The sequence below is a fragment of the Virgibacillus sp. LDC1 genome (genome assembly GCF_025792345.1).
Lineage (GTDB): Bacteria > Bacillota > Bacilli > Paenibacillales > Paenibacillaceae > Paenibacillus_AQ > Paenibacillus_AQ lautus.
The window spans coordinates 230,685-288,355 of sequence record NZ_JAOXLZ010000002.1 but is presented as its reverse complement, the minus strand read 5'-3'; the positions used below and the strand labels follow the sequence as shown (position 1 = coordinate 288,355).

General features: G+C 46.9%; 46 protein-coding genes (1 of these 46 only partly in view). 5 read left to right on the top strand and 41 right to left on the bottom strand.

Features of this window, described 5'->3' with window-relative positions; all coding sequences use genetic code 11:
- The first annotated feature begins 117 nt into the window (after positions 1 to 117).
- Positions 118 to 2,034: a family 20 glycosylhydrolase gene (locus OHJ21_RS21985; RefSeq protein ID WP_486021139.1), complete on the top strand. Its 1,917-nt coding sequence runs from the start codon at positions 118 to 120 to the stop codon at positions 2,032 to 2,034.
- A gap of 117 nt (positions 2,035 to 2,151) precedes the next feature.
- On the opposite strand, the gene OHJ21_RS21980 is transcribed toward OHJ21_RS21985, so the two are convergent.
- Positions 2,152 to 3,471, bottom strand: a complete 1,320-nt coding sequence (locus OHJ21_RS21980) for a sulfatase-like hydrolase/transferase (RefSeq protein ID WP_486021138.1) — start codon at positions 3,469 to 3,471, stop codon at positions 2,152 to 2,154.
- A 155-nt stretch (positions 3,472 to 3,626) separates the two neighbouring features.
- Between OHJ21_RS21980 and OHJ21_RS21975 the strand changes: the two genes are divergently transcribed.
- The gene (locus tag OHJ21_RS21975) at positions 3,627 to 4,502 is read left to right on the top strand and encodes an AraC family transcriptional regulator (protein WP_486021137.1); all 876 of its coding nucleotides are present in this window, start codon (positions 3,627 to 3,629) and stop codon (positions 4,500 to 4,502) included.
- Positions 4,503 to 4,638: 136 nt separating this feature from the next.
- Here the strand turns inward: OHJ21_RS21975 and OHJ21_RS21970 are convergent, their stop codons facing one another.
- The 25 genes from OHJ21_RS21970 to OHJ21_RS21850 all read right to left on the bottom strand — a co-directional run bounded on the left by OHJ21_RS21970 (position 4,639) and on the right by OHJ21_RS21850 (position 36,941).
- Positions 4,639 to 5,556: a hypothetical protein gene (locus tag OHJ21_RS21970; RefSeq protein ID WP_243390900.1), complete on the bottom strand. Its 918-nt coding sequence runs from the start codon at positions 5,554 to 5,556 to the stop codon at positions 4,639 to 4,641.
- Between the two features lie 68 nt (positions 5,557 to 5,624).
- The gene (locus OHJ21_RS21965; RefSeq protein ID WP_486021136.1) at positions 5,625 to 6,113 is read right to left on the bottom strand and encodes an RNA polymerase sigma factor; all 489 of its coding nucleotides are present in this window, start codon (positions 6,111 to 6,113) and stop codon (positions 5,625 to 5,627) included.
- Between the two features lie 360 nt (positions 6,114 to 6,473).
- Positions 6,474 to 12,740 carry a 5'-nucleotidase C-terminal domain-containing protein gene (locus OHJ21_RS21960; protein ID WP_486021135.1) on the bottom strand — a complete coding sequence of 2,089 codons (6,267 nt, stop codon included), beginning with the start codon at positions 12,738 to 12,740 and terminating at the stop codon, positions 6,474 to 6,476.
- A 181-nt stretch (positions 12,741 to 12,921) separates the two neighbouring features.
- Positions 12,922 to 13,875, bottom strand: coding sequence for an ABC transporter permease (locus tag OHJ21_RS21955; protein ID WP_220686862.1), 954 nt, complete (start codon positions 13,873 to 13,875; stop codon positions 12,922 to 12,924).
- Positions 13,876 to 13,881: 6 nt separating this feature from the next.
- Positions 13,882 to 14,937: an ABC transporter permease gene (locus OHJ21_RS21950; protein ID WP_220686863.1), complete on the bottom strand. Its 1,056-nt coding sequence runs from the start codon at positions 14,935 to 14,937 to the stop codon at positions 13,882 to 13,884.
- Complete coding sequence (locus tag OHJ21_RS21945; protein ID WP_486021134.1) at positions 14,930 to 16,462, bottom strand: ABC transporter ATP-binding protein; 1,533 nt, start codon at positions 16,460 to 16,462, stop codon at positions 14,930 to 14,932. The genes OHJ21_RS21950 and OHJ21_RS21945 overlap by 8 nt, the downstream gene beginning before the upstream one ends.
- A gap of 396 nt (positions 16,463 to 16,858) precedes the next feature.
- Positions 16,859 to 17,971 carry a BMP family lipoprotein gene (locus tag OHJ21_RS21940; protein ID WP_326098657.1) on the bottom strand — a complete coding sequence of 371 codons (1,113 nt, stop codon included), beginning with the start codon at positions 17,969 to 17,971 and terminating at the stop codon, positions 16,859 to 16,861.
- A gap of 365 nt (positions 17,972 to 18,336) precedes the next feature.
- Positions 18,337 to 18,525, bottom strand: a complete 189-nt coding sequence (locus OHJ21_RS21935; RefSeq protein WP_076322526.1) for a hypothetical protein — start codon at positions 18,523 to 18,525, stop codon at positions 18,337 to 18,339.
- Between the two features lie 488 nt (positions 18,526 to 19,013).
- On the bottom strand, positions 19,014 to 21,914 hold the full coding sequence (locus OHJ21_RS21930) for a DUF4855 domain-containing protein (protein ID WP_486021133.1): 2,901 nt from the start codon (positions 21,912 to 21,914) through the stop codon (positions 19,014 to 19,016).
- An 86-nt stretch (positions 21,915 to 22,000) separates the two neighbouring features.
- Positions 22,001 to 22,159 carry a hypothetical protein gene (locus OHJ21_RS21925; protein WP_486021132.1) on the bottom strand — a complete coding sequence of 53 codons (159 nt, stop codon included), beginning with the start codon at positions 22,157 to 22,159 and terminating at the stop codon, positions 22,001 to 22,003.
- Positions 22,160 to 22,221: 62 nt separating this feature from the next.
- The gene (locus tag OHJ21_RS21920) at positions 22,222 to 23,766 is read right to left on the bottom strand and encodes an extracellular solute-binding protein (protein WP_486021131.1); all 1,545 of its coding nucleotides are present in this window, start codon (positions 23,764 to 23,766) and stop codon (positions 22,222 to 22,224) included.
- Positions 23,767 to 23,870: 104 nt separating this feature from the next.
- Positions 23,871 to 24,737 (bottom strand): carbohydrate ABC transporter permease, encoded by an 867-nt coding sequence (locus tag OHJ21_RS21915; RefSeq protein ID WP_486021130.1) that lies wholly within the window; start codon positions 24,735 to 24,737, stop codon positions 23,871 to 23,873.
- Between the two features lie 185 nt (positions 24,738 to 24,922).
- Complete coding sequence (locus OHJ21_RS21910; protein ID WP_486021129.1) at positions 24,923 to 25,858, bottom strand: ABC transporter permease; 936 nt, start codon at positions 25,856 to 25,858, stop codon at positions 24,923 to 24,925.
- A 174-nt stretch (positions 25,859 to 26,032) separates the two neighbouring features.
- Entirely contained in the window at positions 26,033 to 28,258 is a 2,226-nt protein-coding gene (locus OHJ21_RS21905; RefSeq protein ID WP_486021127.1) for an AraC family transcriptional regulator, read from the bottom strand.
- Positions 28,259 to 28,640: 382 nt separating this feature from the next.
- Complete coding sequence (locus tag OHJ21_RS21900) at positions 28,641 to 29,660, bottom strand: SPFH domain-containing protein (RefSeq protein ID WP_486021308.1); 1,020 nt, start codon at positions 29,658 to 29,660, stop codon at positions 28,641 to 28,643.
- A 21-nt stretch (positions 29,661 to 29,681) separates the two neighbouring features.
- A complete protein-coding gene (locus OHJ21_RS21895; RefSeq protein WP_486021125.1) occupies positions 29,682 to 30,482 on the bottom strand; it encodes a TPM domain-containing protein in 801 nt (266 codons plus the stop codon).
- Positions 30,479 to 31,510, bottom strand: coding sequence for a TFIIB-type zinc ribbon-containing protein (locus tag OHJ21_RS21890; protein WP_326119533.1), 1,032 nt, complete (start codon positions 31,508 to 31,510; stop codon positions 30,479 to 30,481). The genes OHJ21_RS21895 and OHJ21_RS21890 overlap by 4 nt, the downstream gene beginning before the upstream one ends.
- Positions 31,511 to 31,537: 27 nt before the next feature.
- Positions 31,538 to 32,242: a PspA/IM30 family protein gene (locus OHJ21_RS21885; protein ID WP_486021307.1), complete on the bottom strand. Its 705-nt coding sequence runs from the start codon at positions 32,240 to 32,242 to the stop codon at positions 31,538 to 31,540.
- 155 nt (positions 32,243 to 32,397) lie between these two features.
- On the bottom strand, positions 32,398 to 32,856 hold the full coding sequence (locus tag OHJ21_RS21880) for an Hsp20/alpha crystallin family protein (protein WP_100539737.1): 459 nt from the start codon (positions 32,854 to 32,856) through the stop codon (positions 32,398 to 32,400).
- A gap of 254 nt (positions 32,857 to 33,110) precedes the next feature.
- A complete protein-coding gene (locus tag OHJ21_RS21875; RefSeq protein WP_100539736.1) occupies positions 33,111 to 33,338 on the bottom strand; it encodes a MerR family transcriptional regulator in 228 nt (75 codons plus the stop codon).
- Positions 33,339 to 33,405: 67 nt separating this feature from the next.
- Entirely contained in the window at positions 33,406 to 33,648 is a 243-nt protein-coding gene (locus OHJ21_RS21870) for a cold-shock protein (protein WP_100539735.1), read from the bottom strand.
- A 99-nt stretch (positions 33,649 to 33,747) separates the two neighbouring features.
- Positions 33,748 to 33,948 (bottom strand): cold-shock protein, encoded by a 201-nt coding sequence (locus OHJ21_RS21865; protein WP_006207692.1) that lies wholly within the window; start codon positions 33,946 to 33,948, stop codon positions 33,748 to 33,750.
- 394 nt (positions 33,949 to 34,342) lie between these two features.
- Complete coding sequence (locus tag OHJ21_RS21860) at positions 34,343 to 36,148, bottom strand: ABC transporter ATP-binding protein (protein ID WP_100539734.1); 1,806 nt, start codon at positions 36,146 to 36,148, stop codon at positions 34,343 to 34,345.
- Positions 36,145 to 36,591: a lasso peptide biosynthesis B2 protein gene (locus OHJ21_RS21855; protein WP_486021124.1), complete on the bottom strand. Its 447-nt coding sequence runs from the start codon at positions 36,589 to 36,591 to the stop codon at positions 36,145 to 36,147. Before OHJ21_RS21855 ends, OHJ21_RS21860 begins: the two co-directional genes overlap by 4 nt.
- Positions 36,592 to 36,650: 59 nt before the next feature.
- Complete coding sequence (locus OHJ21_RS21850; protein ID WP_100539732.1) at positions 36,651 to 36,941, bottom strand: lasso peptide biosynthesis PqqD family chaperone; 291 nt, start codon at positions 36,939 to 36,941, stop codon at positions 36,651 to 36,653.
- Positions 36,942 to 37,284: 343 nt separating this feature from the next.
- Here OHJ21_RS21850 and OHJ21_RS21845 point away from each other — a divergent pair, with 343 nt between their 5' ends.
- Positions 37,285 to 38,832, top strand: a complete 1,548-nt coding sequence (locus OHJ21_RS21845) for a hypothetical protein (RefSeq protein WP_486021123.1) — start codon at positions 37,285 to 37,287, stop codon at positions 38,830 to 38,832.
- 98 nt (positions 38,833 to 38,930) lie between these two features.
- Here OHJ21_RS21845 and OHJ21_RS21840 read toward each other — a convergent pair whose 3' ends face one another.
- The 15 genes from OHJ21_RS21840 to OHJ21_RS21770 form a co-directional block, all read right to left on the bottom strand.
- Positions 38,931 to 40,073 carry a nucleotidyltransferase domain-containing protein gene (locus tag OHJ21_RS21840; RefSeq protein WP_486021122.1) on the bottom strand — a complete coding sequence of 381 codons (1,143 nt, stop codon included), beginning with the start codon at positions 40,071 to 40,073 and terminating at the stop codon, positions 38,931 to 38,933.
- 31 nt (positions 40,074 to 40,104) lie between these two features.
- Positions 40,105 to 41,442 (bottom strand): UDP-glucose dehydrogenase family protein, encoded by a 1,338-nt coding sequence (locus tag OHJ21_RS21835; RefSeq protein WP_100539729.1) that lies wholly within the window; start codon positions 41,440 to 41,442, stop codon positions 40,105 to 40,107.
- Positions 41,443 to 41,672: 230 nt separating this feature from the next.
- Positions 41,673 to 43,058, bottom strand: a complete 1,386-nt coding sequence (locus tag OHJ21_RS21830) for a sugar phosphate nucleotidyltransferase (protein WP_100539728.1) — start codon at positions 43,056 to 43,058, stop codon at positions 41,673 to 41,675.
- Between the two features lie 27 nt (positions 43,059 to 43,085).
- Positions 43,086 to 44,321 carry a glycosyltransferase family 4 protein gene (locus tag OHJ21_RS21825; RefSeq protein WP_100539727.1) on the bottom strand — a complete coding sequence of 412 codons (1,236 nt, stop codon included), beginning with the start codon at positions 44,319 to 44,321 and terminating at the stop codon, positions 43,086 to 43,088.
- The gene (locus OHJ21_RS21820; protein ID WP_486021121.1) at positions 44,318 to 44,911 is read right to left on the bottom strand and encodes a WcaF family extracellular polysaccharide biosynthesis acetyltransferase; all 594 of its coding nucleotides are present in this window, start codon (positions 44,909 to 44,911) and stop codon (positions 44,318 to 44,320) included. The genes OHJ21_RS21825 and OHJ21_RS21820 overlap by 4 nt, the downstream gene beginning before the upstream one ends.
- The gene (locus tag OHJ21_RS21815) at positions 44,901 to 46,091 is read right to left on the bottom strand and encodes a glycosyltransferase family 4 protein (RefSeq protein WP_100539725.1); all 1,191 of its coding nucleotides are present in this window, start codon (positions 46,089 to 46,091) and stop codon (positions 44,901 to 44,903) included. The genes OHJ21_RS21820 and OHJ21_RS21815 overlap by 11 nt, the downstream gene beginning before the upstream one ends.
- Positions 46,092 to 46,102: 11 nt before the next feature.
- A complete protein-coding gene (locus OHJ21_RS21810; RefSeq protein ID WP_486021120.1) occupies positions 46,103 to 47,131 on the bottom strand; it encodes a glycosyltransferase family 4 protein in 1,029 nt (342 codons plus the stop codon).
- 148 nt (positions 47,132 to 47,279) lie between these two features.
- Positions 47,280 to 48,713: a hypothetical protein gene (locus OHJ21_RS21805; RefSeq protein WP_486021119.1), complete on the bottom strand. Its 1,434-nt coding sequence runs from the start codon at positions 48,711 to 48,713 to the stop codon at positions 47,280 to 47,282.
- A 67-nt stretch (positions 48,714 to 48,780) separates the two neighbouring features.
- The gene (locus OHJ21_RS21800; protein ID WP_100539722.1) at positions 48,781 to 50,133 is read right to left on the bottom strand and encodes a lipopolysaccharide biosynthesis protein; all 1,353 of its coding nucleotides are present in this window, start codon (positions 50,131 to 50,133) and stop codon (positions 48,781 to 48,783) included.
- A 65-nt stretch (positions 50,134 to 50,198) separates the two neighbouring features.
- Positions 50,199 to 51,191, bottom strand: a complete 993-nt coding sequence (gene gmd, locus OHJ21_RS21795) for a GDP-mannose 4,6-dehydratase (RefSeq protein WP_100539721.1) — start codon at positions 51,189 to 51,191, stop codon at positions 50,199 to 50,201.
- Positions 51,192 to 51,216: 25 nt separating this feature from the next.
- Positions 51,217 to 52,155: a GDP-L-fucose synthase family protein gene (locus OHJ21_RS21790; RefSeq protein ID WP_100539720.1), complete on the bottom strand. Its 939-nt coding sequence runs from the start codon at positions 52,153 to 52,155 to the stop codon at positions 51,217 to 51,219.
- Positions 52,156 to 52,180: 25 nt separating this feature from the next.
- On the bottom strand, positions 52,181 to 52,759 hold the full coding sequence (locus OHJ21_RS21785; RefSeq protein WP_100540238.1) for a sugar transferase: 579 nt from the start codon (positions 52,757 to 52,759) through the stop codon (positions 52,181 to 52,183).
- A gap of 124 nt (positions 52,760 to 52,883) precedes the next feature.
- A complete protein-coding gene (galU, locus tag OHJ21_RS21780; protein WP_100540237.1) occupies positions 52,884 to 53,774 on the bottom strand; it encodes a UTP--glucose-1-phosphate uridylyltransferase GalU in 891 nt (296 codons plus the stop codon).
- A 275-nt stretch (positions 53,775 to 54,049) separates the two neighbouring features.
- Complete coding sequence (locus tag OHJ21_RS21775; RefSeq protein ID WP_100539719.1) at positions 54,050 to 54,691, bottom strand: CpsD/CapB family tyrosine-protein kinase; 642 nt, start codon at positions 54,689 to 54,691, stop codon at positions 54,050 to 54,052.
- A complete protein-coding gene (locus OHJ21_RS21770; protein ID WP_100539718.1) occupies positions 54,672 to 55,424 on the bottom strand; it encodes a YveK family protein in 753 nt (250 codons plus the stop codon). Before OHJ21_RS21770 ends, OHJ21_RS21775 begins: the two co-directional genes overlap by 20 nt.
- A 528-nt stretch (positions 55,425 to 55,952) precedes the next feature.
- Here OHJ21_RS21770 and OHJ21_RS21765 point away from each other — a divergent pair.
- A complete protein-coding gene (locus OHJ21_RS21765) occupies positions 55,953 to 56,369 on the top strand; it encodes a VanZ family protein (protein ID WP_100539717.1) in 417 nt (138 codons plus the stop codon).
- 130 nt (positions 56,370 to 56,499) lie between these two features.
- Positions 56,500 to 57,671, top strand: the 5' portion of a protein-coding gene (locus tag OHJ21_RS21760; RefSeq protein ID WP_100539716.1) for an asparagine synthase-related protein. The gene runs 778 nt beyond the window's last position; only the first 1,172 of its 1,950 coding nucleotides appear in the window; its start codon is at positions 56,500 to 56,502; its stop codon lies beyond the right edge, outside the window.

Sequence of the window (57,671 nt, the reverse complement as noted above, 5' to 3'; positions counted from 1 at the left end):
AACTCCTCTAACTTTGCAAACAAAGGATTGATTTCCAGCGGCGATTCCCATAACATTAAACATTATAATGATATAATGTTTAATGTTCGCAAAATCATGGATGCAGGGGGATTTCATATGAAATTTCGTTTCGAAGGCGCTGTTTCGGATGTCATGCCAGGCATTGAGCTGCTGCTGGAGGAGCTTGGCGTCGAACTTGGGGATAACGGCATCCCCGTTGAGGCAGCCTTGTCCGATGGCGATCTGGAGGTCGGCAGGGACCGAGACCACGCCTATATTCGTTACGGACGAAAACATCAATTTTTCCGGGGACTCGGCTTGCTGGTTCAACATAGCCGCCAAAGCGATTCGTTCCACCTTCTCGAACGCCAGCAATTTGACCAAATTGGCCCGATGTTCGACCTGTCCCGCAACGCCGTGCTGACCGTGGACAGCTTCAAGCTCATGCTGAATAAAATAGCCCTGATGGGCATGAACAGCGTGATGCTGTACATGGAGGACACCTACCAGATCGAAGGCGAGCCGTATTTCGGTTATATGCGCGGTCGCTACACGCAGGCGGAGCTGAAAGAGATGGACGATTATGCCGACCAATTCGGCATCGAGGCTTTTCCAAGCATCCAAACCTTAGCGCACCTGGAGGAGTTTCTGAAGTGGGAGCCCATCAAGCATTACCGCGATACGAAGGGGGCCTTGCTCGTCGGCAGCGAGCAGACCGATTCCCTGATCGAACGGATGATCGAGGCCGCCAGCGCTCCGTTCCGCAGTAACAAGATTCATATCGGGATGGACGAAGCGGAGGAGCTCGGACGGGGTAAATATTTGGATCACAACGGTTATGTGAGCCGTTTCGACATTATGATCGCCCATCTGGACAAAGTCCTGGCTGCCGTCCGCAAGCGCGGCCTGAAGCCGATGATGTGGAGCGACATGTTCCTGAAGCTCGCTGCCGGCGGAGGCGGCGATGCGGCATATTACGACAAGGACACCTCGATTCCGGAGGATATGGCCCGCCGCATCCCGAAGGATGTGGATATGGTGTACTGGGACTACACCCACATGGAGCCGGCGGACTATGAGAAGCTGATCGCCAATCACCGCCCGCTGGGCTGCAACCTCGTGTTTGCCGGAGCCGTCTGGATCTTTAACACATTCGGCGTCAACTACGGGTTGTCCCTGAACGCTTCGAATGTTGCGCTTCAAGTGTGCAAGCAGGAAGGAATCCGCGAGGTATACGCCACGATGTGGGGCGACGACGGCAACGAAGGAAATCCGTTCGCGGCGCTGCTCGGTCTGCAGCTTTATGCCGAGCATGCCTACTCGGAACAGGAGCCTTCCCCGGCTCAGTTGGCGGAACGTGTGAAATTCTGTACGGGCATCGACATGGAGGCGTTCCTCCTGCTGAAGGATCTGGACGAGATTCCCGGCCAGGAGCCGAACAACGCCAAGCAGAGCAACCCGTCGAAATTTTTGCTGTATCAGGACGTGCTCCTCGGGATGTTCGACAAACAGATCGAAGGCCTGGACCTCTCGAACCACTATGCCGAGCTGGAGCAAAACCTGCGCGCGAAGCGCGATAGCGGCGCCGAGCTGGACTATCTGTTCGAGATGCCGGAGAAGCTCAGCGCCGTCCTCAAACGCAAGAGCGAAATCGGCATTCTGCTGAAGCAAGCCTATGATGCCAAGGACGCCGATACCTTAAGGCATATGGCCAAGAACGTGCTCCCTGCCATCTCCAAAGCCGTGCAAGAGCTGCGCATTGCCCACCGCACGCAGTGGCACCGGATGTTCAAGCCCTTTGGCTGGGAGGTCATCGACATCCGCTATGGCGGCGTCATCACCCGCCTGGACACCGCATCGTTCCGCATTCTGGAATACGTGGAGGGTCGGACGGCACGGATCGAGGAGCTGGAGCAGGAACGGCTGGTATTCAGCACGACCAACCGCGACAATCACAAGGGTGTCGGCTGGTGCAGCCATTATTACCGCATGGCTTCGCCGAATGTGTTCTACCATGTGCTGAATCCTTTTTAAGGGCTCCGGCTGCCCTTTAACAGCTCATACCAATCACAAAAGCATAATAAAAAGCCCCGGTTGCCGGGGCTTTTTTGCATTTATCGCTCAGGCTTAGATGGTATGCTCTATTCACGCTCAGGAGCCGTGACTTTGCACTTCCTCATACCACGCGCGCACATCCCGGCCAAGCCGCTCCACGATCTCTGGGTAACGGTCCGCCAGGTTGGAACGCTCCCCGGGATCCTTGGACAGATCGGACAGGTGAACCTGGTCCGGAACTACGCGGTCAAAATCGAGTTTCCCGTTCAGCACCAGCTTCCAATCCCCTTCCCGGACAGCCAGCTGGCCTTGATACTCCCAGAACAATTGCTTATGCGGCGACGGCTCGCCCATCCGTAACATCGCCTTCAGGCTGCTCCCATCCAGCGCAACTCCTTGAAGCGGTCCTGTCGCCGGATCGACGCCGGCCAGATCCAAAAAGGTCGGTGCGATGTCCATCATGGCCGTCACCTCATCGCGCACTTGCCCGCCTTCCCATCCGTTCGGCCAGCTCAATATGGCAGGCTCGCGGATTCCGCCTTCGAACAGGCTTGCTTTATGCCCCCTGAAGATCCCCGCGCTTCCCCCGTAATACACGTCCTCCGTTCCGTCCAGCCAGTTTCGGCTCTCGGAGGACGGTCCGTTATCGCTGGAGAAGAAAATGACCGTATCCTCGTAACAGCCGGCTTCCTTCAGCGCCTTCACGATCTCCCCGACGCCGTCGTCCACCGCGGCAATCATGGCGGCCATGACCTGCCGATCCCAAGGCAAATGCGCAAACCGGTCCATGTATTCCTGCGGGGCATGCATCGGATAGTGCGGCGCATTGTACGACGCAAACAAGAAGAACGGAGCCTCCTGCTCCCGCGACCGCTGAATGAAATCAACCGATCGTTCCGTGATCAGCTCGGTCATGTACCGGCCGTTCTCCCAAACCTCCGTTTCGTTCTCCCATAGGTCATGCAGGGGGTTGACGCCATGGGCTTGGCCCCAGTAAAAAATGTGCGAGTAAAAATCGACGCAGCCTGCCTTGAATCCGAAAAACTCATCAAACCCATGCGCATTCGGGCTGGTTTCCTCGGACAAGCCCAGATGCCATTTTCCGTACAGCGCCGTCCTGTACCCGGCAGGCTTGAGCGCCTTAGCCAACGTCACCTCGGCTGCAGGCAGCCCATGCGAACCCCGCTTCGCCCCCAGGATCTCGCCGACACCCGCTCGAGCCGGGTACCTGCCTGTCAATAAAGAAGCTCGTGACGGGGAGCAGACGGGGGAATTCGAATACCAATTCGTAAAACGAATGCCTTCATCAGCCAACCCGTCCAGGTGCGGGGTTTTCACGGTTTCCGAACCGTAGCATCCAAGATCTCCATAGCCTAAATCATCGCAATAAATCACGATAAAATTCGGTTGTTTCATATCTCCATTCACCTCTACTATGCTCGACTTGTTCCTCATCATCGTACCTTTTAGCGGACGTATACGGAATGCTCCATCCTTGCAATCGTTATACAATATGTTGCATAGTAGCAGTAACAAGTGAATTGATCGGTATAGGTGGAAGGAGTGGACACATGAGTTTAACAGTGAATCAGCGGCCATCCCGAGAAGAATACTTTAACAATCCGGCTCTCTTTGAGACACAACTGGGATTATGGATATTCAAATCCGGGTCCCACCCCTTTTTCACCGAAAAAGTCGGTCCCCGTTCGGTCGAATTTTATAGTATACATTTCGTTGCCAGCGGCAAGGTGCGGTTTGGATGGGACGGCAGCAGCGTCTCCCTCTCGGAAGGCGACCTCTTCTGCCTCTTCCCCGGCTCGGTCTATACGTATGTCAAGGACTGCGACGAGCCGTCTACCAAGATCACCTGGACGGCCTTTATGGGCGAGTTGATGCCGTCCATATTGAAGCATGTCGATTTATGTCCGGAACGGCCCTATCGACGAAATGCCTTCAGGGACGATGCCCTGGCTGTCATTAAGAACATTCAGCGATTGCTCCGGCAGCCCCAGCAGGACCATAGCCTTCAGCTGATGTCGCTGGGATTCCAGTTGATCCACAGCATCGATCCCAACCGGGACCAGCACCTTCCCGCTGCTTCGGCTGCTTCCGACTGGCTCGAGTCCGTCCCCGGATATATGGGGCTTCATTGCACGGAGAACCTGTCCGTGGAGGAGCTTGCCGCCTGGGCCGGCGTGCATCGCAGTCACTTCACCCGCGCGTTTACCCGCCGATACGGCATCTCTCCGTCCCGCTACATGCAGCAGTTGATCATGGAGAAAGCGACCCGCCTGTTATCCGCCGAGGGAACCAGCATCACGCAGACCGCTTTATCCCTGGGCTATTCGGATTTATTTACGTTCTCCCGGGCTTTTACCCGGTATTTCAGAATGACGCCGAGGGCATTCGTGAAAGCGAACCGCCCATCATCAACGGCAAGCGAATAGCAAGGAACCGCCATACGATAAACGATAAAGGGATCGCCGTTATCGACCCTACAGCAACGAAAAGAGGCCATCCGATGAGGGATAGCCTCTAGTCTTTTACATTATCTTTTTTCGTTGCGTTAAACGGTAGAACGACCTACTCCTCCATCAGCTCCCACAGCGTAGTGAACGCTTCGGCTTCCAATTGGAAGAACACCGGCGCGTTGGCATACCGCACATATTGGCCGCCCTTAAACAATCTTAATTGTACCTCTGTCCCGTCCTGCAGCTGGATATACAGAAACTTCTGCTCGCCCGAGCCGGTCTCGTAGATCCCTTGCTCAAACAAAGGTTCGGCCGCTATCGGCTTCGCTTCATATACAGCTTCAACGAAGGCTTGCACCTCCGCATCGGCGGAAAGCTCGCGCAGTTTGTTCTCGCCCATGTTCCAGCTGTCAAAATCCTGCCATTTAACCGACGTCATGTTCCCCATTAAATTCAGCTTGCCGATGATATCCTCGCCCTTGGACACCGTAATCCCGTTCAAATGCTCATACAATTCGGCATAAACTTCCCCGTCATGCTCCATGTAGGACATGATTCTAAAATCGGCGTCATATCCCTTAACCGTGAAAATATCCATTTCGCCGATCGTCGAAGCAAGCTCCGTGTAGTCATCGGAGGAACTCCATTCCGTAATCCCCGACTTCGACCGTCCGAGCTTGTCGCCCCGCAGCTGCTTGGCGATTTCCGGCGTGATTTGCGTACCGGTTTGGGTGTAGATATTGCCCTGGTATACAACCAAACCGATCATGTCGGCTTTGACGTTGCTCTCGCCCGGAAGCTCGATTTTCGGAATGGTTACCGGATCGTGGCCAACCTTCGCGGTTGGCGGGGTATTCGCCCCAGTCCCTTGTTGAACCACCGGGATATCGCTGACCGCTGGCTCGTTTTCAAGATTCAATACCAGCGAAGTCACTACCACCAGGCCCAGCATAATGGCCGCGGTGACGCCGGCGACCCCCATTCGGCTCATTCTTGTCGTTTGACGCTGATTTTGTTTCATTCCTTTCATAATCCGCTCCTCCAATCCCTTATCAGGTTCTATTCGATCTATCAATGATTTGTAGTCATTCCGATTCATCAATCGTCCTCTCCTTCCAAGTCCATGCGCAGCAGCTTCCTGCCGCGCTGAAGACGCATCTTGACCGCAGACTCGTTAATCTGCAAAATCCCGGCGATTTCCTTAACGGAATAATCCTCGTAATAAAACAGATGGATGACCGACTTATACTTGAACGGCAAACTCATGACGTTATCCATCAGCGTCCGTTCCGACGGTTCGACAAAATAATCGTTCATATGCTCCATCTTGGTTACCCGCTTGCGCCACAGGCTCCCTTGCATGTTCTTGCAGTGGTTCGTAATCACCCGGATGAGCCAAGCTTTCTTATGCTCCAGGTCCCTGAAGTCGGGCGCTTTATATATCAATTTAATGAACGTCTCCTGAATGGCTTCTTCGACATCCTGTTTGTTCCCAAGGTACACCATTGCTATTTTAAAAAGCATATCGCCATATAATTCATAGGTTTCCGTAATATCTCCGCCCGGCCGGAGCGAATCGATCTGCATCGCCTTTAGACCTCCTTTTACCCTTAACACAGTTATGGACGCGGATCGGTCACATTTTGTTTTTAAGTTTTTCGGCAACAGAAGAAGTTGTCCCAAAAGCTCTCAGATCTGGAGTGCTCCCTCTTTCTGTTAGGAGACGCTCCGTGTACGAATCGTTCCTCCCCATTTACGAAGGAAGCGGTGCAACGAAACAAAAAACAAGAAATGGCGGTGCAAGGATCGCATCCTTAGCACCGCCATTTCTATTTTCCACATTGTTGATCAATGGAGTGTTCTTCAGCAGATTTGCTGTTGGACGCCCCCTTCTCGTTTATAACCAAGAGACTAACCCAAAATGCATCCAACCGCTATAGAACCTGTTTATTTTACGTACGTCAAATCCTGCATCAAACGATGGAGCACAGCGGCGCTTTCGCCGCGGGTCGCATTTGATTTAGGATTGAAACGCTGCTTCGGATCCCCGTTCAGAATATCAAGACCCGCCAATTCATACACCGCCACCTGAGACCAAGCACCGATCGAGGACGCATCGGCAAAATGGGCTTTTGCCGCGTCGACGGGGGTGTATCCGGCATACTCCAGCGCGTTGTAGGCCATCACGGCCATCTCTTCGCGCGTGATCGTCCGATTCGGCTTAAAGGTGCCGTCCGTGTAGCCGTTAATGATGTCAGCATCGACGGCTGCCCGGATCGCTCCGGCGTACCAGTCGGATGAAGCCACATCCTGGAAGCTGCCTGAAGCAGCGTCTGCAGAAAGTCCCAGTGCCCGGACTAAAAGCGCTGCGAACTCGGCCCGAGTGACCGATGCGTTCGGAACATAGGTCTGCTCCGTGCGCCCGGTTACGATCATTTTAGCCGCAAGCGATTCGACGTTACCCTTCGACCAGTGCGACGCGATGTCCTGGAACGTTACCGGATTCTGCAACACCAGGTACGTGCTGTTCGTACGGCTATAGATATCGATTCGTTGACCATTCACCTTGAATGGTACCGGCGTATATTGGTTGCCGTTTCCACCCACTCGAACAACCGCGATGTCCGTCAAAGCATACGATTTGTCGACATTCAGGGACCGCTTCACATACGATTGGAATGCGTCCAGCATGATGGTCTTGCCATCGCCGGACTTCACGGTCACGTTGTAATTCACGGCCTGCAGCGCATGATATCCTTTGGACGTCGCTGACTTCAGGGCATCCGCATCGACTGCAAGCTGAATGACCAACTGAAGGCCGCTAATGTCCGAACCGGTTTGGGCTGCCAGCGCTTGAAGGTTGATCTCCTTCTTCGGAAGTTCATAGCTTCCGTAAGGCGTCGCTACCACCAGCACCTGCGCGCTTGTTTGATCAAGCCATGCCCGCAGTGCTCCATTCTCGATGGTAACGGATGAAGAGGAGATTGGCTGCGTGCTGGTTACCTCCACGGTAACTTTTCCGCTAACAGGCTGTTTGAGGGCTTCCTTCATGGCCGCTCCGGTCACGCTGCCTGCCGCCGCACCGTTCTCCACCTTAACAGGAACCTTTACCTTGCCTGGTTCGGCTGGCGGTGTCGTTCCAGGGTTCGATGGATTCACGGGTGGCGTCGTCGGCCCTGGCGTTCCAGGCGTTCCAGGCGTGCCCGGGTTCCCAGGGTTCCCCGGCCCGCCCGGATCAGGTCCTCCCGGAAGCGGCGCTCCCTTCAAGTCCGTAATCCGTCCTTCGACGGCGGAGGTCTTGGCTGTGATGGTGCCTACTTTTTTTACGTAGTTCGAGAATACTTCATAGTCAGGCTTATAGAGCAAGTTCACTCGCCCTTCCAGGTAAGCCTTCTCGAGCGATGCATAGAAGTCGCCGCCCTTAGCGGTAAATGCGTTCGTCGCTACCTCATACGATTTATTCATGTCGATCGGTTCGTATCCGTTCTTGCCTTTCACCTCGATACGCAGGACGCGTGACCCAACCGGCTTGGTCGAATCATAGAAGAACTTCATACCCGCGATATGCGGGAAGCGGCCATCCGCAGCAGGCGTCTTGGAAACCCCGTTCTCCATGGCTTCCTTAATCTCGGCGCCCGTTAACGTGATCGTGACGAGATCATTGTTAAACGGTAGCACCGTCATGACGTCACCCATCGTGATTTTGCCTGCCTCAATGGATTCGCGGATGCCGCCGCCGTTCTGCAGGGCGATGACCGCATTCGTGCCGGCGGCTTGCGCCGCATCCAGCATGCCATCGGCAATCAGATTGCCGAGATTCGTTTCCTTCGTACGGACATCGGCGCGGACGCCGTTCAGCTTCACTTCTGTCGTGCCCACCTCCGTTTGTTTCAATTCCTCCACGCCCGGCTTATATTTGGTGTTCAGAATTTGCAAGGCTTCGGGATCCGGCTGAATGACATACTGCTCATTGCTATCTTTCTCGTCAACGGAAATGAGGCTGCTGTTCCATTCCTGCAGAACACCCTCGTCGTCAAATACGACCTCCAACTGGCCTAAGAATTGACCTTTTTCACCTGTCTGCACGATCAGCTTCGGTTCGCTGTCCGAACGGTCCACGACCGCCTGATCCAGCTTGGTATGACTGTGACCGCCCACGATGATGTCGATGCCTTCGACTTCCTTGGCTAGGTTGACGTCCACATCATATCCGAGGTGTGACAGCACAACGATTTTGTTGATGCCTTCCTTCTGCAGCACCGCTACGGTGTCTTTTGCCTTTTGCACCGCATCATCGAAGGTGACGTCTCCAGGCAAAGCGATGTTCGCCGTGTCTTCGGTTGTAAGTCCGATGAGGCCTACCTGCTCCCCGTCTACCTCCATGATGATGGCCGGGTAGATGGTTGCATCCTTGGCATCCCGGGTTACTTCATTCTTGAATTTCTGGGTCAATAAAGCATCGGCCGAAAAATTCACGTTCGAGGAAACAAACGGGAATTCCGCATGCTCGATGAAATCGTTTAGCACTTCGGAGCCCTTATCGAACTCATGGTTACCAAAGGTCATGGCATCATATTGAACCAGATTCATGAACTCCAGATCGGCCAGTCCCAAGTATTGATTAAAATACAGCGTGCCGGAGAATACGTCCCCTGCATCCACGAGCAGAGGATTGACCGCATTCGCTTTGGCTTCTTTGATCGCCGTCACCCGGCGCGCAATGTTATCCGGTGAGCTTACGGTGTCCAGATTGGCATGCGTATCATTGGTATGCAAAATCGTAAGCGGGAAGCCGTTCACGGCTTCTCCTTTCAGGTCGATCTGCGCGACAACCGGATCATGATCCGATACGCGGCCCTTGGAGGCCGGGAAGTCAGCGTTTAGATGCACGACATCGGCTTGCGTAGAACGGGTCAGGTTCTTACTGACCAGAATATGATCCAGCACCTGCGAGTTTCCGTCATATGTGTACGTATACCGTTCCGCAGGCGGAAGCTTCTCGATCAGATTATCTAATTCGTTGCCTTTCAAAATGTTCGCCGTTTCGGTAAATTGGAAATCATTCAAATCCCCCAGCACGACGACGTTCGCATCTGGGTTAGCAGACACAACGCTTTTCACGAATCCGTTCACGACGGCTGCAATCTGATGACGCTGGGTTTCGCTGGAGAGAACCGGCGGCTGGGTATTGCCGAATGGTCCTTGGTCTCCGGATTTCGAGTTAAAATGATTCGCAATGACGATCACTTTTTCCCCTTGGAATTCGAACTGCGCGGCCAGAGGCTTACGTGACGCGTTGAATGCCGCATTCAGCGGATCGATCCGGCCCGGATTCAGAGTCAGCTGATCCTTCGCAGCATCATACGCAACGGATTCCGTCGGGGATCCTTTCTTGCCCTGAACGCTGTCCGATAACTGGACACGTTCCGCGTTGTAGAGGAACCCTACCCGAATGTTGGCTCCAGGCGCTCCCCCGTCATTATTATTCACCGGATCGATGTCGGTAAAGCTGTACGCGGGTCCTCCCGCTGCCTTGATGGCGTTTATCAAAGCCTGGTAGCTTTGGTCAGCCGCAGTAGTTCCGTTGTTCTGCTCACCGTTATTATCCTGTACTTCCACCAGGCCGATAATATCCGGGGACTTGATGTTGTTTACGATCGACTCCGCCAGCTTATTGATTTTGGCGGAACTTACGCCCGGATAGAAATTTTCGATATTATACGTCGCTACTCTGAGCTGTTCGTCTTTCACGTCGATCGTGGATACCTCTTGTTTAAAAGAGCTGCTGTGGATTGCAGGCAATTCGCCTTTAGCCGGAATCACCTTGAAATTGCCACTGTTATAACCGATTACGCCGATCACATCATCGGCAAACGTATCGCCTGTGCTCACTTCTTGACCCGGATTGCCGTAAGCAATCAAGAGACGCTGCGGATTGAAATTCCCCTGCTCTTTCAGGACCAGTCCGCCGGCTGGCGTAATGACATCCGCGATATCGTTCTCGACACGGGTCGCAATGTTGTAGGTGCCGCCGCTTGTCCAATACGGACTGATGATCGTTGGCTGCGGAAGTCTGACCAGCATGCCCTCGAGCGACTCGTAGAAGTCGATGGCATCCTCCTCCGGATCGAACGTGGTCATGCCGTCATTATCGATAATGGCAGCCGGAATCGGACGTCCGCCTTTACCTAATAGAACAGGGTCCGGCAGCTGCTGTGCCTGATCGAGCTTCTTGAACGATTGCAGCTCGATTTGAGTGGAAGTCAGGTTGCTGGAGCTTCCCTCGTTATACTCGGCCACTTTACCGGCTACGCTCACCAGATCTCCGATTTGAGGCCGGTTTGGATCCGTGGAATACACGAAAATGGCGTCCGAGGTATCCGGATTGAAATCCGGCTTCGGATCCTGGATGTAGAATCCCTTGATATTGCCGTTAGAGAACGTATAACCGTACTGGGTTACAACGCCTTCAATATCGGTTACCGTCTGTCCAGTATACGGCGAAGTATGGTCCTCGCCTTGGATATCTGCGATGCGCGGCTGCTGAGTAGCTTGGTAAGCAAATTCGTATACCTTGCTTACATCCGCACCCGAGACGACAATGGCTTTGATGGTTGTATTTTGATCAATCAGAATCGGCGAGCTATATAATGTGCTTGATGGCGTCGGAACCGATCCATCGAGCGTATAATAAATGCTAGCCCCTTGCGTTGGGCTGGACAGCGTCACCGTCCCCCCGGTAATAATCGGACCAGCACCGGGACTTGCAATCACGGAGAACATCTCTTCGATTAAGGCATCCTCGCTTAAAGGGATCAGCTCATAGATGTTTCCAAACTGCTTCACCACGCCCGTGACGCGGCTGAAGGTTTTTACCGTCTTCAGCTTGGACAATCCGGAATAGATGATGAATTCATGCCCGCCTTGCTCGGCCGTGTATTCCCCAGGTCTGTTCTCGGATTTGATAGTCACATCATCCAGGTAGACAAGTCGTGCTTCATAAGTCTCTCCTGCAGTTGCGGATAGATCAGCTCCGGTGACTTGGACTGCCTGCGGCACCCCCACTTGGTTTCCTGTTACGTCATGCGGCAGCAAGGCGTGCGGTTTAATCTCCTGAAGATTGTTGTAAATCTCCATCACGCCGGCCACGCTCACCCGATCGCCAACGCTGGCATTAAGCGGGTAGTCATAGAGCACGATACCGGCCGTATCGTCTTGGATGTAGGTCTCTCTGCCTTCGATATGCGTAACGATGCCTTCCGTCCACACATGCTCGCCTTTTGCCTTGCTGCGGGCATCAGCGACGGACGTTTGCGTTAAAATATCGTATTGGAACGAGGATACCGGTCCATCCGGTAAACCATCCTGGACTGCATAGGCATCCACCCGCGTAGGCTCGTTAAGGGTGATAGGGCCATTGACGATCTGGAATCCTGATCCACTTCCGCCTGAAAGATACACATCCGCATAGACGGAAGCACCCACCATAGGCGGATTCAGTGTAATCTCCGTTCCGGCAGGCCAGGCATTAGGCTCCGGGTTGGCCGTTACCAGTCCCAAGCCCGTGCCAGGCAAGATCGGCGTAGCGGGGCTCGAGCTGTTTCGAGGATCAGGCGAGGAAACGGTGAAATCCCCCTCATTGTTATCCGTGTCTCGGCCGCGATCATTTTGACCAACGGTCAATTCCTTGCGAATCGCTGCCGTGCTGCTGGATAAAGCAGCGGTCGGACTCGTCTCAGATTCTGAAGCAGTTCCATAGCCAACGAGATCGATGCGATCCCCCGCGGCGTTCACCAGATCAACTTTGCCGTTGGAGCCGCTAAGGTTCAATGATCCTGCAGCATCTGCTGTCGGCAGCGAGCCACCTACCGAGCCGCTACTCTGTTGTTGGATTAAATAATAGGCATAAGGTTCTATGGTACCAGTTAAAGAGGTCGCGTTGTTAAAAGTGCCTGTTGCGCTTGCATAACGCACCTTCCAGCCTGTCAGGTCGACGGGACTACCTGTCGGATTGAACAATTCGATAAAATCATGCGTATAACTGGCCCCGCTATTCCCGCCGCCCCCATACACCTGGCTAATCACAACCTGGTCATGTTGGGGAGCAGCCTCCGCTACCTTCACGGGACTGAAAGGAACGATGATACTCAGGAGCATGACGATAGCCATAAACATACTTAGCTGCTTTTGCCACCTATGTAATCGAATGCGCATTCAGGTTTTCACTCCTCTATTCTATTAAATTTCTAGCCTTATTAACTATATATACCAGATATGTTTTGAGAGTACTAACCTAAAGTATGCTAGATGTAAAAAAACCTCCGATAGACCTAACCCTAAAGGGGCATAGGCATATCAGAGGTTCTATTTGTCTTACATCGACTTGCGCAATGCGTTACCGTTTACCTGAATCGAACGGCTCCCCTACGGCCTTCGGCGCATTCGAGGATTTGGAGAAAATCACGAGCGCGATCAGCGTGACAACATAAGGGAAAATCTTGAGAATGACCGGCGGGATTACCGCCAATGACGGAATGACCTGCGATACGTTGGCTACCGTCGTGGCAAATCCGAAGAACAAGGTGGCCAGCAGGATGCCGAGCGGTTTCCATTGTCCGAAAATCAAGGACGCCAACGCCAGGAACCCTAGTCCCGCTACGTTTCCCGTAAATTCACCGGAATACGTCAACAGAATGACCGCTCCCCCGAGTCCGGAAAAAGCACCCGAGATCATGACGCCGACATACCGCATGGACTGTACCTTAATACCTGCTGCTTCCGCCGCGTGCGGATGCTCGCCGCAGGACCGGAGTCGCAGGCCGAACGGTGTTCTGTACAGCACAAATGCACTTACCAATAGCAAAATCAGGACAAGCCATGTCGTGGCATAGGTTTTGGTGAAGAATAAATCCCCGATGATCGGAATCTTGGACAGACCCGGAAAATCAAACGGTGCAAAACCATTCGTGATGCTGATCTTGCCGCTACCCGTAATGTTACGGGCAAGGAATATCGTCAGGGCACCCGCAATCATATTGATCGCCGTACCGCTTATAATCTGGTTGGCACTGAGGTTAATGCTGGCAAAAGCATGCAATAGCGAGAATAGCGCACTCGCTGCCGCTGCTGCTAATAGTCCTACCCATAATACCCACGATTGGCCGGGCCATTGGGCCTGCATTTTGAATATGACAAAGGCGCCGATGAAAGAACCGACAATCATCAAGCCGTCAAGGCCGATATTGACGACCCCGCTTCGTTCACTGAACAACGCGCCCAGGGCGGTAATCAAAAGCGGGATCGTGTAAGCGATGGCATACGGAAAAATCTGTTCAATCGTTGTCCACATATGTCCTTACTCCCCCTGCTTTTTATTAGCCGCGCGACGCAGCTTCAATTTACGGTATAGTCGTTCGATCAAGATGCTGGTTGCCGCAAAATAAATAATGATAGCGATGATCGAATCGGCGATTTCCGGCGGAATCTCCGTCATGGCATTCATAAACCCTCTGCCCGAGTAGAGAATCCCGAAAAACAAGGCCGACACGAAAACACCGATAGGTGCGTTGATTCCGAGCAGAGCGACGGCAATCCCGTCAAATCCCTGGCTCGGCAGAATGCCGATCTGCATGCTGGAGGCATTCCCCGCATACTGTGCAACTCCCGCGAGGCCCGCGAGGCCGCCGGAGATGAACATGGACAGCACGATGCTGCGTTTGACAGCGATACCCGCATATTCGGAAGCGTGTCGGTTGAATCCGACCGCCTTCAATTCGTATCCAAGCGTTGTTTTGTTAATAAGGAAAGCGACGACCAGAACAGCAATGACCGCGATAAAAAAGCCCAGATTGACATAGGAGCCTTGGAACATATCGCTGAGCCACTGCTGATGCAGCATAGCTTCCGGCGGAAGCTGGCGCGATTCCGTCTCCAGGCTCGCCCCTTTGAAGTAACCCGGAATAACATAATAAACGGTCCAGTAGGCCGTCCAGTTCATCATGATCGTGGATACGACCTCATGCACGTTATATTTAGCCTTCAGGAAACCTGGGACAACCGCCCATAGCGCACCGCCGATAAACCCGACCAGTACCATGACTAACAGGAGCAGAGCCCGCGGCAGGTCCAGCGAGAGGCCGACAGCCGTCGCGCAAAATCCACCGAACAGCATCTGGCCTGCAGCACCGATATTAAACAGTCCAGTGCGGAAGGCAAAGGCCACGGACAGACCGGTTAAAATAAGCGGAGTCGCCGTCGCCAGCGTATTTCCGATCCGCTCCGGGTTTTTGAGTCCACCCTGGATGAGATACTTATACCCTTCTACCGGATTATGTCCGGTCAGCGCCATAAGCAGTGCCCCCGCGATGAGTCCGAATAGGACGGCAAGCAACGATTTTACGCTGTTATTCATGTGGTGCCTCCTCTTTTTGATACCCGGCCATCATCAGTCCGAGCTCTCTTTCGTTCGTTTCGGAGGTTTTAACGATACCTACCAGTTCACCGTTGTTGATAACGGCAATGCGGTCCGACAAGTTCAGCACTTCATCAAGCTCCAGGGAAACCAGCAGAACGGCTTTCCCTTTGTCCCGCTGTTCGATCAGACGACGGTGAATATATTCAATCGAGCCTACGTCAAGGCCCCGGGTCGGCTGAACGGCAATAAGCAGATCCGGATCGCGCTCTACCTCGCGACCGATGATTGCTTTTTGCTGGTTACCGCCGGACATCGAACGCACGATCGACCGGCCGCCCGTTCCGGAACGCACATCAAAGCTCTGAATGATATGCTCCGCATGCTTGCGGATCGCTGCTGGCTGGAGCAGCCCGTTCTTGGAATACGGTGGGCGGTTATACACCTCAAGGATCAAATTCTCTTCGATGGTATAATCCAGCACGAGTCCCCTCTTTTGACGGTCCTCCGGAATGTGGCCGATTCCGCTTTCATTCCGTTGACGGACAGATAGACCGCTGAGCGTTTTTCCATTCAAGCTCACCGTTCCGCTTTCCGCCTGGCGAAGTCCTGTAATGGCTTCGATCAGTTCCGATTGACCATTACCATCCACGCCGGCAATACCCACAATCTCCCCGGCATGTAGATCGAGACTAAAGCCTTTGAGTGCATCAACTTTCTTGCTGTTCTTTACCGTAAGCGATTTGATCTCCAGAACGGTTTTACCCGGATGGCTCTCCTGCTTGTCCACCTTAAAGGATACGCTTCGGCCCACCATCATTTCGGCCATTGCTTCGCGGCTCGTGTCGGCCACTTCAACGGTGCCGATTGTCTTGCCGCGGCGGATGACGGTACAGCGGTCCGCAACCGCTTTAATTTCTTTCAATTTATGAGTGATCAGAATAATGGATTTGCCTTCATTGACCAGGTTTTTCATAATGCCCTGCAAATCTTCGATTTCCTGAGGGGTCAACACAGCGGTCGGCTCGTCGAATATGAGCACTTCCGCGTCGCGGTACAGCATTTTGAGAATTTCCACGCGCTGCTGCATCCCGACCGAGATATCCTCGATTTTGGCATAAGGGTCAACATTGAGGCCGTACCGCTTGGACAGTTCCTCGACCCGTTTGGCAGCCGATCTCACGTCCAAGCCGAAGAAGTACTTGCGCGTCTCGCTGCCCAGAATAATATTCTCGGTCACGGTAAACGGCTCGACCAATTTAAAATGCTGATGCACCATCCCGATTCCGAGTTTGTTCGCGACGTTCGGATTCGAGATCCGCACGTCCTTGCCGTTGACTTTGATTACGCCACGGTCAGGCTGATACATGCCAAACAGGATGCTCATCAAGGTGGACTTGCCCGCCCCGTTCTCACCGAGCAGCGCATGAATCTCGCCTTTTTTCAGCCTAATTGTGATATCGTCATTGGCCACGATCCCGGGAAATTCCTTGCGGATGCCCACCATCTCGACAACATAGTCCATGGTTTTGGGTCCTCTCCTTCTTTTTTGTTGAATTTTCCTGTGCATAAACTGCTTTAAAAAAACGCGGATCGACTCACTTCCAAACAGCCAGAACGCAGTTACATAGATCGATTTCTACATTCAATATCAGCATGCAATCGCTTGCGCCGGTGATACGGTCTGATACCTTAAATAGCCCCACAAAGTGGAGCCTATGCTTCGATGCTTGTTCCAAATACTTTGCGGGGGCCCCAAAAACATATAAATGCGATTACAGAATTGCTTACGCTTCGCTGAAATAACCTATAAATTCTAATACCTTAAAAAAAGACGGAGGGAATCCGTCTTTTTTCATGCGGTATCGCTGCTTTTCAAGTAAGTCTATCCACGTTCCGTAGATGACTTTAGTGTGTTGTACTACTTAATCAATTCGCCTTGCTCTGCGGCTACTTTAATTTCGCCGGCTTTGATCTTGCCGAACACTTCGTCTACTTGCTTCAGAACGTCATCGCTCAGATTCGGGTTTTTCTCAGGAAGGCCGACGCCGTCATTGGTCGCATCCAGCGTAAGTGTCTGTCCGCCTGGGAATTTACCTTCGGTTTCAGCTTTGATCATATCGTAAGCCGCATGGTCGATTTTCTTCACGGCCGAAGTCAGGACTACCGATTTATCGCCTTCGTAAACGCCATCTTGGTACTGGTCAACGTCTACGCCAACGATCCATACTTCGGATCCGTTCTGTACGCGAGTCTTCGCTTCGTTAATTGCACCCACGCCAACGCCGCCTGCTGCCGCGAAGATCACGTTCACGCCGCGGTCATACATTTGAGCCGCCAATTGGCTGCCTGCTGCAACGTCGTCAAAAGATCCTTGGTAGACAACGTTCTCTTTGTTAATCACCAGTTTCGTGCCCAGATTCTCGTTAGCGTAAGCTACACCCTGCTGGAAGCCCCAGTTGAACTTCTGTACAGGAGGGATTTCCATGCCGCCGATGAAGCCTGCTTGTCCATCCTTCACATGAAGCGCAGTGGCTACGCCAGCCAGGAAGCCCGACTCTTGTTCCGCGAAGAAGATGGATACGGTATTTTCCTTAACGACCGGTGCTGCGCCCTCTTCCCCAGAATGAGGTGTTCCATCGATAATAACGAATTTAGCATCTTTATACTTGTCCTGTGCTTTGAACACGGCTGTTTCAAATTTGAAGCCCGGAGTTACAATGAATTTAAATCCGGCATCGTACAGGTTTCCGATCTCTTTTGAATAGTCGGCTTCTGTCGTTCCAGCTGGCTTGAGGTATTTATACTCCATTTTGAAGTCCTCGTTCGCCTTCACGATACCTTCGTACGTGCCTTGGTTAAACGACTTGTCATCGATCGTTCCCGCGTCTGTAACCATCCCTACCTTGAAGTTTGCCTTAGGTGCGTCGCCGCCTGCGCCGCCGCTTGGCTCTGACGCCGGTTTGTCGCCGCAGCCTGCCAGCATTGTGACAGATAACGCCAAACTGATTAAAGATATGACCCCTTTTTTCATTAAGGATAACCCTCCTAGGTATATATGCCCGAATACTAGATTCGCGCTATTTACAATATATTAATAAAACAGACCCTTTTCAACATAAATTTGGGTGAATCTGTCAAACTGCATCTGTGCCGCGGTGAAACGTTTAAGACATGTTTTATCCCATATCTAGAAGAGTTAGGAAGACTTGATTCCTGCAGTGTTGATTTAACGGTTTTTATAGATAACACGGCGGGTTACAGTTGGTATGACACGCCAAAGTGGAAGTGCTCAGACCATTCCATTTGGAAAAAAATAATAGCGCTTTATGAAAAGAAAGCACCTCGGCAAGGTGCTTACAAACATGCTGTTTTTCAATGAAAGTTTTGAATGAATATTCATTTGCGGCGGGACTTCATCATACGATTATACGTAATTAATCCGGCAATAATCATGGCGACTACACCCAAACTGCTTGCCGACTCCGGCGTCATGCCAAATACCCCGGCCAAATTCGTAACCAAGCTGTTCGTAAGCAGCGCTACCGCAATCAGCATAATCGGACGCCAAACGCTATATCTTCTCATTCTCGCAACACCCCCAGGCAAGTTTCACAACCTATCAAACCCAAACCCTAAGATCGCTTAAGCTATTAGATGCATTATACCACGAATAAGTATGCGTTTACATTAATCTCAACTTTCTCAGTTTGAAATCTCCGGATAGCCCTTGATGTAGTTGGGAGACCAGCAATCCTTCTTCGCAATATCTTTAATCGTTATTGTCATTCGCTCACGATTCTTTTCTTCTCGCCCCTGGCTAATTACGCTCCTTCATTATATTAAACGTGTTCATAAACATCGGGATGCACCACATATTTATCAAACGGTCATCAAGAACGATTCGAAAGTAAAGCCATGGAAGCAGCGTGGAAATAACGCTGCTTCCATGGCTTTTTTACAAAACATGATCATGCATCATGGCGCGGCAGAATTAGAACGTCCTCATCCTAAATCAACATCATGGAATCAGGCCATATGCCGCAGAAATCTGAGCGCGTGCCGGAAATAACCCATCAGTCCTTTTTATTGTACTCGAATGAAATCTTAACGGGTTCCGACATTCCTTCCATGGACAGATAGGCGTCGCAGGTTCCTTTTAAATTACCGGTAAGCTTGATCGCGAATTGGAAACTTCCCGTTTCCGTACTGGTCGTCTGGCCTTCGTACCGAACTTTCCCTTTCGAATCGAGTATTTTCAAATTCACTTGGGACTGACTGCCGTTCACGACCAGACCGTCGATCGTCAATTTCTTCGCAGCGGCATCCACCACGGCTCTTGCGCCGTCGATTGCAGTGCCACCCCCCGCATGGCCGTCAATGCCAAGAACTTCGATTTCATCAAGGAAGACCCAGACGTTGACCGGGAATTCCACTTTAACGTAGCGGGCAGACACTTTATCGGCTCCCGATTCCCCCGGCACACCGTCTGTTATCCCGCTCCAACCCACGAACTCGGCCGAGGCAGCATCCTGTGCCGGTGGCGGAGAAACGGTTGCCAGCGTGCTCCAAGATTGGCCGTCAGATGAAACGGAAAAAGTAACGTTCGGAGGAAAATAGATGCCGGGTCCTTTATCCTGAAGAAAATGGGCTCTAATTGCCCCGATCGATTTGTTGCCGCCCAAATCAAATATGATGGTGCGGCTTCGATCGTCAGGGTAGTCGCTTCCCGCATGGGCCTGCCACTGCTCGGTGCGGTAATCCGTCCCGCCGAATCGGCCGTCCGTAAGTTCGTTCCCGGAATCGGGATAGTTGCTGTTAGGCTGCTGTGAAATTGTATAGCTTTGGCCAAGAACCAGATTGCTGAGTCCCCCTCCGTCAGACCAGGTATGAATGAGAACTTGGGCGTAGGAATCAAGCACCGTTGCGGCCGGGACCGAAATCAACCCTTGCGCTTGGACAGCCGGGTCGTGAATGTGCGCGAGAAAATCCTGCATATACGTCACGGCTTCCTTCGGCTTGTTATCGTCCAAAAGAAGCTTGATGGTCTGCAATCGATACGTCAAATCATTACCAAAAGCCGGCTTGATTTCGTTCGATGCGACATAACGCTGTACAACCTCCGCCATCGTCTCCGGCGCCGGGCTGCTATCGATAGCGTATGTTCCGTTCAAATACTGGTACAGCCAGTCATACATTAAACGCAAACTTGGATCCTTGCTTACCCCTAAGTTGTATACTGCATTATTGCCTTGATAGTGAGCTCTGAAGCCATTTTGCATCAGACCGGATCTGACGCCGCTGTCTAAGTATTCGACAAAACGCTGACGAAGTACGGGATCTGTCAGCATTCCGTCATCAAATTCAACTTCGTTCCCCATTCCGTATCGCTTTGCAGTATCCGTAGCATCGTCCAGACGGTCGGAATCCATTCCGCCAAAGAAATAGTTAGGCTGAAGCGCCGCGGCATCGAACCCTACGTCTTTCCACATAAACATTTTGTAAGCATATGAGTGTGGAATCCAGAAAACCTTCATGTTCATGGCGTGCACTTTATCCGACACCATGCGAGCTATGTCCGGTCCCGATTCGGATATGTCGATTTGTTCCGGCATCCAGTACATGCCGACAAGCTCAAGATTCGAGTAGTTGGCAGCCTGCCATCTTTGCTGGGTCTGGTCCAGCCACCACTGCACCGCTTTTCCTCTGTTTTCAGACGCTTTTTCTTTGCCTACGACGGAGTCGTTGAAATTTAAGGAACCACTGCCGTCAATGTCGCCAAAATTGGTTAAGGATTCCCCTGGATTCGGAATCATTAACACAACCTTGACTTGATGATCGGGCTGTTTCAGCTTGGCCCCAACTTCCTTGGCAGCCTCATTCAACTGCTGCATATCGCCCGTGGCTGCAAATGTTTTATCCAAATACCATTTCCAATCGTCCAGGTTCGTTTGTCCCTGACCGAAATCGCGACCGGCAGGCGAAGCAATCCCGAGATATAGAACGCCGTCATAAAGCCAATCGACCGGCTCGCCGTCTTTATTTACATAACTGATATTAGGGATAATCCGTTCCTTTTTCCAATCGCCCAAACCATTCGCATATTGTCCGTTATACAGCAGATTCAGATTCCGGATCCCGGCTGTAGCTTCCCCCGGCTCCAAAAAACGAGGCTGCTCGGCAGGAACCATTACCGCCCCTTCAATCTTGCCGTCCATACCCATAATTTCGATTTCGTCAATATATTCCCACTGTGTAGGATGCATATAAAAGGTCACCTTCACATAACGGGCATAAGCCAGCTTGCCATCCGTATTCCCGCCTTTGATTCCATCCCGGCTGCCATCCCATTCAAAGGTCTCCTGTCTGGGCGGTCCTTCTCCCCACAGAAGCTGCGTAGCGTTATGGGAAAGCAGCCCCCAATTTTCCTTATCGTCGGAGACATACATCGATACCGACAGCGGCACGAGAATCGAATTCGCAGGAAAATCTTGAAAGAAATTAGCCGTGATCTTTCCAATTGACTTTTCCTCACCGAGATCGAACACGACTTCGCGAGCCTTTCCGCGCAGATGTCCTACCCATGCCGGGTCGTTCATATCCAATGCGCCGTATGTTCCGTCCGTAAGCTTGTATCCGTCATCGGAATGCGAAGCTTCCGGAGCTTCAGACCATTCATACGGAAGGCCTGCCGCGAGATTGCGAAATTGCGTCTCCTGCACTGCCGAAGATGCTGCCGCTTGATTTTCGTCTATTGCTTGTGGTGCCTGTTCCGCTGCCGGTTCACCAGCATCCGTCAGTGGATCTAGTTCGACCTGTGGATGACCTGTATTCTTTCCTGCTTCCATCTGGTCTGCACCTGCCGCCTGCAGGACGGTCACATCCGGAACAAGCGATTTCGCCTGAACCGCAGAGAGCGGAGTCAGTAGTAATACGGCTGCCATTAATCCGGATACCCATTTTTTATTCAAATTCATCAAGGCCAGCTCCTTTTCTTTATTCTCGAGTACAGAAATATCAAAAACTTTAAACCCTTATTTCTGTTCCGGGTGAACGCTAGATTTTAATCCCCCCCTTTCGCGAATTCCGCCATAAGCAAGCAGCAAAGCGTATAAGATCGGCTTCCTCCGGAAGAGGAAGCCGTCACCGCCGCATCCAGTGCCGCGGCACGAAGTTTCCAGTGGGCAACAGCAGTAGTACAGCGCAGCCAAACACTCCGCACTTCGGGCGATCGGAAGCAAGAATAAGCAAACTTCGATTTATCCGGGTTCAGGTGATTCTGGTCTACTTCGCCTTTGCCGCCAGGAACTCATCAATCTGCTTTTGCAGTTCCTGCTGAATTTTTTTGAGGGCAGGGCCGGCTTCCGCTTCAAATTTCTTCAATGTCTCGTCCGGATCGATAACCCCGTTGAACAGCGCCGTGTAGTATTGCCCATCGACTGTATTGTACTGGCTGACCTCGTTTTGCACCGGGGTACTGTCAAATTCGAAGCCGGCCAAAATATCGGTCGTGAACATGTCGGCATCCTTAAGCACAGCGTTCAACTCCTCATTCTCGCCCTTCACATCACTCCGCTCATCGACGGGATTCCACAGCCAAACATAGCCGAAAGCAGAGTAGCCGGATGTATCCAGGGTTTTCATTTTGTCGTCGCCTACCGCTTCCCAATGCTTCCCTTCGATTCCGTAAGAAAGCAGGTCGTAGTTCTCCTTCTCATTCGCCCAGTTCAGGAACATAATCGCCCGCTCCTTATTCTTGCTTACCTTCGGAACGGCCAGAAAGTTCCACTGTTTGAAGTCGGTGATGTTCTCGCCCTTCTCCGGATTAAAGAAGGTGACCGTCTCCAGCTCGCTGTCCGGCACATTGTTCTTTAACGTGTTCTTGAGGGAATCGCCGATGCCGAACGCGCCGTTCGTGACGATTGCCACTTTGCCTGCCGAGATCGGCTGATGAAAATCTTTTGTCGTCAAAATGTCCTTGAAAATCAGACCGTCAGTAAACCATTTGCGCGTGTTCGTCAGCCACGTTCCGATCGGCTCCCGATCCTCCAGCAAATTGTAAACTTTGCCGTCATTGTTCTTGTAATAGAGCATTAGGCTGTTGCCCAGGGCGTGGGTCGGTCTGACATGGGTTTCGTAATCGTTCAGCGCATGGTGAGCGACAAATGAATAAGTGCCGGAGCCTGCGGTCATCGGGATGATGCCTTTCTCCTGCTCTTTCACCTTGTAGGCGAAAGCGATCAAATCTTCATAGGTATTGATCGGCGGTACGCCGAGCTTCTCGCGAATATCTTTGCGCACCATGTAGGAATTGCCGGACATGTAGCTGACGCCGAGCGGAACGGCCATAATTTTGCCTCCGTATTTGTTGTAATCCCACATTTGCTTCGGCCGTTTCTCGAGCACCGTTTGGCCGTACTGGGCCAACAGGTCGTCCAGTGGCTCATAGAATCCGTTAGCGATCATTTGGTTGATATGCAGCCATGGCGCATCGAAAATGAGATCGATGTTTTCGCCGGAAGCAAGCGTCACCTGTGTCTTTTGCGCCAGATCGGACCAGGGTACGAAGACGACGTCGAGTTTGACGTTGATCGTATCCTTCATTCGCTTTTCTGCTTCGGCGATGACCAAATCCATATCCGATGGCCGGTCCCCGGGAATCATGATTTTCAGGGTCACCTCTTCAAGTTTGGCGTCTCCGCCGGCGCTGTCTCCGGTTTGACCCGACGGCCCAGGCGCCTTCCCTTCCCCTTCGTTCTTGCCCGAACAACCGGCAATCGCGACGAGCGCGATCAATAACACAAGCGCGATGGACAATAGCTTTTTCATAGTCATTCCCCCTGTTTCAAATATAGAGAATAGGCGGATGAGCCGGTTCATAAACAGCAGCGGTTGAAGGCTCGAACCGGCCAAGCGCCTTCACGTTTGCCGCTCTACCCTTTTACCGAACCAAGCGTCAAACCTTTAATAAAGAAGCGCTGTATGAACGGATAGACGAACACGATCGGGCCGATGGTAACGCAAACGATCGCCAGCTGCATGCCATAGGTCGGCACGACGACGTTGTACTGCGTCTGGCTCCCGCTCACATAAGCCATAATATTCAAATTGGACATAAGCTGGCGGATCATCATCTGCAGCGGCAGCATTTTGTGGTTGTCGATAAACAGCAATGACAAGTACCAGTCGTTCCAATATTGCAGCGCGTAAAACAGGCTAACCGTGGCGATAACAGGCAGCGAAATCGGCCAGATGATGCGAAAGAAAATATAGAGATCATTGGCGCCGTCCACAGTCGCAGCTTCATTCAATTCATACGGCAGCGTCCGGTAGTAAGAGACAAGAATGAAGGCATAGAACGGATTAAGCAGATAGGGCAAAATGAGCGCCCACACCGAGTCTTTCAGCTGCAGCCAGTTGGCGATCAGCATGTAAAAGCCGACCAGTCCTGCGCCGAACAGCATCGTCAGGAAGGTTAGAAACGATAAAATATTGCGGTACTTCACTTTCCGGTGGCTCAGCGTGTATGCATAGGCAGCTGTCAAGAGTACGCCCAGCGCCGTGCCGGCGACCGTCACGATAATCGTAATGCCATAGCTTAGAAACACCTGCTTGCCGGAAAGCAAAAATTTGTACGCATGGAGGCTGAATTTGCTCGGCAGCAACTGGTACCCCGCCGTCTGCAGAAGCGATTCATCGGCGAACGAGTTGATGAACACAATCCAGAACGGAATGAAGCAAAACAGCGCAAAAGCGCCCAGCACTGCGTACATCAAAACAAGAAACAACCGTTCTCTCACTTCGATCACACCTTAACTGGTTGGGACTGAAGCAAAGGGCCGGTTCGGGGCTGGAGAAACGCAAGTGGTCGCCTTTGTTCCCGAATCGTATCCGCTTAACGAGCCTATACGATCATAACGATTCGGGAACAACAGCGATCGAAAAGCCCGAATCCGGCCTCATGCCAACTCGCCCAACCTTCCTTTTAGAATAGTCTTGAATCCGCGTCCACCTTGCGCGCGATCGCATTGAAGATCAGAATCGTGACAAGCCCCATGCAGGACTGGTACACAACAACGGCAGCGGACATGCTGAAATTCCCCAGCTGCCTCAGCGCACGAAACGCATACGTATCGATGACATCTGTCGTCGGAAAGAGCATGCCGTTATCTCCGATGATCGCGTAAATCATGCCGAAATCGCCGTAGAAAATACGGCCAATGCCAAGCAGCGCCAATATCATCACGGTCGGCCGCATCAACGGCAGCGTTATGTAGAGCATCTGCTGCATCCGGCTCGCGCCTTCTATTCGGGCGCTCTCGTAATATTCCGAGGAGATGCCCGTAATGACGGCCAAAAAAATAATGGAATTATAGCCAGCAATCTTCCAGGCGCTAATGACGGTTAAAATATACGGCCATACACCAGGCGTCAAATACCAGTCCACTCCTTCGTAGCCAAGGGCGGCAAGCGCGCGGTTAATGAGCCCCTCGGATGTGCTGAATAGCGTCAACGTCATCATGCTGACGACAAGCCAAGAAATGAAATACGGTAAAAAAATAAACGATTGCGTGATTCGCTTGAACAGCCTGTTACGGATTTCGTTCAGAAAGATAGCCAGCACGACCGCGCTGCCGAGACCGGTTACGAGAAACAGTGCATTCAGGAAAACGGTATTCAGCGTCACTCGCAGCCAGTCTTTCCCATTGAAGAAAAACTCGAAGTTTTTAAATCCGACCCATTCGCTCCCCCATATTCCATCGGATAGCCGGTAATCCTGGAAGGCGAGCAGATGCCCGGCCATGGGCATATAAGCAAATACGACCAGAAACGCAATGCCGGGCAGCGCCAGCAAGTACAAATACCGGTTCCGCGACAGCTCGCGCACAAACGACCCGCCGAACCTTCTACGTCGCTCCAAAGAGCGTCCCTCCTTTCTTGTGCGGCTTGCAGGATTTGAACGGAGCCATCGTAGCATTCACGGCTGCGGCTTGCCTAGTTCTCATTGGCCGGATTCGGTTCTCGCGCGGCCGATTCGCGAGCGTTCGGCCGGTTGTTATTGGTCTGGCCGGTTCTCGATCGCCCGCTGGCCTTTCTAATTCGCAGAGTTCCCGGCTATCTGCCGCGTCCGCTCCATCCGCTCGTCCGCCTTGCTGTCGCGGTATTGGCTCGGCGTCATGCCGGTTGCTTTTTTAAATGCGGTGAAAAAGTGGCTTTTGGTCTGAAAACCGGACTGCTCTGCAATTTCGGTGACCTGCATGCTGGTCTGCTCCAGCAGCTCCTTAACCTTCCCGAGCCGCTCGTTCAAGATGAAATTCGATAGAGGCATGCCATAATGTTCGTGAAACAGCTGCCGGACGTATTTGGCCGACAAAGCGATATGGTCAGCGATATCGTCTACCGACAGCATCGGGTCATGGGTATGGTAGCGGACGTACTCGATGATTTCCCCAATCAGCTTTTCCTTGCGATTGAATCCCTTTTGGTCGCTAAGCTGCCGGATCATACGCCCGATCTCTTCCTTCAGCCATTCTCGAACCTCGGTAAGCGTGGCGAACTGCCTCAAGTGGCGCTCAATCCCTTCAACACTCTGGATAGACATCACTTTGCTGAACGATTTGACCATCGCAAACAGAAGCAGCTTCAGTTGGAATTGGCACTCGGTATATTTCATCGTCTGCAGGCGCGTGAACGCCTCATCCAGCATGGCCAGCACCTTCTCCTCTTTGCCGCTTCGAATCGTCTGGATCAAGCTTTCATGCACGGCGGAGTCGATCGGCGCCTGTAAATCGGCATATCGTTCAAAGTCTTGTTCGACGTAGATTTTGTCATCACCGCTGACAAACTTGAATAATGTCAGTTCGTTCATGTCGTCGTATACTTTTCGCAAATCGTCATGTACGCGCCGCGCTTCGCTTTCTGCGATCGTCACGTCCAGCTTTACGTAACGGCTGACTTGACGGCTAAGCTCCTTGAGCTCTTGGGTCAACTTGGGATCAGGGAGGGAACTGGCCGTGCCAACCAGCACGACCAGATGGTCGGTCCCAAAATCGACCACCTCGATCGGCCGTTCTGATGTGCCGAGCAGCTCCTCTGCGATGTTGCCGATTGCATACTTGAGCAGCTTGCGAGAGAAGAAATCATACCGCTCGGATATCTCGTAATAGGAATCGATCTTGATAACAGCCAACCGAAGCCACTCATAGTCAAGTAGGCACGATTCGCGGACAATCGCCGCTCTGGCGCCGTCGGTCAGCCTGCCCTGCAGCAGCCATTGCCGCAAATATTCGGTCTTGATCACTGGATAATGATCGCGAAGCATAACGACGCCCTGCTCGATGACGCCGTAATCGTTCTCCCCCTTCACGCCCAGCTTCCGCTGCAGTTGATCCGCCAGCCGGCGGAATGGACCGACGAAACGGCGCGAATTCCAATAGGCGACCAGGAGCAGCGCCACGAGCAGCAGGAGCGAGCAGACGATGATGACTGTTTTGAACGCCCCGGCCTTTTCGCGGAATTGCTTCATTTCAGTGACGGATATAATGGTCCACTCCGGCGATCCCATCCGCGCATAGTTGACGAACGCTTTCCCACCGGCGCTGTTCATCTCGAATGATCCCCGCTGTTGCCCCGTCTGGATGTTATCGATGGTCTCCTCGAGCCGACCATCCCCTTCGCCCAGAATCAATCTTCCTCGATCATCCACGATCGAAAGCAGTGTATCCGCTCTTTCGTCGCCTGAGATCAAATGCTTCTGCAGCTCCTTCTTGTCAAACAGGACGACAAGATACCCGTCCCGGTTTTTCTGCACAGGTGTCGAAGGAAGCTGAAGCGCCAAATACGAATGGTTTCCTATCCGGTGATCAAAATAACGGAGGAAATTCCCGGGAGTGCGCTCGATCCGCTGCAGCATCGCCTGATCGGCAAATTCCTCGAACGAAAGCAATCCAGCTTTCGCGTCGATCACCTCACGTTTGCGGATGCTGATTAAGTAAGCGGTTTCAATATAAGGCTCGTGAGATAAATATTTAGATAACACCCCCATCGTGCTGGCATTTTGAAGCAGATTGTCGGCTGAAGCATACATCCAGTTTTGCACGGAATGATCCTCGTACATGGTCAGGCTGTACCATTTCAGCTTGGCCAGGATGTACTCGACCCGCTCCGCCATTTCGTCGATGCGGTCCTGATTAAACGTTCCCATCTGCGAGTATGCGAAATGAGAAAACCGGTTGGCCAGAAACAACGAGAACGGTATGATGGTCAATGCAAAAAAGATGCCGCTTATCACAAATATGCGCCAGGATGTCGATCTGAACATAGTATCCCCCTGTCCCCCTTCATCTTTCGGAGTTCTCTTATGACCGATATGTCCTATCATAATGCACCCCTTTTCCATTTGCCTAGTTCTCATTTGTCCGTCAAGTTCTATTTCTCCGGATTCTCGCTGCAGCAACTTCCTTCCTGCCCTCGGAGGCTGTTCTTCATTCCAGTTGTGAGCCACTTCCTGCGGAAAGGTAGATACATAACTCAGCTACGGCGTTCATAGCAAAAAAGCCCCCTCACTTTATGAGTGAGGGGGTCGTGAGTTAAATTTACTTTTATATAGAAGAAATAACGCAGTTCGCATCGTTTTAACCGTGACATCAAAACCTTTATGTCCATCCCAAGGTTGTGCATTTATTCGTGCTGTTGGCTTTAATTCAACCCAGCTTATGACCACAATTCGGACAGAAGTTCGCCCCTTCGTTCTTCGCGCCGCAGTTCGGGCAGAAATTGGGCTTCTTGTTTCCTTCGGAAGTGGACGAGGCTGCTGGGGCGGATGGCTCCTTCGCGTCCGGAGACTGCTGGCTTTGATTTTGATTGTTTTGGCCCTGGTTCTGATTCATATTTTTCATCATTTCATTGGCCATGTTCATCCCCATCATCATGCCTGCCATATCAGAAGCCGCACCGCCGCCTTGCACCTTGCCGGACGCGATCCCGTCCGTCATGCTGACCTGCTGGTACTTTTGCAGATTGCCGATCATTTCATGGGAGGCCGTCTTCGTGATCATATCCTGAATTTCCTTCGGATAATTGAAGCTCATCACCTGGAAGCCGGTAATCGTCATCCCGTTGTCCATCACTTCCATGTCGAGGTCTTCCCGAATCCCTCTCGCGATGTCGGAAGCATTCGCCTGTAGATTGAACATGTCCTTGCCTTCACGGCTGATCCACTTCATCAACAATTGATCGAGCACCGAACTGATCCGGATTTTCACGTCCTCCACAAGGTAGCTCTCTTTGATCCCGGCAATCCTGTCGATCAGCGTTACGTAATCGTTCACTTTAAAATTAAACGTGCCGTTGGCACGGATCGGCATGCCGCCCGGCAGCTGCGGCGTCGGAATCAGGACCGGGTTCTGCGTGCCCCATCGGACGGTGAATTCCTTGGTGTTCACGAACAATACTTCCACGCGCATACCGCTGTTAAAGCCAAATTTAAATCCCTTGAGGGTAGATAAGAACGGGATGATGTCCGAGTCGATGTTATATACGCCTTCATCCTCGAAGATCCCTTCGATTTTGCCGTTATTGATGAATATCGCATCCTGACCGGAGCGAATGACCAGCTTACTTCCTTTTTTGATCTCCCGGTTGCGCCATTTCCAGAAAATCATATCATCTCTAAACTCTTCCCATTCCACTACGTTGGAGAATTGGTTCTTGAAAAATCCCATTGATGCTTCCATCCCTTCCCATTAAAATTTCCCGCTGCTGCTGCTGTGCGAATGGCCGCCGCCGGTGACGCCGCCTCCGCCTCCGCCGCCTGAGCCGCTGCTCGTGTTGCGCTCTATTTTCCGCTTTGTCACGGTCGTTCTAATATAACGGTCCTGCTGATTCAAGATCCCCGATGTGCTGGTATCCTCATAGGTTCGGCTGTTGACCGTCACCCGGCCGCCGGAGCGGAAAGCCATGATACCCACGGCGATAGCGCCGATGGCAGCGGCAGCTCCCAGCTGAAACCAGAGATTAAATATAATATTATCCGGGTTCACGTCCGGCTCAAAGCCCATATACCGATGAGCGGTTTTGATGTACTTTTCAAAAGCCTCTTTATATTTACCGCTCGATAAATCGGGCGTAATCTTGTTGCGTATTTTGGTCAGTCTCCCGGAATCGAGATACTTCTCAGCCTTATAATAACCTTCCAGATGCACGTTTCGAGAACCGTCACGAGCACTCATTACAATGGTTAGAATAGCGGTATTCCCGTACGGCTTATCATATCCGGGGGCATACTCATCGTAAAAGTTTTCGGTCCAAGTCTCATAATCGTCATTGGGGACGCTGTTAACCGTAAGGATCATAAAGTCCGTCTCACGTTCGGCGCCGTACTCGTTGGCCATCGCATTCAGCTCATGGCGTTCTTCCGGACTGAGCAAATTCGCCTCGTCAAATATCAAAGTCTTATCATCCGCAGCTTTGACGATCCCGGAGGGCGCTATCAAATATACCGTTAGTAAAAATAAGACCGTCCATAACGCATATCGTCTTCTCACAGGAACCCTCCTCCCATTGCCCAGGAGATTAGCTTCAAGGATAGCAAGGAGACGCCCGAAATGCCCGCGAACCACCCGGCCACCTTCGCTTTGCTGATCGGCGGCTTGCCGACCACCTTGCCCGTCTGGCCGTTCATCGCAAACGTATACTCCGATTTGTTGTAATCATAGTGCACCACCCATACCGGAAGAAGAACGTAATCCGCCTGTTTCTTGGTGGTATCGATCCGTTTGTTGGTATAACTCACGGTCGTGTATCCTGAGACCGCCGACGAAATATACGAATCAATGAAAGAGCTGATCTTTTCCTTAGCGCGCGGAAGAAGCTGCTCGTCGTCATGGCTGTATTTTTCCGCTATGTACCCGGCGAGATACGGCGTCTTGAATTCCTTCAGCTGCTGATAGGGAAAAGGCTCCAGCTTATCCATCAGCTCATCGTTCATTTTCTCCGAAGCATCGATCGGCACCTTCACATAATTCAAGCGAATCTTCCGGTAGATGTCGAAATGCTCGGTCTCCGTGTACTGGTAATCTCCTTGCGTGTAAGTTCTCACCTTGGTGCCCTGGCCATGAACCTCAACCCGATTATGGAGCTCATACAGCCAGAAGGGGACGTAAATCCCGGTGATGCCCTTGATCCGGTCCGCTGTCATAAATCCGCTTGGCGTCAACAGGCCGTTCCGGCACCATTTCTTGAACGCCTTCATCGCCTCTTCCTTCGTTATCGAAAAAGGGATGACCTTCACCGGTGCCAGCTCGCCGCTCAACCGGTCGCTGAGCACGACGGCCGATCCGCAGAAGCTGCAGGTCGTGGCGCTGGTCTCCGGCTCGGTCACGATCACGGCTCCGCAGCTGTTGCAATGGTACTCCTTTACCTCATCTTCCGCGAACACCTGCTTCTTCAGCGGGTCGGGGATTTCCTCGATGTTATCTTTTCTTCCGCAGCTGGGGCAAGACAACATTCCCGTATCGCCGTCAAAAACCATGCCGCTGCCGCAGTTCGGACATTTGTATTCAATTACCGGCATTTGCTCACCTCGATAACAATGAAATAGTTAATCCTTCTTGTTCAGCTTTTCTTTGATCGCTTCCAGTTCATCCTCGGCATTAGGAGGCGAAGTCGGGGCAGCTCCGTCCTTGCCCATGTTCTTCTCCAACTCGGCGATCAAATCGTCAAGATCGTCTTCCTTCGCTCCGGCGCGAAGCTCAGCCAGGGCCTCCGCTTCATCCAAAGCACGGCTCGCTTTCTCCTCCATAGTATGGAATGCCGCATTGGCACTGCCCAAGGAGGAACGGCCGGAATTCAGCTCCTGCTGGGTTTTGGCTGCCGCCATCTTCCCTTTCAGCTCGGCATAGCGAGCTTCCAGCTGGCTCATATCCGACACCAGCTTTTCCTGCATTTGTTTCATCCTGACGGCGTTTGCGGAAGCCGATTCGTGGGCTGCCCGCAGGTCGTTCAGCTTCATGGCCTGCGCTGCTTTTCTCTCCAGGAACTTCAGGGCATCGTCCTCATTTCCGGCTTCCACGGCCTTCTCTGCATATCGCTGCAGCTTCTGGATCTCGGCATTGCACTCATCAAGCGCCCGCTTTGCTCTTCGCTCATCCGAGAGCACCGAAGCCGTCTCTGCTTTTACCTTTCCCAAGTCCGCATTCAAGCTACGCATATAAGTATCAACTGTTTTCTCCGGATCTTCGGTCCGATCCAACAGTGCGTTCACATTCACCTTCATAACATCCTTAAACCTCGATAAGATTCCCACCATGAGTGTCCCCCTCGAAAAGTTTACATTTAACCTATAATACCCTATAGACCGCTAAAAGGTTTCAAATGCCGAAATTCGATGGAATATATGTAAAAATATACCTAAATAAAACAAAAAAATCCCCCGACCTTATAGATCGGAGGGTTTGTCTATTAGATATCGTCCCGAATCTGGATGCGTTTCTTACCGGGACCCGGCTGTTTCGGTATTTCAAGCTTAAGGACTCCATCCTTCAGGGAAGCGTCGATTTGGTCCTCGGCAATGTTCTGCACGTAAAACCTGCGCACATACTCGCCATAACGGCGTTCCTTCCGGACGATCTGCTGCTTTGTATCCTCCACGCTGTGATCTTCCTTGCGAACGGCTTTGATCGTTAAGTAAGGGTCAGCGTAGCTGATTTCGATGTCGTCTTTTTGAAAACCTGGAAGCTCCGCCTCAACCAGATAAGCGCGCTCCGTTTCTTTTACGTCTGTTTTGAAAGACATCATCGAACCTTTGAACGGTGCAAAAACTTCATCATGAAACGCATCGTTAAAGACATCGTGAAATGACTTCACCAACTGTCCGAAGGCATCCTCTCTGCGCTTTCCAAATGGCATCAAATCAAACATCATGAATATCCCCTTTCCTCTTTGACCTTATTTGACCTTACGCCTTTATTATATGCCTGCAACGCATAAATGCCAAAACCGATTATGAAGAAAATAGGACTAAAATAGCGTATTATCAGCCGATTTACCGAATGAATTTGTTTTGATCTTTCGATTTGACCTTTTTTGACCTTTAGACTGTTTCGTTTGCACGTTCCATAAAAAAGACACCCCTATGGGTGCCCGTTTCACTTATATATTGGAGTGAGGCAGACCTACCGTTTTTTCACAATCAGATCGATTTCACTCTTTAACAAAAGGTATCGATGCACGCTTCGCATGATTGGAACTTTGGTCAGCTTATTCTGATCGACATAGCTTTTCATTTGATCTTTGGACAGACCTAACAATTGACCTGCCTCAGAAACGGTTAATACTTCTTCATTACTGGTTGCATTAAACGTTTTTTTCACCTTTAAATTCCAATCTTCGAATACCTGCATGAGATCTCAACCTTTCTTTAACGCTACGAATAAAACAAAATGGTGAAGGAGCCGCGAGAGCTACTCCCTACGATTTGGTATCCTTGCGCTGATTCTTACGGTAAAGCTTGATTTGCTGATCCGACGAAACAAGGATCGGCAGGATTTTGTTGCTGCTGACCATGGACGACGCGCACTGTGAACAAACGGGAACTTCCTTGAACGAGAAGCTATCTCGAATCCAACCGTTACACCCTTCCTTCGTACAAGACCAGATCGCGGTCATCTCTTCCGGCAGATTTTCCAGTGGTTTATTCCAAGAATATGACAATGAACTTCCCCCTTAGCTACATTTTTAACGCCTTCATGCTGTTTGAGTTCTATTATAAAAAAAACCCCAAACGGTACGTTTGGGGATCTTTTCTCGAATCTACAGTTTTACAACGTTCTCGGCTTGCTGTCCGCGGTTGCCTTGAACTACGTTAAATTCAACACGTTGTCCTTCATCAAGCGACTTGAAGCCGTCACCAGTGATTGCACTAAAGTGTACGAATACGTCTTCGCCACCTTCAACCTCGATGAAACCAAAGCCTTTTTCTGCGTTAAACCATTTTACTGTTCCTGTTTGCATAGAAACACCTCCTAAATTTATATGATTTTCTCATTTTTGGTTAAAAAACAAAAAATTCACATATTGCACAAGGTTCCTAATCAAAATAATAACCCTCTGCAATATGTGAATCTCAGGTCAAAATCCCAATAAACTTATTATAACCTAACCGATCCAAAATAGCAAACGTCTTATTTCTTGGGTGATGATTCATAAAAAGGGATGGGTAAGATGAATTTTAACGATGCCCGCTTAGGGATATTAATCAGGAGGCCGGTAGCAGGGTTAATCTGCTAGCTAAAGACAGGTTTATGCAAAAAAAGGCCATTCCCCGGCAGAATACCGGGAAATGGCCCAAAGTTACAGCTTTAAAAATGTTTCGCGAATACAGCAATGTTATGCATCCCATCAGGGTTTACATCTGAGCACCTGTCTGATAACTGAGCAGCTGCCGGAAAGTGCCTTTGTGGTCCTGGGCCAGCTGCTGATAGCCCCCCTGCTGGATAACCCGCCCTTGCTCCATCACGATGACCTGATCCGCATGGCGTATGGTGGACAGTCGGTGGGCGATCACGATGATTGTCATGCTCCCTTTCAGCTGTTCCAGCGCTTCTTGTATCCGCTGCTCGTTCTCACTGTCAAGGGCGCTTGTCGCTTCATCCAACACAAGAATCGAAGGCTTCTTCAAGATAGCTCTGGCCAGCACAATCCGCTGGCGTTCTCCCCCGGACAGGCGGATACCGCGGTCTCCAATGACGGTATCGAGGCCTAGCGGAAGCCCGTGCACGAATTCATCGGAGGCTGAAAACCTCAGCGCTTCCCACAGCTCGTTATCCGAGGCATCGGGAGCAATCAGCTTCAGGTTATCCCGGATGCTCTCATTGAAGAGGAAAGGATCCTGCGCCACATATCCGATCCCCCCTCGGAGCGACATCAACTGACGTTCGTCCTCCATGGACACGCCGTCCACAAGAACTTGCCCGCTCTCCGGTTGAATCAGCCCCATGAGAAGATCGATAAGGGTGCTCTTGCCCGCGCCTGATTTGCCGACGATGGCCGTCATGCGATTGGCAGGAATATGTAGGTTGATATCTCGCAAAGCATAAACGGAGGAAGAGGCGTCGTACCGATAGTCCACATGACGACAATCGATTCCATGCTGCAGCCGATGTCGCTCGCTGCCTGTCATCGGAATCGATCCGGCAATCTCCCTGTCCACCTCGTATTCCGCTTGCAGCTCGCGTATCGCCCGGAAGGCCGGGAAATTCGACACGAGCTGCTCGGTGCTCGATTGAATGCTGATAAATCTTGGCCATAAGCGCGAGAAGATAAGAACGATCATCAGCAGCTGCTCCGCAGGCGTACGCAGCACTTCCAGCGCCAAATACACAAATCCGGCAACCAGCAGTACGGACGCGAGCCGATAAATCAGCTGGGACAAGGAGTTGATTCTGCCAAATTGAATGAAGTTGTGCTCCATTTTTCGCGACAGCCTGTCAAACCAGTTCATATGAAATGGCTCCAACCGGTTGCTCTTGATATCCTTGATGCCGTTGAAATGTTCGCTGATGCCCGCAAAATAATATTTCGACAGCTCTGTCGTCTGCTCGCCGATTCGCTTCGATCGCCGGATGAATTGGCGTCCAAACAAGGCAAGGAGCCCTCCGCTCAACAGGACGATAAAGGTCAGCATCGGAGCCAACCATAGGGCAAGGCCGATCTGAATGATCGTGAACAAGAAAGACGAGACCATCTGCAAGAATAAAAACGTGCCTTGATTCACGCGCCCGAGTTCATTGGTCATGACATGGTTGAAATCCGACTTGCGGTGGCGCAGGAAGAACTCCCATTTGGCATGCAGCAACCCCTGATACGTTTCCATGCGCAGTTTACGAATGAATCGCTGCAATATTTTTGCATTTAACAGGTTCTGGCTGCGCTGCAGCAAGGCTTGCCCGCCCACAATCACGACATAGAGGGCCAGCACCATCGGCAAATTAAGCTGCAATGACCATGAACCCGCAAGGTCCATCAAGGTTGAGACGAGCGGCACCCCGCTCAAATCGGTCTGGAATACACCAATGACACCGAGAAGCGGGACGATCAAATAGATGCCGATGCCGTCCAGAACACTGATGACCAGGATCATACCCATATTGAGGTAGAGTTTAACCCCGGCCATCCCATGCATTTTACGGATAAAATAAAAGAGATCCTTCAATGTAAAAACTCCTTATCGGATGGCCGCTTCAAATTCAAGCCTCCGGCCCCCATATCCCTACCGAATATCCCGACGACGGCATACCTTTCGTGCCCTTCTCTCCCCGTTACAATGTAAGAGCCGCAGCGGAGCCAGGCATGGGCAACCATCATCCCTTTGTCGTCCCGGCCGCTTCCCAGATAAAGCGTACTCGAAATCCCTCTTCGCTCCAGCATCTTCATCGCGGCGACCGCTTTCACCAGGCACTGGCTTTCCCACCATGTGACACGGCTCATGGCGTGTACGGCTCTTGAGATTTGGCGGACAAGCGAAAGCTCCTGCTCCGTATAGCCTGCATACGGCGTCTCCTTCATATGTTCTCCCAGAGACGGAGATACCTTTTGAAAAGGAAACAGCTTGAACACTCTTCCCCAGGCCAGATAAAAGTAAGCTTCAATGTACATAAGCTTTATGGCAATCGGAAAAGACATATACCTTCTTGCTTTCCGGTAAAGGCCCATTGCTATTTATCCACCTGAACAAGGCCTTCCGCGGCTAATTGCTTGAGGAATAATCGCACCTGCTGCTCACAGAGCTCCGGCTCGATCTCATACTCCAATACCAGTTGATCCACCATATTGGAGATCGTGACGGGAGACGAAATAAGTTCCCATATCCGCCCGCCAATCCGTCCCAGATTATAATACTTGCCGTTTTCGATGCTCAGCATCACCTTCTCGCCATCCATATCACTGACCAGAAAACCTTCGGATTGCATGATCAAATCTTCAGACGTGATGACATCAACGCTCATGGACATGTCCTCCTTAAATATCAAAGATACAATTTGTATCAATTATAACAACGGCATACCAATTTGTATACAACCTGCTATTAAAATCCTACTTTATTAACTACAATCAATTTCAAGATAATAACTAGATATATTTATGGTTCTAGTAAAACTTACTTCTCGTTGTTACGACTAATAATCAACAGCAAATCGTTAGTCGCCTATTCAACAGTTAACACTAATTACCGTCATCAGTAATACACTAATGTAATTCAATATAAATGATTATTTGTTCATTCATCATAAAATTCAATGTATTTACCCAGCTTACGATAACAACAATCAGTGAGGGGTTGGTAAAGAGATGAATAGTGTTCCAGGTAATGTTTATGTTGAAAATTTCCCCAGGAACGTAAATGAAAACGACGATACGCAAAGAATTCAACGAGCGATTGATCATGCTAAGAAACAAATTATTGGAGATAATTCCATTGGAGGAAGCGCTTATTACAGTAATGCGATATCGGTCGTATTTAAAGCTGCAAAGTATATAACAAGCGCTCCTATTAAGGTATACAAGGGCATCTACCTTGTGTCAGAAGGGCAAACATACTTGGTAGCCAGCCCCAGTGATAATTCAGTTGATTGTATCGATGCAACGAATCAAGCAACCCAATTCAGAGCAAAAAATCTTAGTTTTATTGGTTACAACACTGCACTCCATATTACTACAGGGAATGTTGATGTATCTAATATCCAACTGGAAGGCCTATACTTCCACATGTGTAACGTTGGAGTTGACACGGGGAGCTTTACATCAAGTCGGAGTACCATTTTAACCATAAATGATTGCAGATCGTGGAAAACATCCGTTTTCTTAAAAAACTATTGTGACATGACTTCTATGAATGATTGCTGGATTACCCATAATGGCTCAGATGGAGCAGCTATCTATAACGATGGGTTTCTTAACATTAGAGGGGGTGTTTTCGTACCACTACCACCACAACCTGAATCGAATCCTAGGTGGATCGATTGCTATGAAAGTTCAGGACAACATAGTGGTTTATTTATTGATGGGGCACGCTTTGGAGCTGAAGGAGGAGGAGGATATCCAATTGTATATAATTTCATGCCCCCTGTCCTTGATTTATCAAAGAACGAAGGTAATGTGATCTCTATACAGAATTGTCTACTTTCTTCAGCATCAGGATCAAGGGATTCCAATATTATTTTATTTAACCTTCCCAATAGAATTAGCATTAAAAATTGTTTTGGATTCACTGATTTGCTAAATGGAATTGTATCATGCGCACCTTCGTTTAATCCCGATCTGTTACCATATAGCCCTTATATATCGATTGACTTCGATGACTCTGTCTACCAAACATTAGGTTATAAAAGGCTCGATTCCCGATTAGAACGCTTCTTTTCTAATGGATATCGTAGGTTCAGGCGTACTTTCGGCATTAGTGGGAGACAAATAATACCTGAAAAATCATCAAATGGAAAATCAATGGTAACCATTGATATCGAGCAGCTTACCGGTAATACGCTGGAACAACAGAGGCAACTTGGATTTGCTATGATGGTCATTACAACGGCCCCTGGATCATCTAGCAATACAGGGTATAAGTGCATATCCACAGCTTTCATCACATGTGTTGGTGGGAGTGAACAATCCCGAGTAATAAAACGCCTCAACTATGTTGTAAAAGACTCGATTCCTGGTGGGCAAAATTTCTCTGAAACATGTGACATTACTTCGGTACACTGGGGATCAGGTGAAACGGGGAGTAGAGATCAAGCACAATCATCAACCAACACAAAAATCACAATTATCTTTAACTGTCCAGGAAACGTGGCAGCAGCAGGAGCTACATTTACTCCATTACTCGGTCTGGATTTATAAAGAAAAAGGGCACGATGAGCAAATTAGTATTGCAATAACTAAACGAGATTCATGGTGCCCATTAAGACTTTTCTAATAAGTGACTGGCTAGAATTAAATTAAGTCTTTCTCAATAACCTCCAAAACCATAAGAAAGGCCGAAGTGGAATGTACAGAAAATAAAATGGCTTGGATAAAGGAAGAATTTCTGCGTCCAAGGAACTTGGGAGGAGTCTCTTTATTAAGAGGTGCATTTTCTGTTTTAGTGTCAATGCTGAAACCATGCTTCGTTTGTATTTAGGATTAGATGCCTGTGGTAGATCATTACTATTTTTTATTCCCTCCAAAGCCATTTGAGCCAGTTCGACTGCTTTCTCACTCACTACTAACGATTGTATTTCTATAGGAACTATAGATGATAACAACAATTTGCTCAATAGAGCGGCTTGTTCTACGTAAATTCTCCCTCCATATAGTTTGAAGTAATTATGCAGTTTGGAGGGATCTATTTGATTATGAAACAATCGATCCATATCAATCAACCAGCGGAGGCGAAACCATCCATGTCTAGCACCATGATCAGCAAGATAAGCCAATAAATCTTCATTCCCTAAATGGTTAAATTGCTGGTCATAAATCGTCATTGTTTTTTTGTTCTGCCAAAGCTCTTCAAATGAAGGTGATTTTATTATTTCGGGATTAAGTCGCCAATGAACTTCTATTTGAGTAGAATGTTCTGAATGAATGAAGGAAATATGATGTGATTTCTTTTTCCAAAATAAGTGAGCATCTGTATTGTCAGGACGATACCCGAGTTGAGTTAATACTTCTTTGCTTTTCTCAACATCACTGGAACAAATGAGGATATCTAAATCCTTAGAGGTTCTGTGAGATAACTCTCCATACAGTTGAAGAGTAAGTACAGGCCCCTTTAACACCATTGATCGAATTCCATTGTCTTGAAGTGCTTTACAAGCTGTTCCTAATTCTCGCGTTAACTGTAACATCTTTATTGTGTTTTTCCTATAAAGTTGTTGAAGCTTCAACATAACGTTTTCATGAATTAATCTTGAACCATTTTTACTCAATTTGATATATACTAAAGGATAAACACGATGATGTATCACTAAATTCAGGAACTTACTCCAATCGATATTGGAAAGATACGTTTGCATCTCCTCTTCTTCCAAGGTTACATCTTCGCGTAATATATAGAGCATAAAGGACAGTTCAGTTGACAGATCACTTTTACCAACACTCATAACACTAAGCATAGAAAGAACCTCTCTCTAATTACATTAATAAAATAGGACTCATTTCCTTAACACCTTTGTTCATATTTGGTCTTCCTACGGAATAGTAGTTCAGTTGGGTTACTGCAAGTTCTTCTTCGCTATATATATTTCGACCATCAATTAAATAAGGTTGTTTTAACCATGACTGAATAAGAGAAGGCGCAATTTTTTGGAATTCCCCCCATTCAGTTAGTATGCATAATGCATCTGCGTCTTTAGCTGCTTCACGTGCGTCTTGGCAATACATAATGTCTGCAATATTATAGCTTTTGATAAAGTTATCCGTTGCAATCGGATCGTAAGTTCTTACATTTGCTCCTCTCTCTAAAAGAGAAGTTATTATTTCAAAAGCAGGTGCGTCTCTTACATCATCTGTTTCTGGTTTAAAAGCAAGCCCCCACAAAGCAATCGTCTTTCCTGCTAGCTCCCCTAAAACGGATTCGAGTTTTCTAATCATATTAAATCGTTGATCACGATTCACTTCTACAACCGATTTGAGTAACTTAAAATCGTAATCCATCTGCCCTGCAATCTGAATTAATGCTTGAGTGTCTTTCGGAAAACATGAACCACCATAACCAATACCAGCTTTCAAAAATGAAGTGCCAATTCGTTTATCGTGCCCCATCCCAGTGGCAACCTGTGTAACGTCAGCTCCCACCTTTTCGCATATATTAGCGATTTCATTAATAAATGAAATTTTGGTGGCAAGAAACGCATTCGAAGCATATTTAATCATCTCCGCACTTCGAATATCTGTTACAAATATATTACTTGTTAATGGGGCATGAAGTTCAATTAACCTCAATTTTGTATATTCATCAGAAGTACCAATAATAATTCTGTCCGGAAAAAGGGTGTCTTGAACCGCTGTTCCTTCCCGTAAAAATTCAGGAACAGAGGCAACCTCAAATGGAAAAAGTGATTGTGAAGAGATAATGTTCTGGATCTTCTCATTTGTACCAACGGGAACTGTACTCTTGGTGACAATGATTTTAAAACCATTTAGTGAATCGCCAATTTCCTTTGCGGCTTGCTCAATATAACTTAAATCTGCTTGCCCACTAGCTAGTGAAGGGGTACCTACCGCAATTAAAATGATATCCGATTTTTGGACAGCTTCGGTTAGATCTGTCGTGAAACGCAGACGCTCCTGAGTTATATTTTTATGTATGAGTTGCTTTAGACCTGGTTCATATATAGGTACTTCCCCCTGATTGAGCATTTCAATTTTAGCTTCCATCTTATCGACACAAATAACTTCATTTCCGAGATCTGAAAAGCACACTCCCGATACCAATCCGACATATCCCGTACCAATCACAGCCAGTTTCATTCTACCAGCCCCTCCTAAAGTAATTAGCCGTAGCACTTTTTCATGAGTCAAATATAAGCATTATGGCTACTTATTGCTTCTATTGCGAGACACGACAAAAAAGCATGAATTCCCTGCCTCATCTTTACAGAATCAAGATTAAAGGCTTGAATACTCATACCAAGAGATAAATACGATTGAATTTTATAGACAACTACCTGATCAAAAAAAGCATACATCAAATGTCGTGATTAAACCTTAATGCAATGTCGTGCTATTTCATCCCAAGTATGGTATAGCTCAACGACTTGATTCTCCTCTTGTTTGACACCACTCTGAACCACGATGATTTCCAATTCAGATAGAGCCCTAATACTGTGCAGCGTTTTCACAGGATTATGAAGGACATTCCCAACACTCACCTCCATAAAATTTCCATTTTGGATAAATTCCCCTTTGCCTTTTACAATAGTCCATACCTCTTCCCGACTCGTATGCATTCGGTAACTCAAATTTTTGCCCTTTTGAATGCTTACCCTTTTGGTTGTAACACAACGTCCGTCTTCGTACTGATTATCGTCTAAAATTCGAATTGATCCCCATTGCCGTTCCTCGTACATCGGTCCCTGGTCGAAATTGATAAAGTCTTTTAGACGAGGGCTCGCACTTTTGTCGGATACTAAAATACCGTCCGGACTTATTGCTACAACTATATTGGATAACCCAAGTATTGAAACCGGAATGTCAATCTCATTTATAAGATGTGTATTAGAACAGTCTTCACTTATGATTCCCTTACCAATTTGATGGTTTTGCATTTCTTCCGTTAGTGTGTTCCATGTCCCAAGATCTTTCCAATAACCTTCATAAGGAAGAACCACTAATTCAGACGCATTCTCCAGCACTTCGTAATCAAAACTAATCTTGGGAAGTTTATTGTATTGCTTGGATAACTCTTCGAACTGAATAGGCAGTCCTTTACGTTCCAGCAACTCAATAACATAACCAAGCCTAAAAGCAAATACTCCACAGTTCCAAAGAGCATTTTGATCTATCAAACGTTCTGCCATTGCTTCCGTTGGCTTCTCCTGAAAGTGACTAACTGACATATATGTGTCGTTTAAACTTCTCTCATTATGTTCATCGGTTCTTGTGGGAATGATGTATCCATACTTCGTAGAAGGATATGTTGGTTGTACTCCAATAAGTGCTATGTCAGCATTAGAGCAATTGAGTACCTCTTCTAGTTGCTTAATCGATTCAAAAAAATGATTCTCTACATAAGGATCAACCGGCAATATGACAATCACTTCATCCAGCCCAACTGTGGCATGAGAATACAAAAAAGTAGATGCCAACATAATAGCCGCAAAGGTGTCTCTCCGCTCCGGTTCTACTATAAGAGGGATATCATTTCCGATTTGACTTCGCATAATTTCAATTTGAGAGCTGCTGGTGGCGATGTAACAGGATTCTACCAAACCGTTTCCTTTTATTTGTCCCCATACACGTTGAACCATGGAAACAAGCTCGTTGTTATCATTTTCGAGCACTTTAAGAAACTGTTTGGATCTCGCATCGTTAGATAAGGGCCACAATCTTTTACCGGATCCCCCGGATAACAGGACTAATTTCATTCTCGCCCCTCCTTATATTCCTCATATTTATATTGATATCAAGAGACTGCGATACTTATCCAACGATTGTTCTTTTCTTAAATGCTCTTCTAAATATTCTCTTCCTTGTACGCCCTTGCGCTCTAACACACTACGTTCAAGTTCATAGAAAGTTCTTACTTCCTTCACTATCATTGAATAGTTTTGTGGCTCCACAACAACACCGCAACCACTTTTTTCAATTAACAAACTTGCCTCACTACCTTTTTCAAGAACCCCTAAGATCGGCTTACCTGCAGCCATGACACCATAAATCTTACTGGGCACTGAAACCCCTTTGATTCCTTTTTGGTTTACTACCAAATGTACATCAGCCGCATTCAATGTATATTTAATCTCTGATTTCGGTTGAAAAGGTAAAAAGAAAACATTTTTTAATTTATGTTGTCTCACATAGGTCTCCATTTTGGATTTAACTGCCCCATCTCCTATAAAAGAAAAGACAATATCATCATAATTGGATAAATCCTTTGCTATCCTTATCAAGTTTTCTAAATCGTAATACAAGCCCATATTCCCCGAATACATAATAATGAATTTATCTTCCCAACCGTTACTCTTTATGAATTCGTGGACTTTAGGATGATCTTTCGAGAGAGGAACAATCTCTTGTTCATCCGTCCAATTATTAATAACCGTGCTATTGGTAATTGCCTGGTTAGCCAATCTTTTATACAATGTTTCTTGCATATCGTGACCTACAGTAATTATATGATCCGCATATTTACAATTCATTGTATCCAGCCATCTCGCAACTCGGTAAAGGGACTTGTTTTTTATATAGCTTACTGCCTCCGCTTGTTCAGGGTTAAAATCCTGAATATTGTAAATATGTTTGGTCCGTTTGAATAATTTACCTATAGAGCCTATCAGCCCACCTAGTATCGGAGGCGTGGAGATCGTATAGAGAATCTGAATATCCTTTTGCTTAAAAACACATAAATTTGCATAAAAAAAATAAGCCGCAATATATCGCAACCTACTCCATTTATTCCGCTTGTCTTGCTTTGGAAGCCGAATCCTTATAATATCAATATTCTCCAATTTATCTTTCACGAACCTTTTTCTTGTGCGATGTTCCTCCTTAGCTTCTTCTGGCTGAGCCGCAATAACGGTTATTTCAAAATCATGTTGTAAATGAAGGCAAAGTTCTGTTAAAAGTTGTCCGGTAGATGCATAGTCAGGATAAAAATAATTGATTACAAAGACCATTTTTTGCTTCATAGTAGAACCTCTTTCAATCGTTGTGTCTCTTCCGTTACTTCGAATCTATACTTGACGAAACGTGCAGGTAATCCAGCATGAACTTCATTGGAGGGTACATCCCGGGTGACCGTGCTTCTTGCAGCTACTATCGACATTACACCAATTGTTATACCGGGATTAACAAAAACATCACTTGCAATCCAAGCACCATCACAAATTTTGATGGGTTTTGTAATTAAGCCGAACTTAACATCATGAATATTATGAGTTCCCGTACACAGATAGGCATTTTGAGATACTATACAATGCTCACCCACTTCAATTTGATCTAGGTTATAGAATTCAACATGATCACCAACCCAGGAATAATCACCAATAGTTACCTTCCATGGATATGTAAATCTTGCTGTGGGTCTTACTTGAACTCCTTTCCCTATACGAGCACCAAATAAACGTAAAAGAAAATTACGCCATTGATACATAGGATGTAACGAGAATCGAAATAGACTCCCTTGAACAAGCCACCAAAGTAATATAAACCACCCACTCTTTCCTCTTGAGTAGCCATCTTGACTATATTGATCTAATCTAATCCTGTTATTTTCCATGTGCCATCTTTCTCCCATTAGGAATGGTTTCATTGCTTAACAATGTATTGTACACTTTTAATGTTGAATTCAAATATTGTTCGTGAGTAAAATGCTCTAGAACTCGTCTTTTACTATGAATACCATATTGATTCCCTTCCACATTTTTAAAGATATATCTAATTGCCTCAGCAAGAGCTTCTTCATTCTTCGGAGGCACCAAACACCCTATGTCAGGAGTAACCATTTCGGGAACGCCTCCAACATCTGTGGCTATAATCGGTAATGATGCCGCCATTGCTTCAAGAATCACGGTTGGGAAAATATCATATACGGAAGGAAGTACAAACAAATCTGCTTGCAACAATAACTCAGGAACATCTCTGCGAAGCCCTAAGAAGTAAACATTATTCAAATCTAATTCCTTAGCTAAAGTTTGTAACTGTTCTTTATACCCCTTCTCTGATTCAAATGCTACGTCACCAACAATTAGGTACTTTACATCTGGGTTTGTTTGTTTAGTAATGTGCGCTGCTTTAAGTAAATATTCTATCCCCTTCATAGGAGAAAGCCTTGCAACAGTAACTGCAATCTTATCTCCACTATTTAATCCTAATTCTTGCTTCACTCCATTGGCTGCCTGTTTATTATCAGAATTCTTCTTGATTTCAATACCGTTATAAATTTTAATAAGCTTTTTCGAATAACCTTTTCCCCACTTAAACATTACTTTACTTCTGTCGCATAAAACGATTACTTTGTCATTGAACAAATGATTCAGGTAGGCAACACATTTATAAGCAAACAGAGGCTGTCTAGGCAATTCATGAACTGTTTGGAGGGTCGGAATGCCCAGAAGCTTTCCAACAATATTTCCCCCCATCAGCTCCATCTTATGAGAATGAATAATATGAATTTTATACTTTTGAATAATGACTCTAAGGGCTTTCATAGAACGAAATAAATTTATTACATTACGAATGTAGTATGTGGAATCCGTCGGTTTGCCAAAAACAGCTAATGTAGTAAAAATCACCTGTGCACCGGCAGCTTCATACTTTTCAACATACGGGCTTGAGGAAGGTAATACAACATAAGGTTTAAACTTTTTTTTATCCAATCCTTGAACCAGTTGAAGCAGAACAGTATCCACTCCGCCAACATGACTGGCATAAGGCTGAATGTAAAGTATGTTATTCATATTCTCACACCTCACGAAATGACCTTTTTTATCGCTGTTGAAACAGCCTTAGCATAAGAATTAGGGTGTAGTTTTCTCCATAACCCTAAGCTCATTTTCCAACCAGAACGTACATAATCTTGATGATCCATTAACCAATGAAAAGCCCTCAGCAAGTCATTCTCATCCATCGGATCAATGATCAAACCGTTCTGTTGATCCAGTATAATATCTTTTGTTGCTCCAGCATATTTAGATGCGAGAACAAATGTATTTGAAGCCAGTGCTTCATTTACAACCAAGCCCCAAACTTCAATTAATGAAGGAAAAAGCAGACAATGACTCTGAACTAAATAATTCGTCAACTCTTCCTTTTGCTTATATCCTTCAAAGTAGATTTGTTTTTCTAAACCAAACTCCTTAACTTTTTGTTTCAGTTTCTGTTCATCGGGACCAGAACCCACAATTCTTAATTCCCATTGTGAATGATTCAGCAATCGAAGAGCATCTATAATTTGAACTAATCCTTTTCGCTCAATAAGTTGACCAATAAATAGCATCTTAATCTTATCACTCTGAATGAAGTCCATTCCTTCATTAACCAGGCTCTCATAATATTTGTTACGATAATATCTAACATCCACTGTATTGTAGCCGACAACTATTTTCCTTTCTTCTACGCCATAATGTCTCAGGCATTTTGCAGATTCGGTACCGTAAGTTACAAAGGAATCAGCTGACTTAAAAAAGAACTTTCGAACCCGATTTACCATGGTGTTCTGCACCCTGCTACTGTCTAGAGTACTCCCCCACCATACAATAAATTTTTTTCTAAATAGTCGACAATACACGAGAGCGGACCAATATCCAAGCGAGTCATATCCAGAAGTAATAATTACATCCGGATTTTCTCGAATCAACTTAAAAAAAATACCCGGATTAATGTGCACACCCATATCCAATTTCTGAATATAGGTATGAACCCCAGGTAAACATTGATAATCGTATTTAATTTCTTGATGATTTATATTCCATTGCCGATTTTTTTCACGCTCTTCCAAATACCAAACTTGTAACTTAATTTCCTTATGCTCTTTTAGCTTGTTTAGGACCGGAATCCTGTACGGAGCAATCGTATTCGTAAGGATAAGGGTTCTGATCATACGCTCACCTCAATATAATATCTCTTCCCTTAATGGACCGGAAGAACTATGGCCTAATCCTTCTGCGAAAAATCAGGAATATTATTACAGGAAGTATTGCAAATTGAAAAGATAGTTTCGTTAATACAGATAACCCGCCTCTATTTAGTTGAATAATGACGAAAGGAATAACAGCAGCAAATAAAATCTGCCCAATATAATGATTCGATGCCAGGACCTTCCTCATCTTATTATTTAGCGTATTAGAGACATACCCGATGACGAATGAAAAAATTATGATAAAAGTCATTCCTCCGTTCACAAAAAGCTCTGTAAGCAGGTGAGCGGTTCCGACCGGTTTTAAATTTTCTAACGCTTCATTCTCCATAATAAACCGTTCAAAAAACTGATAGTTATTTTTGTTATTCAAGATAAAGGATGGGACCTGTTCTACGATAGGATCGAGTAACGTTTTTCCGTATAAAAAACTTATTGTATGCTCCTTAAACAGCTCTATACACTTCAGAAAACTAATATAGTTAAAGGTTGTTTCGTAAAAGAAAAATCGGATGGGAGCCTTCAGAAGAGAAAGGAAAGTAAAGGCCTGTTCCCCCCCTGATTTTCTTATCATCCCGATCAAGCCTAGAAATAACAATAGCGAGATCCCAAAAATAATTTCCTTGGTCTTAAGTTTCCTTTTGTAATTTACCAACTTATACAATAATGCGATCTGGAATATAAAGGTGAATGTTAATTGCCTAATTCCTAGAGGAAACAATAATAAATGAAATAATCCAGCAAACAATAAATATTTTTTTTGGAAACCTGTCACTCGTATTAGAATTAATGTCCCTATGTCGATTGCAAATACTGCAGTAAACAAATACACATATCCGACATTCTTTAAACTATACCCTGCGCTAATTGCACTAAGATAATCTATTTTGTATAAGCCAAAAAAGAATAAGCCCATCGCTGCTAACAGCCAATAGTGAATGAAAAACCTCGAATGAAAATAATTGTATTTTTTTGAGGCCAGGTCAACTTCCTCATGTGTAGTATCTTCCACATCCTTACTTGATTTCTTATTAAATAAGAAATAGGAGAAGTAAAATAAAGAAAGAAATAAACAGTTATAGTACAGTGATTCTGATACGGTGGCAAATGTATAAACTTCATTGAAATGAATTTTTGTGCCAATAAATCCTTCCAATCCACCATCGGTTAACAAGTATAATGGCACACCTACAGAATATGCGAAAAATGACCATCCCACTATTTTGTCCCAGGTTATCCCTTTTGAAGTAACGATCATATTTGATAACCCAATCATTATGTACATAATGTAAGACGTAAGCAGATTTGTCTTTAAATACAGTTCATACTCAATAAATATAATGGAGAGCAGAATGACTGCAAACATGACTAGCAGATAAATGAACTTTAATTGTGATTTATACAAATAAGATGAACCTGTTCTGGCGGGTAAGGAAATTCTCATCATTTTTCACCAATCCATCTATAAGTTATTGCAGTGTATCATTGGTTTACATCTTCTAAGCACTTCATTATCCAAGCAATGAGGATTGTTTGATAGCACCGCCTTCTTCTGTATCCACACTCCCATTCGATATTTTCCTGTTAACAAAAATAATTGAGAATACAACAAGCGGTATTGCAACAAATCTTGATAAGCCTGCAGCAGAGTCCCCAAAATAAGGAATGAGTATAGACATTATGGTGAAAATGGATACCGATGTTGATAACGAAAGTGCTGTGTTAATTTTGATGAACCCTGTTCCATTCAAATAATAATTTGGAATTATGGCAAAAGCTCCGATAGCTACTGAAAGAACTAGCAAGCGGAAAAGATCAGTATGAAGACTGGCAAATTCCAAACTAATCCATAACGTTAATATGGAATGTGCAAACAAATAAGCAACGAGGGATGCAATAATAATGAATATTGATTTGCACATAAATGCTATTGAGTAAACTTTCCTTATCTGTGCGGTTTGCTTACTCTCATATAATGAACTGAATTTTGCAAATAAAAATGCAGATGCAGCAGCTGGCATTTCATGTATCTTTATAACAAGTTGCATACAAACCGCATAATACCCTAATACGCTAGGACCTAATAATGAGCCGATGATAAGTTTATCAGCTTGATTATTTAAGGCGCTGATTATCATTTGAAGCCAAGAGTAAATCCCATACTTGAAAATTTCCATGAATATGGATCGGTTTAATCGAAGTCTGAAGAGTAGGTTTGAGTTAACCTTTTTTGCTATATAGGCATTGATAAACAAAAGCAACACGGTTGAAATGAATAAAAATATAACCAGTAATTTAATATCTTTATAAATAAGTGCAAGTCCTGTAAAAAGGATAGATGTTAATACGTTGTAGACAATATTCACCTTGCTGTTGATATCATACCTTTGCTTGGCCATATAAGATCCAGAGATTACGCTGTTAATAATTCTTAGCCCTACAACGCCGCCTATTAAATGAATGACTGGAAGGATTGAATTCACACCAGAAGTTCCAAAAAACACTGGGAATACGAAAGTATCGAATAACAGTGTTAGTGCATTGATGACAAGCGACAAAATTATTGAGAGTGTGAATGCTACAGAAAACAATTGATTAAACATTGAATCATTTTCTGACGATTCGTATTCCGATCCAATCTTAATGAATGCATTACCTAAACCGAAGTTAGATATGCCAAGTATATTTATAAGCGAGTTAATTAGCACCCATATTCCGTAATTAGCACTTCCTAGGTTTTTTAAAAGCATTGGTGTTGTTATGATGATTACGACGGGCGTTATAAAATAGGATGAGATACTAAATAGCACATTATTAAAGTCCCTATTTTTTTTTATGGATGCTATTCTATCTATTAGTTTCATAAAATGAGTGCTCCACTCTAAATTTTATACACCTTGCAACTAACCCGATAAATTTTGATAAAAGTCTAGATAGATAATAGTGTCTCCTTATTCGTTATCTGTGTGCGAACTCTTCTCATGTCCACATCTACCATCATTTGAATCAACTCTTCAAATCCAATCTCAAGTTCCCAACCTAATTTTTCTTTCGCCTTTGAACAATCACCAAGCAAAAGGTCTACTTCAGCTGGGCGTACAAATTCGGGATCTATTACAACATAATCTCTATAATCCAATCCGACATAAGAAAATGCTACCTCAAGAAGTTCTTTAACCGTATGCATTTCACCAGTAGAAATTACGTAGTCATCTGGCTCAGCCTGCTGTAACATTAACCACATTGCTCTCACATAATCTCCCGCGAATCCCCAGTCACGAAGAGAATCCAAGTTTCCCATACGGAGCTCATTTTGAAGTCCGAGCTTTATCCTGGCTACACCGTCAGTAACTTTTCTTGTAACAAATTCTAGTCCACGTCTTGGAGATTCATGATTGAACAGAATACCCGAACAAGCGAACATATTAAAGCTCTCACGGTAGTTTACAGTAATCCAGTGGCCATAGACTTTAGCCACACCATATGGGCTTCGCGGATAGAAGGGGGTCGTCTCTTTCTGCGGAGTTTCTACTACTTTTCCGAACATTTCAGAACTAGATGCTTGATAAAATCTAGCCTCCGGCTTCATGATTCGAACAGCCTCTAACATGTTCGTAACTGCGATTGCCGTATATTGTCCAGTAGCTATAGGTTGTGGCCAAGATGCTGCTACAAATGATTGAGCAGCCAGATTATACACTTCATCCGGATCTGAAATTTTTACCGCTTCAATTAGAGATGCCATATCAGTCAAATCTCCAGAGATCCATCTGATTTCATCTTTGATATGATTAACATTCTCATAATTGGGGGTACTTGTGCGTCTTCGCAATCCGTATACTTCGTATCCTTTTTCTAATAGAAGCTCAGCTAAATAAGAACCATCTTGCCCTGTAACACCGGTAATTAACGCTCTTTTCATGTATGTTCCCTCCCACGGACTACGGTTATTGTTTGATTAAATATTCCTTCTGAAACGCTTGATACACGGACCGTAATCCGCTCTCCAATGAAATCTGGGCTTTCCATCCAAGATTGTTTATCTTCGTCACATCTACCAATTTTCTCGGAGTCCCGTCAGGTATAGTGCTATTGAACACAATTTCTCCGTCATAACCGACAATGGACCGGATGAGTTCTGCCAGCTCTTGAATTGAGATATCTTGGCCAACGCCTACATTAATTATTTCACTTTCGTTATAATGCTCCATCAGAAATAAACACGCCTCTGCCAAATCATCTGAATGAAGAAACTCACGCCTAGGGTTTCCTGTCCCCCATACCTCTACTTCAGGGATGTTATTTTCTTTTGCATCATGAAATTTTCGTATCAATGCTGGTAATACATGAGAAGTCTTCAAGTCGAAGTTGTCATGTGGACCATACATATTGGTAGGCATAACGGATATATACTTTGTTCCATATTGACGATTATAAGACTGACACATGTTAATGCCCGCTATCTTAGCAATGGCATAGGGCTGATTCGTTGGTTCCAACTCACCAGTTAGTAAATATTCCTCTTTAAGTGGCTGTGGAGCAAATTTAGGATATATACACGTAGAACCTAGGAACAAGAGCTTCTTGACATTAAATTGATAGGCTGCATCAATAACATTGGTTTGAATAAATAAGTTATCTCTTATGAAATCAGCAGGATAGTCATTATTTGCTGCGATCCCGCCCACCTTAGCCGCAGCTAAAAACACATAATCAATCTTCTCTTGCTGGAACAGGTTATAGACCTCTCCTCTATCCCTTAGGTCCAATTCGGAACTGCTACGGCACACCAAATTGTGGTACCCATTACTTTGTAAAGCTCTTAGAATAGCAGAGCCCACCAAGCCCTTATGTCCAGCAACATAAATTTTTGAATCTAAATCCATATTATGATCAACTCCTAACCTCTCATTAAAAAGCATCTTTAGTTCCAAATAAGACCCTTACTGTGTGTAAAATAATTTTTATATCTGTAATGATTCCTCTTTGTTCGATATACTTTAGATCCAGCTCTACCATTTCATAAAAACTCAATTTATTTCTACCACTTACCTGCCACAAACCAGTACACCCAGGAATAACGCTCAAACGTAGCTTGTCATAGCTGCTATATTGATCAACTTCTCTAGGCAATGCTGGTCGTGGTCCTACAAGTGACATCTCACCGCGAATTACATTCCATAACTGCGGAAGTTCATCTATGCTGGTTCTGCGAATAAATTTCCCAATTTTTGTAATACGCGGATCTTCTTTCATCTTGAACATAGCGCCACTTATCTCATTCTGGTCTAATAATTCCTCCAATAATTCTTCGGCATTTGAAACCATGGAGCGAAATTTATACATTCGGAATGACTTTTCATCCTTACCGATACGAGTTTGATAAAAAAAAATAGATCCTTTCGGATCCTCTAACTTAATTAGTATGGATATGATTAGAAAGAGTGGCGACAATAGAACAAGCCCCATGAGGGCAAAAATGAAATCCATAGCCCGCTTTAATATACGATATAAGACTTTGCCGTTTTTCTTCTCTTCGGTATATATCGAGTTCCCCTCGAGAACAACTTCTATATCATTTCGTTGAGGAGTGGGAGACACTTCGTTCACCTCATTAGCGATTTATTTTACCCAGATGTTCTCGTTCGAGAATAGTTTCCAAACTGTGCAGTAATGGTTTACGCAAGTCCTCATTTTGCAGGGCAAAGTCAACTGTTGTCATTATAAATCCGAGCTTTTCGCCTACATCGTAACGGATCCCTTCGAAATCATATGCGAATACACCCTGGGCCTCGTTTAACTTTTGTATTGCATCCGTCAACTGAATTTCCCCACCAGCACCTTCCTCCTGAGCTTCAAGAAATTCAAATATTTCTGGAGTCAATATGTATCTTCCCATAATGGCCAACTGGGATGGAGCTTGGCCTGTAGGAGGTTTCTCTACAAAATAATCCACCTTATATAAACGATTCATTTTGTCGAGGGGAGCTACGATGCCATAACGATGCGTTTGGTCATACGGCACAGTTTGGACTCCGATCACGGATTTTTGTAATTGCTCAAATTGTTCTGCCAACTGCCGAATACAAGGTGTCTGCGACTGTACGATATCATCCCCTAGGAGCACAGCGAACGGTTCATCTCCTATAAAGTTGCGGGCACACCATACAGCATGGCCAAGTCCTTTTGCTTCCTTCTGACGAATATAATGAATATCCACGTTGGATGAACGGCGCACTTCATCAAGCAAATCAAATTTCCCTTTGCTAAACAAATTATTTTCCAACTCAAACGCATGGTCAAAATGATCTTCGATGGCACGTTTCCCTTTACCGGTCACAATGATAATGTCCTCAATTCCAGAAGCTATTGCTTCCTCCACAATATATTGAATAGTGGGTTTATCAACAATTGGAAGCATTTCTTTTGGCATGGCTTTTGTTGCAGGCAAGAAACGAGTACCTAGACCTGCTGCAGGGATAATCGCTTTTTTCACTTTCTTCATCATTCATTCACTACCCATCTCTGTTTATTCTTTATACATTTGTCAATATGAATGTCTATGTAGTAGAACAGCCTAGCTATACACTCTTCAATCAGGAAGAGAACATAGCTAAACTCTCTAAAAAGGGCATTTAACCCATCCTCACATCACACCATCGACAATAATGTCTAAGGTCTTTAAGACCCACAGCATGACCGAGTGTCTACAGTGAAAAAGGTGCAGTAGACATTACCTTATTACTACTTCCGCTAGCTTTATTGACTTTTTGGTAATTCTCACACAACCCGATTAATTACAATGCCAAGCATTCGGGCGTTTACATGTTTTAATTGTTCCTGAGCTTTCTTCAGCCTTTCCCTCTTCACTTTGCCTGCAGCTACCACCATAATAATGCCATCGCACAAGGCGCTAACTATGACACTATCTGAAACGGATAGTACAGAGGGCGTATCCATGAGAATAACGTCATATTGCTCTTTCATTTGATCCAGCAGATCACGCATCGCAATGGAATCCATAAGCTCCGACGGATTCGAAGGTACTGGCCCGGAAGGAAGCAATGAAAGCTGGTTGATCGATGTCTCCTGAATGACTTCACTTGTACTCGCTTGCCCTGCTAATAGTGTGCTTAGGCCTTGATAGTTTAATCGTGAGAAAATACGGTGCAGAGAAGGCTTGCGCAAATCGGCATCGATAAGAAGGACTCTTTTCCCCTCCTGTGCGTAGGTGACAGCCAAATTGCTGATTGTTGTACTTTTCCCTTCCCCAGTCTGGGATGAAGTCACCATAATCGTCTTTAATTCCATATCCTTTGAGGAAAAAGGAATTTTTGTACGAAGTAGCCTATACACTTCTGATATTGGAGATTTCGGATTTGTAGATACGATTAAACTGCTGTCATTGGTTGATCGTCGCATGCTGACCTTCACCTACTTTTGAGTTTTGTAGTGCTTTCATTCTGGCGGTTTTTTTCAGGTCACTTTTCGGGATTCTTCCTACAACCGCAAGTACGGGGACGTCCAGCATTTCGGTAATATCAGCTTCTGTTTTTAACGTATCGTCCAGGTAATCTAAAAGAAATATCAGTCCAATTGCCACCATCAACGAAACAACAAAGCTGATTAACAGATTCATGATTGGGTTGAAATTGATAGGTCCAGGGGTGGCTGTCATATCTGCTTCGCTTAGAATAGTGATATTATCAACCTTCATAATATGAGGGATTTGTTCCTTAAACACGGTGGAGACCGCATTTACGACTTCAGCAGCTTTGGCATAGGATGTATCCTCATAGACCAAGTTCATAACTTGTGAATTATTTGCCGATGTGACGGAAATCCTGGCGGATAATTGCCCCGCAGTCTGTCCCAGATCGGGAAATTTCTCAACAACCTTGTTCATAATAGCGGAGGATTTGATAATCTCTTTGTAAGAATTTATAAGGAATATACTTGTTTGGATTGTACTCGTATTAAGTGTTCCTGCCCCTTCTCCAGATGACTGGTTCACGATCAGCTTGGCATTGGCAGCATAGATCGGTGTTGTAAAGAAGTAGCTTTTCACTCCGGTTGCAACCATTGCAACGATCACAATAATTGCGATTAACCACCATTTTTTCTGTATGACTCCAAAATACTGTTTGAGTTCCATCTGCGTTCGACCCCCCGTTGGATTCAAGTTCCTACAACACCTTGATCTCGTTTTTTATTAATTACCGGCTATACATTCATGCATGGTTCATAATTCGCAACTCTTCGATACAATCCGTATAATTTATATCCCATAATTTACGATACAGTTTGTATCATGTCAAGGAGAACTTTCTTTGATTTCTCCATAAAAAAGACACGTTTTGTATCGCGATGATTGAAGTGTAAGATATGTTAACGCTTACTTATATAAAAGAAATAATTTCAACTCTCCGTTCTTAACCTTAAGATTTCCTCTGGAACACATACTATGTTTGGTGAAAATCCTCCGGGTTAGACTCGCCCTTTTATTCAAGTAATACTTTTCTAATTTCAAGCCATTACTGATCGGATGAGGATTATCTCCTGCTTGAATACGCGTAAATACTGCTATATGATATTCACCTGGGATACGATTTGTATCAATTTTAATTTAATGGAAATTCATCCTCTCCATTCCTGAGGCCTCTTCAAAAAAAGGAGTTATGTTATGCGCATCTTTATTACTGTAATTTGGGCTCTAGCCTTGTTCATCTTCACTTGCTCTCTTAATTTTCAACTTCTGATCCAGCATCACATTGTAAATTTCCGATTTAATCCGTCCCCTGATTGGTCCGATCTTCTGAAACTGGATTTTCAATGGTACAGCGGAGATTGGATTTCGCGTAAATTAGGCCATTTCTTCGGATTTTTCATCCTTGCTATGCTGGCGTCGAACTTCGGCAAGACCAAGTCAGCCTTCTATTGGTGTGTACTTTATGCTGCATTCACAGAAATCCTCCAACTGTTTTTCTTTCGGGGCGGGAGGATTTATGACGTGATCAACGATGCCTCCGGCATTCTACTGGCTTACTTCTTGTGCACATTCCAGCTCCGTAGAAATACCAACCATAAAAGCATCCGTTAAGATTCCAGAAAATAAACAAAAAAAGTATTGATACAAATTGTATACATGATATATAATGTTACCGATACGATATGTATCATTGATTTGAATGGGGTACAGCCGGTGTAGGCTGCAACGAAAGGAAGATCGAATGGGCGCAATTGCCGGTATTTATCGTTTTCATGGAGAGCCGATTCCAACGGATAACAGCGAACTCATAATGTCGGCATTAAGCAAGTATCCTGCTGATCAAAGCGCCGTTTGGCAAAAGGATTACATTATGATGGGATGTCATGCCCAATGGATTACAGAGCATGCCATCCACGAAATACTTCCTTATTACGATCCGCAGCGCGGGCTTGCCATCACGGCCGACGCCATCTTAGACAATCGGGATGAGCTCATGGAACAGCTGCATGTGTCGCCTGTCCATAGGCCGCACATGACAGACAGTGAAATTCTGCTGCAGGCTTATGAGAAATGGTCCGAACGGATGCCAGAGCGACTGGTCGGAGATTTTGCTTTTGCCATATGGGATGAACGCAAGCAGCTGCTGTTCGGGGCAAGGGATTTCTCAGGCGCAAGAACGCTATATTATCATCACGATGAGCAGCAGTTCTCCTTCTGTACGATGATGACTCCCTTGCTCACTTTACCTTATATACATAAAGAGCTTAACGAGCGTTGGCTAGCCGAGTTTCTGGCGATCCGCGGTGTGTTCGAACCCCCGGATGCTTCAACCACTGTGTACAATCATATTTATCAGATCCCGCCTTCCCACTCCTTCATCGTTAAACATAACCGGTTATGGATCAGCCGATATGACAACCTGGCTAATGTGCAGCCTCTGCAGCTCCGTTCATCCGAGGAGTATGAAGAAGCCTTTCGTGAGGTATTTCATAAAGCCGTAACCTCAAGGCTTCGTCGTTCAAGCCTGCAAATCGGCGCTCATCTTAGTGGTGGTTTGGATTCGGGCTCTGTTGCAAGCTTTGCAGCAAGAGCACTTCAGCAGAAGAACCGGATGCTTCAGACCTTCAGCTACATACCGGAAGATGAATTCATAGATTGGACGCCAAAGCACAGATTTGCTGACGAGAGGCCGCTCATCAGGCAGACCGTACAGTTTGTGGGCAACATCCATGATCATTACTTGAATTTCAAAGGTCACAGTCCCTTTACGGAAATCGACGACTGGATTGACATCCTGGAATCTCCTTATAAGTTCTTTGATAATTCGTTCTGGCTAAGAGGAATTTATGCGCAGGCGCAGCAGCGCGGGATCGGAATTCTGTTGAATGGAGCAAGGGGGAATTACAGCATCTC

Coding starts and splice junctions, on each gene's coding strand:
- OHJ21_RS21825 (WP_100539727.1), bottom strand. CDS start 44,321: ATGAAGCAAAAAATGGTCTTTGTAATCAATTATTTTTATCCTGACTAT.
- OHJ21_RS21815 (WP_100539725.1), bottom strand. CDS start 46,091: ATGAATAACATACTTTACATTCAGCCTTATGCCAGTCATGTTGGCGGA.
- OHJ21_RS21830 (WP_100539728.1), bottom strand. CDS start 43,058: ATGAAATTAGTCCTGTTATCCGGGGGATCCGGTAAAAGATTGTGGCCC.
- OHJ21_RS21805 (WP_486021119.1), bottom strand. CDS start 48,713: ATGAGAATTTCCTTACCCGCCAGAACAGGTTCATCTTATTTGTATAAA.
- OHJ21_RS21845 (WP_486021123.1), top strand. CDS start 37,285: ATGAATAGTGTTCCAGGTAATGTTTATGTTGAAAATTTCCCCAGGAAC.
- OHJ21_RS21940 (WP_326098657.1), bottom strand. CDS start 17,971: ATGAAAAAAGGGGTCATATCTTTAATCAGTTTGGCGTTATCTGTCACA.
- galU (WP_100540237.1), bottom strand. CDS start 53,774: ATGAAGAAAGTGAAAAAAGCGATTATCCCTGCAGCAGGTCTAGGTACT.
- OHJ21_RS21935 (WP_076322526.1), bottom strand. CDS start 18,525: ATGAGAAGATATAGCGTTTGGCGTCCGATTATGCTGATTGCGGTAGCG.
- OHJ21_RS21765 (WP_100539717.1), top strand. CDS start 55,953: ATGCGCATCTTTATTACTGTAATTTGGGCTCTAGCCTTGTTCATCTTC.
- OHJ21_RS21775 (WP_100539719.1), bottom strand. CDS start 54,691: ATGCGACGATCAACCAATGACAGCAGTTTAATCGTATCTACAAATCCG.
- OHJ21_RS21890 (WP_326119533.1), bottom strand. CDS start 31,510: ATGCCGGTAATTGAATACAAATGTCCGAACTGCGGCAGCGGCATGGTT.
- gmd (WP_100539721.1), bottom strand. CDS start 51,191: ATGAAAAGAGCGTTAATTACCGGTGTTACAGGGCAAGATGGTTCTTAT.
- OHJ21_RS21975 (WP_486021137.1), top strand. CDS start 3,627: ATGAGTTTAACAGTGAATCAGCGGCCATCCCGAGAAGAATACTTTAAC.
- OHJ21_RS21865 (WP_006207692.1), bottom strand. CDS start 33,948: ATGCAAACAGGAACAGTAAAATGGTTTAACGCAGAAAAAGGCTTTGGT.
- OHJ21_RS21985 (WP_486021139.1), top strand. CDS start 118: ATGAAATTTCGTTTCGAAGGCGCTGTTTCGGATGTCATGCCAGGCATT.
- OHJ21_RS21980 (WP_486021138.1), bottom strand. CDS start 3,471: ATGAAACAACCGAATTTTATCGTGATTTATTGCGATGATTTAGGCTAT.
- OHJ21_RS21965 (WP_486021136.1), bottom strand. CDS start 6,113: ATGCAGATCGATTCGCTCCGGCCGGGCGGAGATATTACGGAAACCTAT.
- OHJ21_RS21840 (WP_486021122.1), bottom strand. CDS start 40,073: ATGAGTGTTGGTAAAAGTGATCTGTCAACTGAACTGTCCTTTATGCTC.
- OHJ21_RS21960 (WP_486021135.1), bottom strand. CDS start 12,740: ATGCGCATTCGATTACATAGGTGGCAAAAGCAGCTAAGTATGTTTATG.
- OHJ21_RS21835 (WP_100539729.1), bottom strand. CDS start 41,442: ATGAAACTGGCTGTGATTGGTACGGGATATGTCGGATTGGTATCGGGA.
- OHJ21_RS21900 (WP_486021308.1), bottom strand. CDS start 29,660: ATGGGATTTTTCAAGAACCAATTCTCCAACGTAGTGGAATGGGAAGAG.
- OHJ21_RS21905 (WP_486021127.1), bottom strand. CDS start 28,258: ATGTTCAGATCGACATCCTGGCGCATATTTGTGATAAGCGGCATCTTT.
- OHJ21_RS21820 (WP_486021121.1), bottom strand. CDS start 44,911: ATGGAAAATAACAGGATTAGATTAGATCAATATAGTCAAGATGGCTAC.
- OHJ21_RS21790 (WP_100539720.1), bottom strand. CDS start 52,155: ATGGATTTAGATTCAAAAATTTATGTTGCTGGACATAAGGGCTTGGTG.
- OHJ21_RS21770 (WP_100539718.1), bottom strand. CDS start 55,424: ATGGAACTCAAACAGTATTTTGGAGTCATACAGAAAAAATGGTGGTTA.
- OHJ21_RS21955 (WP_220686862.1), bottom strand. CDS start 13,875: ATGTGGACAACGATTGAACAGATTTTTCCGTATGCCATCGCTTACACG.
- OHJ21_RS21920 (WP_486021131.1), bottom strand. CDS start 23,766: ATGAAAAAGCTATTGTCCATCGCGCTTGTGTTATTGATCGCGCTCGTC.
- OHJ21_RS21945 (WP_486021134.1), bottom strand. CDS start 16,462: ATGGACTATGTTGTCGAGATGGTGGGCATCCGCAAGGAATTTCCCGGG.
- OHJ21_RS21855 (WP_486021124.1), bottom strand. CDS start 36,591: ATGTACATTGAAGCTTACTTTTATCTGGCCTGGGGAAGAGTGTTCAAG.
- OHJ21_RS21875 (WP_100539736.1), bottom strand. CDS start 33,338: ATGCAGGTATTCGAAGATTGGAATTTAAAGGTGAAAAAAACGTTTAAT.
- OHJ21_RS21880 (WP_100539737.1), bottom strand. CDS start 32,856: ATGTTTGATTTGATGCCATTTGGAAAGCGCAGAGAGGATGCCTTCGGA.
- OHJ21_RS21930 (WP_486021133.1), bottom strand. CDS start 21,914: ATGAATTTGAATAAAAAATGGGTATCCGGATTAATGGCAGCCGTATTA.
- OHJ21_RS21785 (WP_100540238.1), bottom strand. CDS start 52,759: ATGGATTTCATTTTTGCCCTCATGGGGCTTGTTCTATTGTCGCCACTC.
- OHJ21_RS21800 (WP_100539722.1), bottom strand. CDS start 50,133: ATGAAACTAATAGATAGAATAGCATCCATAAAAAAAAATAGGGACTTT.
- OHJ21_RS21850 (WP_100539732.1), bottom strand. CDS start 36,941: ATGAGCGTTGATGTCATCACGTCTGAAGATTTGATCATGCAATCCGAA.
- OHJ21_RS21950 (WP_220686863.1), bottom strand. CDS start 14,937: ATGAATAACAGCGTAAAATCGTTGCTTGCCGTCCTATTCGGACTCATC.
- OHJ21_RS21970 (WP_243390900.1), bottom strand. CDS start 5,556: ATGAAAGGAATGAAACAAAATCAGCGTCAAACGACAAGAATGAGCCGA.